The organism is Bradyrhizobium niftali, assembly GCF_004571025.1.
Taxonomy (GTDB): Bacteria; Pseudomonadota; Alphaproteobacteria; order Rhizobiales; family Xanthobacteraceae; genus Bradyrhizobium; species Bradyrhizobium niftali.
The window spans coordinates 673,794-730,847 of the sequence record NZ_SPQT01000002.1 but is presented as its reverse complement, the minus strand read 5'-3'; the positions used below and the strand labels follow the sequence as shown (position 1 = coordinate 730,847).

Below are 57,054 nucleotides of genomic sequence, written 5' to 3'. Positions count from 1 at the left end.
CGGAAATTCAATCAACTAAACGGGAGCAGGGCGATTCCGGACAAACACCAGTGTTGCGGCGGAGTACGGTCGTGGTTGGAAAGCGAGGAAAGGGTGTCGCGATCAGCCGAAGGCCAGCGCGACAAGGCTCGAGCACAACAGCACCAGACCGCCTGCGGTCAATGCCAGGAAGCCATCGGATACCAGGTCATGATTGCGCATGGGACACCTGCCGCTCTCGTCTGCGATGCTCGGTCGGATCGATTAAAATTGTCCGAACGTGCCGTCTTGAAAGAGGTGATGCTTGCCGTCCGCGCGAGTGCCCTCAGGCCCTCGTACGGTAACCTTCAAACGCATGGGCCAGGAAGATCCCCGCGCTTACCAGACCCATCAGTGCCGAAACCGTCTCGATCATCGTTAAATTCCAAATCCCGCCCTTGCATCCGAGAGAACGCGTGCGGCCTTGCACAGTCAAAAGAATTCCAGTGAGCGGCGCGACAATGGGGGTGGAGTGAGGATTTGGCGCAACAGAATGTCCGGGAGTGGCACAGAGCAGGTGCCTGCGCTCCGTAGAACAACTGGGGAAAGCGAACGCGCCGTTTACCATCTCCGCGCGATCGCCGCAGGCTCCCCATTTCCGCCGTGTTCGGGTTGCGATATCGTCACGACGTCCGAAGCGGTGGTGGGCCGCCTCGGTGCAAAGGACCGGACAGCGCTCCCCAACGCCAAAGCGGGTTGGGCAGGCCTCCGGCAGGATGGTATTTGGGGCGAATGGGGATCCGACGGTCAGATTCGGTTTTGCGGGCCGCGCGTGGAGTTGCGGCGGCCGCGACCTGCCTCGCGCTCGCCAATTGCGCGTCCTCCAACAAGTTCGCCAGCCGCGTCGATCCGAAATACGGCGTGTCCTCAAGCCCCCGGGTCGTGGCTTTGGGTGACCCGGTCCCCAAGGGCGGCGGCACCTACCGGGTCGGCAAGCCCTATGTCGTCGCCGGCCGGACCTACGTGCCGGAGGAGGACGTCAACTACCGCGCCGAGGGCATGGCGTCCTGGTACGGCGATGACTTCCACGGCCGCCTGACCGCCAATGGCGAGGTATTCGACATGACCTCGCTGACGGCGGCGCATCCGACCCTGCCGATGCCGTCCTATGCGCGGGTGACCAACGTCTCGAACGGCAAGTCGCTGATCGTCCGGGTCAATGACCGCGGTCCCTATCACGGCAACAGGCTCATCGACGTCTCGAACAAAGCCGCCGAACTCCTTGAATTCAAAGGCAATGGCGTCGCCAAGGTCCGCGTCGAGTATGTCGGCCGAGCGCCGCTTGAAGGCTCCGATGACCGGCAGCTGATGGCTACCTTACGCACCGGGATCCCGGCGCCGTCGCCCTCGATGGTCCGGGTCGCCTCGGCAAGGCCCTTCGTGCCGGAGCTGCCCTCGTCGAACCGTGGCACCATCCGCGGCGAGGTTCCGATGCCGGAGGGGCGCCCCTACAATCTCGGCACCACCTCGGCCGACATGGCCTCACTCAATGCGACCTCGGAAATGTCGGCCTCGAGCCGCAGCCGGGGCCGGGCGCTCCAGAACGCGCGCGCCGTGTCCTATGACGAGGACGGCCGCTACGCCACCGAGAGCGCCCCGTCGGCCTCGGACGGCGCCGCCGAGGCCCGCAGCATCCTGAGCGGCCGCGGCCTCTACTAAGCCGCGCTCTCCCGCAAGAACTTCACCAACGCGGCGTTGACCTCGTCGGGCCGTTCCTGCTGCACCCAGTGGCCCGCGCCCTCGATGATCAGCCTGCGCTTCAGATTGGGCAGCACGCGCTCGAGTTCGTTGACGCGCTTGGCGCCGATCAGGCCGGTGATGACGGCGTCCTTCGAGCCGGCAATGAAGAGGGACGGCTGGTGGATCTGCGCATCCTGCCAGGGCGCCGTCAGCTCCCAATTGCGGTCGAGGTTGCGATACCAGTTCAGCCCGCCGCGAAAGCCGGATTTGCGAAAGGTCTCGGTGAAGCAGGCGAGGTCGGCCTCGCTCAGCCAGTCCGGCAGCGGCTCATCGGCAGTCGCGTGGCCGAGAAATCCCTTGCCCTCCTGCACGAACATGGCGGCGGAGGGATCGGCAAGGCCGCGCCCGCCGAGCACGATGCGCATGGTGCGGGCAACGTCTTGCTCGAACTCGGCCTCGGCGACTCCCGGTGTCTGGAAATACTGCCAGTAGAAGTTGGTCACGCCGCCCTGACGCAGCAGGTCGAGCGGCTTGCCGCGGCCGCGGAATGGCGGCGGCACGCTCAGGCCCGCCACCGCCGTGAAGATGTCGGGGCGGAACAGCGCCGCGTGCCAGGCGACCGGCGCCCCCCAATCGTGGCCGACCACCATCGCCTTCTTCTCGCCAAGCGCCTGCACGAGGCCGACGATGTCACCGACCGTGTCGAAGATCGAATAGGCGCTCACGTCGGACGGCGCCGTGCTCTGGCCGTAGCCGCGCATGTCGGGCGCGACGACGTGAAACCCGGCGGCCGCCAGCGCCGGGATCTGGTGGCGCCAGGAATAGGACAATTCCGGCCAGCCATGACACAGCACCACCAGCGGTCCCTGGCCGGCCTCGCGGATGAACAGATCGATCCCGTTGGCCTTGATCACGCGGGTGGAAGACATCGCTTTTCCGCCTTGTTTCAGGGGTTTGGTCGAGAAATATGAGGTGCCACGATAGGGGTGTGACGAGAATCGTGCAATCTCGGGTTCCGGCACCAGCCTCATGTTGTTCGCGCCGGTTCCGACTGTTAGAACGCCGCTCTCAGGGCTTGGCCATGGCATTTCGTCTCATTTCGCTCCGTCGCAGCCGCTTCACCTCCGGCTTGCTGGTGCGCGCGCTTGTCGCCGGGATGCTGCTCGCGAGCCTCGGTTGGTGCGGCGTGCTCTACGCCGCCAACCAGAGCGTCCAGGGTGCCAAGAAGGCGGAAGATTCCGGCTTTGACGGCGATGCCCCCACCGCGATCCTGATCGAGGCCTCCAGCGGCAGCGTGCTGTTCGAGAAGAACGCCGACGAGCTGCGCGCCCCCTCCAGCATGATGAAGCTGATGACGGCAGAAGTCGTCTTCAACGCCATCAAGAAGGGAGACATGAAGCTGACCGACGAATACCGGATCAGCGAGAACGCCTGGCGCAAGGGCGGGGCGCCGTCGGGCGGCTCGACCATGTTCGCCGCCATCAACAGCAAGGTCTCGGTCGACGATCTCCTGCACGGCGCGATCATCCAGAGCGGCAACGACGCCTGCATCGCGCTGGCCGAAGGCATCGCCGGCAACGAGAAGATCTTTGCCGCCGACTTCATGACCAAGCGCGCCCGCGAGCTCGGCATGACCAAGTCGACCTTCGGCAACTCCAACGGTCTGCCCGAGCCCGGCAACAAGATGACGGTGCGCGAGCTCGGCATCCTCGCCCGCCACATCATCCTGGACTTTCCGGAGTTCTACAAACTGTTCGGCGAGAAGGAGTACACCTGGAACAAGATCCGACAGCCCAACCGCAATCCGCTGCTCAATTCGATGGAAGGCGCTGACGGCCTGAAGACCGGCTACACCAAGGAGGGCGGCTATGGCATGGTCGGCTCGGCGGTGCAGAACGGCACGCGGCTGATCGTCGTCGTCAACGGGCTCGAAGACCCCGAGGATCGCGCCACCGAAGCCAAGAAGATGCTGGAATGGGGTTTTCGCAATTTCGAGACCCGCACCCTGATCGCGGCCGACCAGCAGGTCGGCTACGCCAAGGTGTTCGGCGGCGAGAGCCGCTCGGTGAAGCTGGTCGCCAAGACGCCCGTGAAGGTGATGGTGCACAAGAGCGGCAGCGACAAGCTGATCGCGCGCGTCGTCTATAGCGGTCCGGTGCGGGCCCCGGTCGAAGCCGGCCAGAGGGTCGGTGTGGTCAAGGTCTGGCGCAGCGGCAACATCGCGGTGGAGACGCCGGTCTATGCCGCCGAGGCAGTCGGCACCGGCTCGACCATGCGCCGCGCCATCGACGGCGCCAGCGAGCTCGTGATCGGCATGTTCCGCGCAGGCGCCGAGAAGCTCTGACCATGAGTGAAAGCGCGACACAGCGGCCGTCCGGACGCGGACGCTTCATCACCTTTGAGGGCGGCGAGGGGACCGGCAAGTCCACCCAGATCAAGAAGCTCGCCGACCGCCTCAAGGCAGCAAGGATGCGCACCCTTGTGACGCGCGAGCCGGGCGGCTCGCCGGGTGCCGAGATCATGCGCCATCTGGTGCTGTCGGGCATGGGCAAGCTGCTCGGGCCGGAAGCCGAGACGCTGCTGTTCGCAGCCGCGCGCGATGACCATGTCCACACCGTGATCGAGCCCGCGCTCAAGCAGGGCATTTGGGTGCTGTGCGACCGCTTCGCCGACTCGACGCGCGCCTATCAGGGCAGCCTCGGCAGCGTTTCGCCGGCTCTGATCAACGCGATGCAGCGCGTCACGATCGGCGATCTCAAGCCGGACCTCACCCTCATCCTCGACCTGCCGGTCGAGATCGGCCTCCAGCGCGCCGCCGCCCGCCGCGGCAACGGCACGCCTGACAGGTTCGAGGGCGAGCAGCTCAGCTTCCACCAGGGCCTGCGCGAGGCCTATCGCAAGATCGCCGCGGACGATCCCGCGCGATGCGTGCTGATCGACGCCAATTCCGACCCCGACACAGTCGCGGGCCGCGTCTGGAACGCACTGCGCGATCGTCTCCTTCCGACGCCAGCCTCGGTGGTGTCGGCATGAGCCCGCGTCAGGCCGAGCGCGAGAGCGCCATTCCGCATCCGCGCGAGACGAGCCGTCTGTTTGGCCATCGCGAGGCCGAGACGGCGCTGCTGTCGGCCTATCGCAGCGGGCGCATTCCGCATGCCTGGCTGATCGGCGGGCCGCAGGGGATCGGCAAGGCGACGCTGGCCTATCGCATGGCGCGCTTCGTGCTGGCGCACGGCCAACCGCTGGCGGACGTCGTGCAGCGCGCCGAGAGCCTGGCAGTCGACCCTGATGACGCCGTGGCGCGCCAGGTCGCCGCAGAGTCCCATGGCGGGCTGCTGACACTGGAGCGCACGGCGAACGACCGCGGCGTGATGCGCACCGTGATCACCGTGGACGAGACGCGCGAGACGATTTCGTTCTTCGGCTCGACGGCCGCAGCTGAAGGCTGGCGCGTCTGCATCGTCGACACCGTGGACGAGCTCAATCCGAATGCGGCCAACGCGCTTCTGAAGATTTTGGAGGAACCGCCGCAGCAATCGCTGTTCCTGTTGGTGAGCCACGCGCCGGCGCGCGTGCTCGCCACAATTCAGTCACGCTGTCGCAAGCTGCGCCTGCGGCCGCTCGGAACGGGCGAGGTGATCAATGCAGCGGCCGAAGCGGCTGGCCTCGCTCCAACCGATCTGGCGTTGCGCGAAGCGGCGGAGGCCTCGGAGGGCAGCGTCGCGCGGGCGCTGACGCTGCTCGGCGGCGATGCGCTGAAGCTCCAGCAGCGCACGGCGGCGCTTTTGGCGCGACTTCCCCAGGTCGATCCGCGCGAATTGCACACGCTCGGCGATTCGCTCGGCACCAGCGACCGCGTCGCGCTTGCGGCCTTCATCGACGGTATCGACCGCTGGATCGCGGAACGCCTGCATGCGGATGAGGCGAATGCCAACCAGAACCTGCCGCGCCTTGCGCGCCTAGCTGAGGTATGGGAAAAGATCGTCCGCGCCGCGCGTGACACCGAAACCTACAATCTGGAGCGAAAGCCCTTGGTTTTCTCGGTGTTCGGCTGGCTGGCGGACGCAACGCGCTAGAGCATGATCCGGAAAAGTGTGTAGCGGTTTTCCGAGAGGATCATGCTCAAAACAATAACCTAACGCAGGTTCGTTTCCAAATTTTTGAGAAGCCGGTAAAGGAATTCGTCGTGGCAACGCGAGCTAAAAAATCCGTCAAGCGCAAGAGCGGCAAGAAAGCTGCGAAGAAGGCCACCAAAAAGGCCGTGAAGGCGCTCGCGCGCAAAGCTGCCAAGAAGGTCAAGAAGAGCAAGAAGGCTGCCGCCAAGAAGGGCGTGAAGAAGAGCGCTGCGAAGACGGCAAAGAAGGCCGGCAAGAAGACTGCGAAGAAGCAGGTCGTCGCGAAGAAGGCTTCAAGGAAAAAGGCCGCCAAGAAAACGGCCAAGGCACCACCGAACAAGGCACCTGCGAACAAGGCACCTGCGAACAAGGCACCTGCGAAGAAGGTGGCCGAGAAGGCGAGGGCAATTGCGCCGCCGGCGGCGCCGGCTGCTGTCGTCGCTCCGCCAAAGGCTGCCAAGCCGAAGGCGCCACGCGCGCCGAAGCCGGTTGCAGCTACGCAAGCCGCAGCGCCCGCCGCGGCTCCTGCGCGCGACAACGTCTTCTACATCACGACCGCGATCGCCTATCCCAACGGCAACCCGCATATCGGCCACGCCTATGAGGCGATCGCCACCGACACGCTGGCACGCTTTGCACGGCTCGACGGCAAGGATGTGTTCTTCCTGACCGGCACCGACGAACACGGCCTGAAGATGATTCAGACCGCGCAGAACGAGGGCCTGACCCCGTCCGCGCTCGCGGCCCGCAACGCCGCCCGCTTCAAGGCGATGGACGAGCGGCTCAACGTGTCGTTCGATCGTTTCATCCGCACCACCGAAGAGCAGCACCACCGCTCCACCCAGGAGATCTGGCGGCGCATGGAAGCGAACGGCGACATCTATGCCGACACCTATGCGGGCTGGTACTCGGTGCGCGACGAAGCCTACTACGCCGAGGACGAGACACGCCTGAACGACGACGGCGTGCGCCTCGGGCCGCAAGGCACGCCGGTCGAATGGGTCGAGGAGAAGAGCTACTTCTTCCGCCTGTCCGCCTATCAGGACAAGCTGCTCAACCTGTATACCGATCATCCCGATTTCATCGGCCCGGACTCGCGCCGCAACGAGGTGGTGAGCTTCGTCAAGGGTGGTCTGCGCGATCTCTCGATCTCGCGCACCACCTTCGACTGGGGCGTCAAGGTGCCCGGCGACGAAGAGCACGTGATGTATGTCTGGGTCGACGCGCTCACCAACTACATCACCGGGGTCGGCTTCCCCGACGAAAGCGACAAGAACTGGCGCTATTGGCCGGCCGATGTGCACATCATCGGCAAGGACATCATCCGCTTCCATGCGGTGTACTGGCCGGCGTTCCTGATGTCGGCCGGCATTCCCGTGCAGAAGCGGGTCTATGCCCACGGCTTCCTGTTCAACAGGGGCGAGAAGATGTCGAAGTCGGTCGGCAATGTCGTCGATCCCTTCAACCTTGCCGACCAGTATGGCGTCGACCAGATGCGCTATTTCTTCCTGCGCGAGGTGCCGTTCGGCCAGGACGGCAACTACAACCACGAGGCCATCGTCGCGCGCATCAATGCCGATCTCGCCAACGATCTCGGCAACCTTGCGCAGCGCTCGCTGTCGATGATTGGCAAGCAACTCGGCGGCGTGCTCCCGGAACCGGGTGAGTTCAGCGACAACGACAAGGCCATCCTGGCGATGGCCGACGGCATGATCGCAGCAAGCCGCGAGGCGATGGCGACCCAGCAGATCCATCACTGGCTCAACGCCGTATGGGCCGTGGTCGCGGAAGCCAACCGCTATTTCGCGGGCGAGGCGCCGTGGGCGCTCGCCAAGACCGATCCTGCCAGGCAGAAGACGGTGCTCTATGTCACCGCCGAGGTCGTGCGCCAGATCGCGATTCTGGCCCAGCCGGCGATGCCGACCGCCTCGGGATTGCTGCTCGACAGCCTCGGTGTCCCCGAAGGCGAGCGCAATTTTGCGACACTCGGCGGCGCCAAGCGCATCGCGCCCGGCTCGACGCTGCCCGCGCCGACGCCGGCCTTCCCGCGCTACATCGAGCCGGCGGCCTGAGGCGTTCGGACGATGCTGGTCGACAGTCATTGCCATCTGGACTTCCCCGACTTTGCGGAAGATCTCGACGGGATCGTGTCGCGTGCGCGTGCCGCCGGAATCGGGCGCATGGTCACGATCTCGACACGGGTGCGTAAGCTCACTCAGCTTCTGGCCATCGCCGAGCGCTTCGACGATGTCTACTGCTCGGTCGGCACCCATCCGCACAACGCGGATGAGGAAGACGGCATCGCGCCGGACGAGCTGATCGCGTTGACGCAGCATCCCAAGGTCGTGGCGCTCGGCGAGGCCGGGCTCGACTATTTCTACGACAACGGCTCGCCGGAAGCGCAGGCGAGGGGCTTTCGCGCCCACATCGCGGCTGCCCGCGCGACCGGCTTGCCGCTGGTGATCCACACCCGCGAGGCGGACGAGGATTGCGGCCGCATCCTGGAAGAGGAGGCGGCACGCGGATCGTTTCGCGCCGTGCTGCATTGCTACACCGGCGGGCGCGAGCTGGCGCTGAAGGCGGTGTCGCTCGGCCTGTACATCGGCTTCACGGGCATCCTGACCTTCAAGAAGTCGGAGGCCCTGCGCGCGCTCGCGGCCGAGTTGCCGCCTGACCGTATTCTGGTTGAAACAGACTCGCCCTACCTTGCGCCCGGCAAGTTCCGCGGCAAGCGCAACGAGCCGGCCTATGTGGTCGAGGTCGCAAAAGTGCTGGCTGAGGCGCGCGGCGTGTCGTTAGAAGAGATCTCGCGCCAGACTACCGAAAACTTCTTCCGCCTGTTCTCCAAGGTGCCAGCTTGAATCCGGGAGCCGCATGACGCTGACGCTGACGATCCTGGGCTGCGGCTCCTCCGCCGGCGTGCCGCGCCCGGCGCTCGGCTGGGGCGCCTGCGATCCGAGCAATCCGAAGAACCGCCGCCGCCGCTGCTCGCTGCTGGTCGAACGGACATCCGAGCACGGCACGACACGGATCGTGATCGACACATCGCCAGACCTGCGCGAGCAATTGCTCTCGACCAATGTGGATCACATCGACGCGGTGTTCCTGACCCACGAGCACGCCGACCAGACCCACGGCATGGACGATCTGCGCTCGGTCGTCATGCACATGCGGCGGCGTATCCCGACCTACTTCAACCTGTCGACCGCCAAGGACATCATGGCGCGGTTCTCCTATTGCTTCATCTCGCCGGAGGGCAGCGACTACCCACCGATCCTGACCCGGCATTCGATCGAAGCCGGCGAAAGCCGGACCATCCTGGGGAAGGGTGGTGCCGTGACGATAACGGCCTTCCTGGTGCAGCATGGCGCCATTCCCGCGCTCGGCTATCGCATCGGGGACGCCGCCTACACGCCCGACCTCAACGACATCCCGCGCGAGAGCTGGGGAGCGTTGGAAAATCTCGACCTCTGGATCGTCGACGGGCTGCGCTACACCAGCCATGTCAGCCATTTCAGCATCAACGACGCGCTGTCCTGGATCGAACGTTTCAGGCCGAAGCGCGCGGTCATCACCAACATGACGGCCGATGTCGATTACGAAGTCATCCGGCAGTCGCTGCCATCGGGCGTGGTGCCGGCTTACGACGGCCTGCGGCTGGAGACGCTCTGAGCCGGGCGAAGGCTCAACGCTGCCGAAACTTCTCGGTGCCGCCGGCGTCGATCCGTGTTTTGAAACGGGAAGTCGGCTCAGGCGGATATTGCCTTCGCTGATCCCAGTTGGTTGCGCAGCAGGAACTTCTGGATCTTGCCCGTGGACGTCTTCGGGATCGGCCCGAACACGATCGCCTTCGGCGTCTTGAAGCCCGACATGTGACTGCGGCAGAAGGCGATGATGTCGGCCTCGGTCGCACTGGCGCCGTCCTTCAGTTCGACGAAGGCGCAGGGCACCTCGCCCCATTTCGGATCGGGCTTGGCGACGACGGCGGCGAACAGCACGGCCGGGTGCTTGTAGAGGATGTCCTCGACCTCAACCGAGGAAATGTTCTCGCCGCCCGAGATGATGATGTCCTTGGAGCGGTCCTTGATGATGACATAGCCATGCTCGTCGAGCACGCCGAGATCGCCGGTGTGAAACCAGCCGCCCTCGAAGGCTTCCTTCGTCGCCTTCTCGTTCTTGAGGTAGCCCTTCATCACGATGTTGCCGCGGAACATGACCTCGCCGATCGTCTCGCCGTCGCGCGGCACCTCCTGCATGGTCTGCGGATTGATCACGGTGACGCCTTCCTCGAGCGGGTAGGGCACACCCTGCCGGCGCTTCATGCGTGCGCGTTCGGCCGGCGGAAGCTCGTCCCAGCCGGGCTGCTCGGCGCAGACGGAAGCGGGGCCGTAGACTTCGGTCAGGCCGTAGACATGCGTCAGCTTGATGCCGATGTTTTCTGCGCCTTCGAGCACCGCAACGGGTGGCGCCGCGCCGGCGATCAGGCCGACGACGCGGCGGGCGGCATTGCCCTTCGGGGCATCGGGCGCATTGATCAGCGTGTTGTAGACGATCGGCGCGCCGCACATGTGGGTGACGCCGTGCTGCTTGATCAGCTCGAAGATCTTGGTCGGCTCGACCTTGCGCAGGCAGACATTGATGCCGGCTGAGGCTGCGATGGTCCAGGGGAAGCACCAGCCGTTGCAATGGAACATCGGCAGCGTCCAGAGATAGACCGGATGCTGGCCGAGATTGCCGGCAAGGATGTTGCTGACGGCGTTGAGATAAGCGCCGCGATGATGCGTGACGACGCCCTTGGGATTGCCGGTCGTGCCCGAGGTGTAGCTCAGCGCGATCGCGTCCCATTCGTCCCTGGGCGGAATCGCGGTGAAATCAGGGGCGCCCTGCGCGACGGCGGCCTCATATTCGATCTCGCCGATACGCTTGCCGCCCTTGAAGGCGGCATCGTCGACGTCGATCACGAACGGCTTCGGTCCGCTCATCTGCGCCAGCGCATCGGTGATCACGCCCGAAAACTCGGGATCGACCAGGATGATCCTGGCCCCGCCATGATCGAGCTGGAACGCGATCGAAGGTGCATCGAGGCGGATGTTGAGCGCGTTGAGCACGGCGCCGGTCATCGGCACCGCGAAGTGCACCTCGTTCATCGCCGGGATGTTCGGCAGCATTGCCGCGACGGTGTCGCCGACGCCGATGCCCTTGCCTGCGAGGTAAGACGCAAACCGCCGGCAGCGCTCATAGGTTTGCGCCCAGGTGAAGCTGCGGCCTTCGTAGACCGTGCTGACGTGATCGGGATAGACCGCGGCGCTGCGCGCGAGGAAGCTCAGCGGGCTCAGCGGCACGTAGTTGGCGGGCGTCTTGTCGAGGCCGATATTGTACGGGTTCTGCCGCTCGCTCATCGACACCCTCCTCAAAGCGCTTCAAAGAAATCCGATCGAGATCCACGGGAAGATCGCGACGATGATCAATCCCACCAGCAGCGCCAGCAGATAGCCCCAGATCGGCCTGATGCCTTCGGCCGGGTCGACGCGTCCGATGGCGCAGGCGGCATAATAGCCGACGCCGAAGGGCGGGGCGAATAGCCCGATACCCATGGCCAGAATGATCACCATCGCATAGTGCACCTCGTGCACGCCGACGGCGCGGGCAATCGGAAACAGCAGCGGCCCGAACAGCACGATCGCCGGGATGCCCTCCAGCACGCTGCCGAGGATGGTGAAAGCCAGGATGGACACGGCGATGAAGGTCGCCGAGCCGCCCGGCAATCCCGTCATGGCCGCCGCCAGCGAGCGCGAGAAGCCGGATTGGGTCAGGCCCCAGGCCATACCGGTGGCGGTGCCGATGATCAGGAGGATGGCGCCCGACAGCGCCGCGGTCTCGACCAGCATCGGAAACAGCCGCCGCAAGTCGAAGCGGCGGTAGACCAGGAGGCCGACCAGGGCACCGTAGACGATGCCGATGGTGGAGACTTCGGTGGCAGTGGCGATGCCCTCGACCACGGCGTAGCGGATCACGAAGGGCAGCGCGAGCGCGGGCAGGGCGACGACGAAGGTCTTGCCGATCTCGCTGCCCGTGGCGCGGCGGACATGGCTCATGTCCTCATGGCGGTAGCGCCACCATACCAGCATGCAGAGCGTGACGGCGAGCACGACGCCGGGCAGCAGGCCGCCGGTGAACAGCGCCGCGATCGAGACGCCGGTGACCGAGCCGATCGTGATCAGCACGAGGCTCGGCGGAATGGTCTCGGTCTGGGCCCCCGTCGCCGCAAGAAGCGCAACGAGGTCGCCGGGGCGGGCGCCGCGCTGTTTCATCTCCGGGAACAGCACGGGCGCAACCGCAGCCATGTCCGCGGCCTTGGCGCCGGAAATGCCGGAGACCAGGTACATGGCGCCGACCAGCACGTAATGCAGGCCGCCGCGGACATGCCCCAGCAGGCTCGCCAGGAACGCCACCATGGCCCGCGCCATGCCCGTCATCTCGATCAGCAGCCCCAGGAACACGAACAGCGGCACCGAGAGCAGAATGAGATGGCTCATGCCCTCGTCCATCCGTCCGATCAGCACCATGACCGGCGTGCGCGTGGTCAGCGCCAGATAGCCGAAGATCGCAAGGCCAAAGCCGAACGCAATGGGAACGCCGGCAAAGACGCAGAAGCCGGCGACGCCGACGAAGAAGATGACGAGGTTGAGGTTGCCGAGCGGCCGCAGATAAGGCTGCGCCAGCCAGAACAGGCCGACGACGACGGCAACGGAGATCACGGCCATCAGCACCATGCGGTAATCGGCGGCGCGCAGCAGCCGCAGCAGTGCGAACGCCGCCATCAGGCAGATGCCGGCCGGCAGCGCGGCGGCGCGCCAGATGTTCGGGATCTGGAGCGCCGGCGTGGTGATGAAGCTTTCCTCGTAGGCGTATTCGGCGGATGGCCACACGATCAGCGTCAGGAACGCGAGCGCCGCGCAGGTCGCGACCAGATCCAGATAGGCCCGCATCGCGGGTCCGGCGCTCGCGACGACCGCGGTCATGCGCATGTGCTCGGAGCGGCGGAATGCGACCGCCGCGCCCAGCATGGCCAGCCACAGGAACAGGATCGAGGCGAGCTCATCCGACCAGATCAGCGGCCGGTGCAGGCCGTAGCGCGCGACCACGCCGGCAAACAGGATCACGATCTCGGCGACCACCAGGGTCGCAGCCGGGATCTCGACGGCGAAGCCGAGGACGCGTTCGAGCGAAGCCAGCAGTGAGGATCGGCGAGGGGACTGAACAGCCGCCTCGCCCGCCACTTCGGTCACCTCAACCTCGATATGAGCCATGACGGCCCCAACGCGTTACGAGAGCTTGCCGACGGCCTTCTCCAGGAGGTCCCAGGCCTGATCGCCATATTTGCCCTTCCACTCGGCATAGAAGCCGGCGGTCCGCAGCTTGTCGCGGAACGGCGCGACCGTGGGCTGATTGAAGATCAGGCCCTTGGCCGCGAGCTCCTGCTGGAGATTGGCATTGAGCTTGGCGGTATCCTCGCGCTCCTTGACCGCGGCGGCGTTGACGTTCTTGGCGACGATGGTGCGCACATCCTCCGGCAGCGCGCTCCAGGCGCGGCGATTGGCCAGGAACCAGAAACCGTCCCACATGTGGTTGGTCAGCGAGCAGTATTTCTGCACCTCGTAGAGCTTTGCGGTCGAGATGATCGCCAGCGGGTTCTCCTGGCCCTCGACGATCTTGGTCTGGAGCGCGGAATAGACCTCGCTGAAATTGATCGAGGCGGGCGCTGCATCGAACGCCTTGAACATCGAGGTCCACAGCGGCGACACCGGCACGCGGATCTTGAAGCCCTTGAGGTCGTCCGGACCGGTGATCGGCCTGGTCGAGGACGTGGTCTGGCGGAAGCCGTTGTCCCAGATCTTGTCCATGACCTCGAGGCCGGCCTTCTTGATCTCGCCGCGGACATGCGCGCCGAGATCGCCGTCCATGGCTTTCCAGACCGTGTCGTAGTCCGGGAACGCGAAGCCGATGCCGTTGATGGACGCGGCCGGCACCAGGGTCGACAGGATCAGGCCCGACAGCGTGAAGAACTCGACGCCGCCGGAGCGGATCTGGCTCAGCATGTCGGTGTCGGAGCCGAGCTGGTTGTTCGGGAAGATCTGGAGGTCGAACTTGCCGTTGGTCTCGCTCTTGATCGCCGCCGCCATCTCCTTGGCGCGCACGTTCAGCGGATGGGTGTCCGGCAGGTTATTGGCGTATTTGTAGCTGAACTCGGCGCTCTGGGCGCGGGCCACATGGGGCGCACCGAGGCCGCCCAGGACCGCGGTCGCGGCGGAGGCCTTGAGAAGCGTGCGTCGGGAAAAGCTCATGGGTCTGCTTCCTCGGAAGGTTTGTTGTTGTTCTGAGACGCAAACCTATACGGACGTCGAGTCAGAAGGTCATCTGCGATCTCGCGAAGCCTCGCTTATTGCAGCCGGACAACGTCACGGCAATATCGGCTTTGGGCACATCGAGCCCGGATTCAAAAACGCGAAAAACAACCCCATGCACAGTAGCCGTCAAGAGCTGGGACGACGTGCGAGGGTCGGGCCGACAATCGCGCTGGAGCGAAGACGGGATGGCAGGAATTCCGTCTAAATAATTGATCTGATTGTATATAAAGATATTCCATAATATACCTTATGCGAATCATGGATATGGGTGGCCATGGGCTCATGGGCGCCGTCGGCGAGATCGACGGATGGATTGAGGATGATCTGGTCGCCACGCTTGACGCCGCTGTCGACCTCGAGTTCGCGGCCGAGGTCGCGCAGCACGTTGATCTTCCTGAGGTGCACGACGCCATTGTCCACCACGGCGACCTGCATGCCTCCGGCGTTGAAGATCACGGCGTCGGCAGAGATCCGGAAGCTTGGGGTTTGCCGTGGGATGTGCAGTTCCACGGTGCAGTAGATCCCCGACGTGAGCGCAGCGTCGGGATTGGGAATATCGACCTCGGTGAGCAGCGTCCGCGATCCCGGCTGGAGCGCGTCCGCAATGCGGGTCACGGTGCCTGGAAAGGTCCGGTCCGGGATCTCCGGCACATGGACCACCGCGGCTATGCCGGGCTTGAGGCCAAAGGCGGCGTCCTGCGGCACGAACACCTGGGTACGGATTACATTGCCCTGCTGGAGCGTGAACATGAAGGTGCCCGAGGTCGCGTCGGCCTGGACCAGGCTGCCGACGTCGATGTTGCGCTGGGTGATGACGCCGTCGAACGGGGCCACCACGCTCTGATAGAGCTTCTGCTGGCGAAGCACCTGCAACTGCGCCTCCTCCGCCCTGATATTGGCCTGTGCCACGGACACCGCGGCGTCCTGGGCCTTGAGGGTCTGCTCGTCGATGGTGCCCTGCTGCGCCGTGACCCATCCCTTGTCGACCAGCGGCCGATCGCGGTCCCAGGTGACTTTGGCAAGCTCGCGGTTCGCCTGGGCCTGCTGGAACGACCAGTTGAGCTGGGCAAGCGTCGCTTCGGCCTGGGCGATCTGGTGATCAAGCTCGGGGGCGACGATTTCGGCGAGCAACTGCCCTGCCTTGACGTGGTCGCCGATATCGACCGCGCGGGTGGCGATATAGCCGCTGGCCCGGGCGAAGATGTTGGCGCTAGCAAAGGCGGAGGTCGTCGCCGGCAGTTTCACGACCTCGTTCGTGTCGCTGGGCTCGACGGTGGTGACACGGACCTGCGGCACGAACTCACGCGCCTGCTCGGCCGTCGCGAGCACCTGGCGGCGCTCCGCATAGTGGCTCCATGCACCCGACGCCAGCGCCGTGCCGGCCACGAGGATCAGGCCGAAGCCGGCGAGGCGCCCTCCCCGACGACGCGCGTGCCGCCGCGGTGCGACGTCCCGGCCCCGGTCCGTCTCTGTCACGCGCTCCGGCTCGATTGGTCCGTTGAAGTTCATTCCAGCACCTCGTCAAATACCCCGTGATGTGTCTTGCCGTCGTTGCCCTTGCGAAGCATCGCGAACAGGTAGGGCACGACCAGCAGAGTGGTCGGCGTTGCAAACAAGAGCCCGCCGATGACGGCGCGGGCCAGTGCGGCGTTCTGCTCCTCGCCGGCCGCGCCGATCGCCATCGGGATCATGCCGACGATCATCGCGGCCGCCGTCATCAGCACAGGCCGGATTCGGGTATGGCCGGCCTCGATCGCGGCCTCGAAGGCGGTCTTGCCTGCAAGCTGCTGCTCCCTGGCAAAGGTCACGAGCAGGATCGAATTCGCCGAGGCGACGCCGACCGCCATGATCGCCCCCATCAGCGATGGGACGTTGAGGGTCGTGCCGGTGATGAACAGCATGGTCAGGATGCCGCACAGCGTTGCCGGCAGGGCCAAAATGACGACAAAGGGGTCGCCGAAATTCTGGTAGTTCACGACCATGAGCAGATAGACGAGCACGGCTGCGAACAGCAAACCGGTGCCGAGATTGATGAAAGCGCTGTTCATGCTCTGGATCTGGCCGGTCACCTGAATGGTGTTGCCGGGGTTGAGCTGCTTCTGGAGGTCCGCCGTGACCTTGCTGACCTCGCTCGCCACGCTGCCGAGATCGCGGCCCTGGACGCTGGCATAGACCTCGTAGACCGGCTGCACATTGGCCTGGTTGGCGTTGGTCGGGATAGTGCTGCGCCGGAACGTGGTGACGTTGCTGAGCAGGCCGGGAATTGGGGTATCGCTCTGGGCTGACGCCAGCGACGTCGACACCGGCGTGTTGGCGAGGTCGTTGAGCGAGCTGATCTGGCGCTCGGGCGTCTGCACCGCGAAATAATAGGGAATGCCGGATGTCGGGTCGGTCCAGAAGTTCGGGGTCACCTGCTCCGAGGAGCTCAGGCTGACATTGAGATTGGTCGCGATCGTATCGGCGTTGAGACCGAGTTGCGCCGCACGGGTGCGGTCGATATCCGCGTAGAAGGCCGGCGCGTTCACCTCCTGCTGAAGGTGGGCGTCGGCGATCCCGGGGATCGCCGCGATGCGCTGGCGCAGCTCGTTGGCGACTTTCAGGTTGTTGGCCTTGTCGTAGCCGACGGTGCGGACGTCGATCTGGGCCGGCAGCCCGAAATTGAGGATCTGGGTGACGATGTCTGCGGCCTGGAAGTAGAACGTGTCTTCCGGAAACGCGGCCGGCAGGATCTCGCGCAGCTTGCGCACGTAGTCGGCCGTGGGCTGGTGCCCCTCCTTCAGCGAGATCAGGATCACGCCATCATTGACGCCGATGGTCGAGCCGTCGCTGAACGCCAGATTATAGGAGCGCGCGGGCAAGCCGATATTGTCGACGATCAGCGCACGGTCCCTGTCCGGAATGACCTGGCGGATCTTGTCCTCGACCTGCTGGAAGATCTTCTCCGTGTTCTCAATACGGCTCCCTGCCGGCGCGCGCACGTGGAGCTGGATCTGTCCGCCGTCGATCAACGGAAAGAAATCCCGGCCGACCAGCGGGAACAGCACGACACCAAGGACCAGAATGGCGGCCATTCCGGCCGGAATGATGAAGCGATGCTCGATCAATCCGGTCAGCGAGCGCGAATAGGCATGACGCATCGTCTCGAAATTACGCTCGAACGCCGCATGAAAGCGCCCGAACGGTCCGCGCGGCACGGTGCCGGGTGCATCGTGGCGCTCGCCCTTGAGCAGTAGGCCGATGATGATCGGCGTCAATGTCCTGGACAGGCCGTAGGATGCAAGCATTGCGAAGACCACGGCAAGGCCGAGCGGCGTGAACAGATATTTGGCCGGTCCCTCCAGGAAGACGACGGAGCTGAAGACGCAGCTGATCGCAAGCGTCGAGACGAGTGTGGGCAGAGCGATGCCGGCCGCGCCGTGCAGCGTCGCCTGCGGCAGGGGCAGCCCCTCCTCCGTGAGCAGACGATGAGTGTTCTCGATCGTGACCGTGGAATCGTCGACCAGAATACCCACGGCCAGCGCCAGCCCGCCCAGCGTCATGGTGTTGAGGGTTTCGCCGAGGAAATGGAGCGCGATCAGCGAGGTGAGGATCGACAGCGGGATCGAGATCATGACCACGAGCGTCGAGCGCCATGATCCCAGGAACAGGAGGATCATCAACGCGGTCAGTCCGGCGGCGATGGCGCCCTCGCGCAGCACGCCTTCCACCGATTGCTTGACGAACACCGACTGATCGAACAACTCGTTGATCTGCATGCCCGAAGGCGCAGCCGCGCGCGCGGCCTCGAGCGCCTTGTGGACCGCCTTGACCACGCTGACGGTCGAGGCGTTGCCGTTCTTGATGATGCTGAGCAGAACCGAACGACGGCCGTTCTGGCGCACCACGTTCTGCTGCACCAGCCAGCCATCGTGAACCTGCCCGACGTCCTTGACGAAGATGGTGGCGCCGTTCACGACCTTGATCGGGATGTTGTTGAGGTCCTCGATCGAAGGTGCCGTCGCATTGGTGCGGACGACATACTGCTTGTCGCCCATTTTTGCGGTGCCGGCCGGCAGCGTCAGGTTCTGGGCGTTAACCGCATTGACGACGTCGAGCGGCGTCAGCCCCTTCGCGACCAGCTTGGCGGGATCGATATCGACCATGATCTGCCGGTATTTTCCGCCCGAGGGAGTCGGCAGCGTGATGCCGGGGATCGGCGCCAGTTGCTGACGGATGCGGTAGATGCCGTAGTCGTAGAGCTGCTGCTCGCTCAGCGTATCGGAGCTCAGGCTGATCTGGAGCACGGGCACACTCGAGGCGTTGAACTGCACGACGACCGGCGCCTGGATGCCGGGCGGCATCAGCGCGCGGATCGCATTGGTGGCGGAGACGATCTGCGAGATGGCGAGGTCGAGGTTGACGTCGGGTTGGAAGTAGATCTTCTGCACCGACAGACCGGCCATCGTCTGCGCTTCGATATTCCTGATTCCGTTGACGTTCGAGCTGATCGAGTACTGGCTGTAGGTGGTGACACGCTGCTCCATCTCCGGCGTGCTCAGGCCGGTGTAACTCCAGATCACGGTTACGACCGGAATGTCGATATCGGGAAAGATGTCGGTCGGCATCGCAAATATGGTGACGGCGCCCAGGAACAGGATCAGCGCGGCGACCACGTAGAACGTGTGGGGAAATCGCAGAGCGAAACGAACGATACCCATCGAGCACTCCTCGTTCCGCAGCGACCGTTTGCGGCCACCGCGGCATCCAGATCAGCAGCAAGGCGTTGCACGCGGATATTTCCGCGCGGCCCAGCCTCCTGCGCCTCCTGGATGTTCTTGGCTCGAGGGTCGACGAAAAGCCGCTCAATGAACCCTGGCCGCGTTCCCGGCTTCGCGCGGCCGGTATCGCGGTTGAAGGAGGACTTAGAACTTGGACGTCGGAAGTGAAAGCCGCGCGGCGTTACTTCGCGGTAATGAAGCGCGCGATTTGACCACGAGTTGGTGAACCTCCGCGCACGGAAACTCAAGGTCACGCGAGCTTGCGTGGTCCTGCACTCCCGGCGGTGGCGCCATATCATTTCGGCATTGGTCAAAATCGTGCCGCCCGCCCAAGATCCGCCGTGCCGGCGAAGCACAATGCAGCGAAGCACGATCCAACAAGGAGTGCCGCGCGGTAACAATGGGAGGTTCGTCATGCAGGAGAACGTCGCCCGCGGAGCCCGCTCGCGCGCCATTCCATTCGATGCCGCCAAGCTCGACCGCCTGATGGAGGCAGCCGGGCTCGACGTCCTGGTCGCGACCTCCAAGCACAATGTGCAGTACCTGCTCGGGGCCGAGCGCGCGATCTTCTTCGACTACATGGATGCCATGGGCGTCAGCCGCTATCTGCCCGTCCTGGTCTATCCCAAGGGTGCGCCGGAAAAATCCGTCTATGTCGGCCACCGCCTGGAGACCCATCAGCGCGCCGTAGCACCGCCCTGGGTGCCGCAGGTCCGGACCGAGTCGAGCGGCTCGGTCGACGCGATCACGCGGGCCGTTGCGGCCTTGAAGGACGCCGGTGTGCCGATGAAGCGGGTCGGGGTCGAGATGGCGTTCCTGCCGATGGATGCGGGCCGGGCGCTTGCCGACGCCCTGCCCGGCGCCGAGCTCAAGGACGCGATGCTGGTGCTGGAGCGTCTGCGCGCCGTCAAGTCCGCCGACGAGCTGGCCAAGCTGAAGACGGCATCTGAACTGGTGATCGCCGCGATGCTGGAGGTGATCGCCGGGCACGGTCCCCGCACGACCAAGCAGCAATTGTCGGACGCACTGCGGGTGGCCGAGGTCAACCGCGGGCTCACTTTCGAATACTGCCTGCTGGCCTGCGGCAACAGCCACAACCGGGCGCCGTCGGGGCAGCGCTGGGAGCACGGCGAGGTGCTGTCGCTCGACTCCGGCGGCAATTATCACGGCTATATCGGCGACCTCGCCCGCATGGCCGTGCTGGGCGATCCGGATGCCGAGTTGAAGGACTGCCTGGCTGAGATCGAGGCGGTGCAGCGCGCCGCCTTCGCCGCAGTCCGTCCGGGCGCCATGGGCGGCGACATCTATGTCGCGGCCGAGCGGCAGCTCGCCCAGATCACCCAGCGCGACTGCACGGATTTCCTGGCCCACGGCATGGGCCTCGTCAGCCACGAGGCCCCTCGCCTGACCGCCACAGGTCCGGTTCCCTATGACGACACGGACGCGCGGCTGCCGCTCGAGCCAGGCATGGTGGTGTCGATCGAGACCACGATGAAGCATCCGAAGCGCGGCTTCATCAAGCTCGAGGATACGGTCGCGGTGACGTCGACGGGATACGAGATCTTTGGTGAAGGTGGGCGGGGCTGGAATTTGGGTGGCAGCGCGCTTTAGCCGGCAAGCCAAGCTCAGACACTCTTCAACGCTTCAGCAAACTCGGCCACGATCGCTTTCGTCAGGCGTCCGCTGAATCTGTCCTTCTGCCACAGCGCAGTCATCTCGACGGGAGACGGCTCCCATCCGGTCATGACGCGAACAAGCGCTCCCGAATTCAGTGCCGCCTCCACCATGAACAAAGGCAGGTTCGCGACACCGAGCCCCGCGAGCGCGGCCTCTACCAGTATCGTCTGCCGGTTTGCCGCGAAGCCAATCCGTGGGGTCACCGTGACAGCAGCACCGTCATGACTTCGTAGATCCCACTCGACCAAGTCGCTGCGGATCGCGAGCGCAGGGATCTCGTTCAGGTCCTGCGGCTCCTTCAATGCCATCTGAGCCGCGAGGAAGTCCGGACTCGCGACCAGCACCCTCGGCAGCGAGGCGAACTTCTTGAACATCAGCCCGGAGTCGGCGACCTGCCCCATCCGCACCACCAGGTCGTATCCTTCCTCGATCAATGACACCCGGCGATCGGCCAAGGTCATCTCGATCATCACGTCGGGGTGCCTGACCTTGAAGCGGATCAACGCTGGCGCCAGAACCGCTGTCGCGATGTCCGGCGGCAATGACAATCGAACGGTGCCCGACAGGGCAACCCGCTCATCCTGAACCTCAGCGACGGCCTCTTCGGCAAGGTTGAGCGCGAGCCGGGTGCGGTCGAAGAGCCGCTGCCCCTCTTCGGTCAGCGCGACGCCCCTCTTCGTCCGTCTTACCAGTCGGACGTTGAGGGTCTTCTCCAGGGCGGACAGCCGCCGTGACAAGGTGGCCTTGGGAATGCCCGTCGCACGCTCGGCCGCCGCCAGCCCGCCCGCTTCGACAATGCGGGTGAAAAGCGCGAGGCCGTCGAAATCGGCAAAGATGCTCATGTTCCATTTATGAAACATGAGGCGGGCATTTTTCAAGACTGCCGCGAGGTTCGTTCCATTTGTAGGTTTACCGGCGAGCGATACCGCTCGTCTGACCGAGGGAGCCCCCGCCATGTCCAGCTATTTCACACCTCAAGATTCCGCGCTTCTGCTGATCGACCACCAGGTCGGCACCATGCAGCTGATCAAGAACATCGATGTCGAGCGGGCCAAGCGCATGTCGCTGGCGCTGGCGAAGACCGCGAGCATTCTCGGTATCCCCACCGTCCTGACATCCAGCCAGGAAGATCGCCTGCAGGGTCCATTGCTGCCTGAACTGAAGGACATTCTTCCCGACGCCTTTGACAAGCGCGTCAAGCGCGAAGGCATCGTCAACGCCTGGACCGACGCCAACTTCAAGGCTGCCGTGGAAGCGACGGGCCGCAAGAACCTGATCATGGCGGGTGTCACGACCGACGTCTGCCTCGTCTTCCCGGCGATCGACGCGGTGGCGGAAGGCTACAAGGTACAGGCCGTCATGGACGCCTCGGGATCGCCGTTCGAGCTCTCGGAAGACATGTCCCGCCGCCGCATGCAGGACGCCGGCGTTGTGCTAACGGCGACCAACACCATGATCGCAGAGCTGGCCCAGAACTGGGGCACGCCGAACGGGCAGAAGCTGATCCAGCTCCTGTTCACCGACGTGTTGCCACCGATCCAATCGTAATTGATCCCAGGCCGCCGGGGCCAAGGAGCAGCAACATGCCTTCAGCAGCGCCCATCAATGGGGTCGGCATCGTGTCGCCGGAGACTCATCAGGTCAGATCACACGGGCCATTCCAGTTGCGCCGAATCCATCCAGGCATCTCTCTGGATCAACAGGACGATGCAGGCTTCGGCGGGCTCGGGGTCATCGACCACGCCCGGCTTCAACCCGGTCTCGTCGTCAGGATGCACGAACACCGCAACGACGAGATCATCAGCTACATGCGTAGCGGACGGATGCTGCACACCGATTCCGCCGGCAGAAGCGAAGTCATTTCACCCGACCGGCTCATGGTGATGAACGCAGGTCGGGGCTTCTACCATGAAGAGAAGGTCCTCGGTGACGATCAGATCGAAATGCTCCAGATCTTCGTTCGGCCCGAAGCTGCGGATGCGGAGCCCAACGTTCAGTTCGTCGCGCTGGACGAGGCCGAGCGAGACGGGCAATGGCGGCTACTGGCGGGGCCCGAGGGATCCGACGCGCCGACTTTTGTACGGCAGGCCCTCTACCTCTACGACACACATTTGCCGGCGGGGCGAAGCACCGAGCTTCCGTCGAAACCGGGCTTCGATCGCTGGCTCTACGTCTTCCGGGGTAACGTCGCCGCAGGTGAGCACAAGGCTGGCAAGCATACCGCGCTGATGTTCGCCGGCGACGGCGCCTCGCCGAAGGTGGAAGCGAGTGAGGATACTGACCTCGTCGTCTTTCTCGTCGACCGAACCGCGAGATTTTCGCGTGAGGGAACGATCGGCGGTTGAGAGCGGCCGCAGCTAGCGGCGGCAGCGCGCTCTAGCGCAGCGGCAGCAACTCGAGCTGGCCCTGCGCCTTCCTGACGGCCGCAGCGAACCAGCTCTGGCTTGGTGCTTCCTTGGCGAAGCATTTCGTGTAGGCGTCCATCGCCTGGTCTTCCTTGGCCATGCTGTCCTGCGGGGTTTTCCTGGCCATCATCTGCTTCCAGACCTCCTCGCAAGCCGGGATCTCGGCCGTCCTCACGGCGTCGGTTACGGCGAGGAAGTAGACCTTCTCGCCCTGGATCGCGACGACGTCGATCTCACGCGGCGCCCCCTTCAGATCACCATTGCCGCGCACGCCGAGAACGGCGACCGCGGCGCTCGCCGCCGCAGGCCTGGTGATCGGCAACTCGGCATATTTGGCGAAAGCGGAGTCCTGGATCGCATAATAGTAGAAGCGGTCCGACCTGAACGCCGCGCCGATCTCTTGCGGCATGCCATCCTCGCGGTGCTCGCGCAGCCAGTGCTTGAGTAGCGCGGTCGTGGTCGCCACAGCTTGCATCTTGTCGCCCTCGGAGGCGAAGCCGAGCCCGTCGAGATGGCCGAATCCGGAGTCGCCCTTGAAGAGCGTATCGGCGTTCGACTTGCCCTCTGCGGGCAGCCCTTTGATCGCGACCGGTCCCACCAGTTCGCGCAGCACGCCCGTCAGCTCCTTGATCGCCGCATCGTGCTGCCTGGAGGTCTCGTCGTTCTCCGGCGCCTTGGAGAACTTTGCAATGTGGCGATCGCGCAGGTCGAGATAGCGTTGCTCGGGCGCGGCCGCGTGGGCGGTCGTCGTGAGGACGAGCAGGCAGAGCAAGGCAGGCAATCTCATTCATTGTCCGCAGACTGGAGCGATCTCCAGTCTTTGTGCCGGCGCCGGGCGGGTAGGTTCATCCGCAAGGCCGGGCCCTACTCCGCCGGCGTGAGCTGCCTGTTCAGACGCATCGCAGCGGTCTCACGGACGCGCACGCGGGCGCGGCGCTTGCGCCACCAGATCACGACGCCGGTGACCGAAAGCGCGGCCACCACCAGCCCCATGATCGAGATCAGGATGCGGCCGAACAGCCCGACGATCCGTCCCGAATGCAGCGGAAATTGCGCCTGCACGAAGATATCGGCGGCGGTGCCGACCCATGGCAGCCGCTGGCCAAGCGAACGGCCGTCCTCGCTGTCGTAATAGAGCTGCGCCGGGCCGACGCCGCCGGCGCCGTGATCGTCGCCGGGATGGAAGTAGGCTGCGGCATAGACCCCGTGGGCGGGGCCGTAGCTGAGCGCGCCGACCGGGGTGGACCACCCTCGCCCCTTGCCGTCGGCCGCGGCGCGCGCGGCGATGTCGGCAAACGTCACCTTGGGCTCGATGGGATCGTCGAGATCGCGGTACGGCCGCTGCTCATACGGCGTCGGCGTGTAGTTCGACACCATCTTCATCAGCGGCGAGAACACCTCGAAATAGAGGTTCAGCGAGAACGCCGTGAAGGCGATGACGAACAGCAGCCCCCAGGTCCACAGGCTGAAGGCGCGGTGGATGTCGAAATTGATCCGGTAGGCGCTGCCCGACGTCTTGATGGTCCAGGCCGGCGCCCAGCGCGCCCAGAAGCCGCGTTCGAGCTGGCGCGTGACCTGCGGCGCCCGCGCGGCCTTCGCGCCGCGCCGTGACGGCAGCGTCAGATAGAAGCCGACGAAGCAGTCGATGGTCCAGATGATGGCGATGATGCCGAGCAGGCGCATGCCCCAGCGGTCGCTGCCCCAGAACTCCGGGATGTGCATGGTGTAGTGCAGCTTGTAGAGAAACGAGACGAAGTTCTCCCGCGTCACCGGCCATACCGCGCCCCAGTAGCGCCGTCCCAGCTCGACGCCCGTGTTGGGATCGAGGAAGACCTGATTGTAGTCGAGCGGATAGCGCTTGCCGGTTGCCGGATCGATCCGCGGCATGATGAAGAACCACAGCGAGTGGCCCTCCTCCGGCGTCATGAAGAGGTAGACGACGCGTGCGCGGGGATCGCGCTGCTCGATCAGCTTGGCGAGCTCGATCGAGGGAATGGCCGGGCCCTTGGTGGTGACGTCGAACAAATGGCTGTTCAGGACGTCGTCGATCTCGTGATCCCAGGAGATGATCGCGCCGGTGATGCCGGAGAAGAACAGGAATCCGGCCGTGAGCAGTCCCGCCCAGCGATGCAACCTGCCGAATATCGCTCTCATCGTCTTCGACTCTCATCAAGCGGGTCCGGCCCCGTTGCCGGGCCGTCGTCAGTTGAACTCACCAGCGATACGTCAGCTTGCCGATTGCCTTGCGTCCCTCGGCATACATGCACCCCGACAGGCCGTAGCAGGCGGCGACGTAGCGTGTGTCGGCGAGGTTGGTGACGTTCAGCGACAGGCGCCAATTGTCCCTGGTGTAGGCAAGCAGCGCATCCAGCACGGTCGAGGCTCCCACCTTGAATGTGTTGGAATCATCGCCCCAGGTCGCGCCGACGTAGCGGACGCCGCCGCCGAACTGCAAGCCTGCGAGCGGTCCGTTCTGGAGCGTGTAGTCGCTCCACAGCGAGGCGCGGTTGAGCGGCACGGTGACCGGCGCCTTGCCGACATTCACCGGATCCTGCGTGACCACGGCATCGACATAGGCATAGGCCGCGCGCAGGTTCCAGCCGTCGGCCAGCGACATCGTGCCTTCGAGTTCGACGCCGCGCGATTTCACCTGACCGGTCTGTTCGGCAAAGGTGGCCCCAGGCACAAAGGTCACGACGTTGTCGCGCGTCAGGTCGAAGGCGGCGAAGGTGAACAGCGCATTCCATCCGAGCGGCTGGTACTTGACTCCGACCTCGTACTGGACCCCGGTTTCGGGATTGAGCATCTGTCCGGACGGACCGGTCGCGAGCACCGGCAGAAACGACTCGGAATAGCTGAAATACGGCGCGATGCCGTTGTCGAAATTGTACATCACGGCGGCGCGGCCGGTGAAGGCCGAGGCATCCTTCGAGGCCGACGTATTGGTGGTGGGGAGATTGCTGTCGAGCTGCGTCGTCACGAAATCCTGGCGGCCGCCGAGCTGGAACGACAGCCGACCGAGCTTGATCTGGTCCTGCGCATAGAGGCCGAGCTGCGACTGCTTGACGCCTTTGTTGTCGTACATGTCGCCGATGGTCCAGTCATAGCTGTAGACCGGGTTGAAGACGTTGATCTCCGGCGCCGACGTCGAGACGGCAAAGGCGGTGTCGCGGAACGTGGTGGTGCGATAATCGAGCCCGACCAGCGTGGTATGGCTGAGGATGCCGGTGGTGAACTTGCCCTGGAGCTGGTTATCCACCGCGAAGGAGTTGATGTAGGAGTTGCTGTAGCTGCCGAAACGCCCCAGCTGCCCTGCCGCCTCGTCGGTATATCCCGTGCCGTAGAAGGTCTTTTCCTCGTTGTGCTGATAGGCGTAGCGCAGGTTCTGCCGGAACGTGATGTTGTCGGTGAAATCGTGCGAGAGCTGGTAGCCGGCGGTTGCGATCTCGGTGTTGAACGCGTTGAAGCTCGGCACGCCCGCGAAGAGCGAGACCGGGATGGTGCGGCCGTTGTTCGGCCACACGGTGCCCGAGGCCGGCAGGAACTGAAGGCCCCACCCTGCCCGGTCCCTCTGGTAGTTGGCGAGGATCGTGATCGTCGTGTCCTCGTTCGGCTTGAAGGTGACGGCCGGCGCGATGAAGACGCGGTTGTCCTTGGTGAAGTCGACCTGGGTCTCGCCGTCGCGCACCACGCCGGTGAGGCGCCACAGCACGGTGCCTTCCTTGTTGGCAGGGCCACCCATGTCGAACTGGCCCTGATAGCGATTGAAGCTGCCGCCGGAGACCGAGGCCTCGCCGAACTGCTGCGCGGTCGGCAGCTTGGTCACGTAGTTGAGGATGCCGCCGGTGCCGCTGCCGCCATACATCGCCGAGGACGGCCCCTTGACGACCTCGAGGCGCTCGGCCCCGTAGGGATCAAGGCCGTTGAAATGAACGTAGTTGCTGGACGGGATTCGCAGGCCGTCGACGTAGAGGCCCGACATGGTGGTGTCGAAGCCGCGGATCTGGAGGGCGCCGAAGCGGGTGTCCGAACCGCCATTGACGTCGCCGCTGACGCCCGCGGTGTAGCGCAACGCTTCGCCGATCGAGACGGCGCCCTGGTTCCTGACCTGGTCGGTGGTGACGACGGACACCGACTGCGGCGTTTCGATCAGGGGCGTATCGGTCTTCGTGGCGGTGCCGCTTCGCGTGGCGACGAACCCCCGCACCGGACCGTTGGCGCGTTCACCGGTGGCGCCGTTCGAAGCCGACTGGGTTGGCGCTGCTTGCTGCGCGGGAGCGCGCCGATTGGTGCGGGAGCTGTGCGACGTTGCCGATCGTCGCGACGAAGCAACCGCCGCGGGACGGGCGCGCTGAGCCGGCGCTTCAACGGAGACCGCGGGAATTTGCGTCTGCGCCTGCACGGGACCGAAGGGAACGACGAGAGAAAATGTGCTGACAGCGCCGAAGAAGAGCACTCGAAGCTGTTGAAGACGCGTGTCGGAACGCGAATGAAGTTGGAAGTCTGTCACGTCTTGCGAGGCCCCACGCACTGCCGGCTTTGCCGGTATCGTTCTTGATGCCCCGCCCTAACGCAGGCGATTTCGGAGCGCGATAGGAACAGCGTTAGAATTTCTCCAGAGCGGGGCGCAGCAGATGCGGCGAATGCGCCCATGCGCGAGCCAACGTGCGTGTGCCCCGGATCTGGAATCCTTCTAGACGCGCGCGATCGATCGACCGGATGGGACATCCGGCGACATCGAAAGCGAGCGCGGAGAACGAATCCTTTACCATGCCCGTCAGGCTCGATTGAGCCTGAGGAACCCCGGAGGTAAATTCAGCTGCGGGTTCATTCATTTGCTGAACGCACCGCAACGTTCTGTGCCGGCGCGTGCTGGGCACCCGGAGTTCGACGTCCATGAGCGAATTGCGCGCGGCGACCAGGCAATCCACGGCGAGGACGGGAATCATCGAGTTTGACGGCGCCAGGGGCATCGTCAGCATCCCCTGCACGATCTCGGACGTGTCAGGCACGGGCGCAAGACTGAAGCTCGACTGGTCGCTTTCGTTTCCGAAACAGGCCACGCTGATCTTTGCCGACGGGCTGCGAAAGCCCTGTCGTGTCGCATGGCAGAAGCGGCGGCTGCTCGGCGTCGCCTTCGCGGACGGCGTTGCGAGCCAGGACGAGCAGGCCCTCATGATGACCGAGGAGGAGCAGGCTCTGCACCGGCGGCATATTGGCGCGCAGGTCCGGGGTGCGCGCGAGGCGCGTGGTTATACCGAGAGCCAGATCGCGAACCTCATCGGCGTCTCGCCCGAGTTCGTGTCGCGTGCCGAGAGCGGTGAGATCAGCATTCCTCTGCACCAGCTCACGCACATCGCCGATCTGTTGCTGGTCGACCTCGATAGCCTGGTTGCCGGCCCGGCGTCGGTCGACGTGTCAGCGAGCGACGCCGAACTAGCGGCGAGGTGAAGCCGCCCCCTTCCGGGACATCCCATCTCCGCAGGTCCACGTGGGAAACGCTGTTCACCTGCTGTAAGGTCGCGCCGGTGTCAGTGTCGGCGCGGGAGATGATTTTCATGGCGGAGCCCGGCTTCGGTGGGTTCATGAAGGACCACAAGGAGTTTTTCAACGCGCTGGCCGAGGATGGATGGCGGGCCGTCCCTGGCTATGTCGGGGTTGAGGAAAAGATCCTGTCTGGCCGCTTCGATCACGCTAGCCATGCGGGCGCGGTGACGCGCCTGTCACGCTGGGCGGCCGGCGCGTCGGTGGACCATCCGGTCTCGCACGATTGGTGCGAGGAGGTCTTTCTGATTTCGGGCACGCTTTCGATCGGCACCGAGCCGCAGGAATCGCGGCGACTGGAGGCTGGCACCTATGCCGTGAGGCCGGCCCATGTCGAGCATGGACCGTTCTTCACCCGCGACGGCTGCCTGATGATCGAGTTTCTCTACTACCCGCCGACGGTCTAGCTTTTGTGGCAGCATGAGCTGCCGCCGCCCTTCTCCTCACCGGCGAGCACGCTGCGGCTGTTACGATCAGGCGGAATGTCGCCGGCGGCATTGGCCGAAAAGAAACCGGTCGGCTTCAGCATGAAGCCGGCATATTCGACCGGCATGATCGGAAAGTCCTCGGGCTTGCAGATATGGGTGTGGCCGAACGAGTGCCACACCACGATATCCGTGTTCTCGATGTTGCGGTTCTGCGCGGCATAGCGCGGCAGGCCGTCGCCGCCGGCATGGACGTTGGGATAGTCGCCGCTGGCGTATTTCTCATCCTTGTCGAACGCGGTGACCCAGACGTGCTTGGTGGCAAAGCCGCCGCGCTTGCGCACATAACTGCCCTCCTGCGCCAGCATCAGCGGGCTCGGATTGACCACGAGCTTGTAGGCCGGTGCGTTGCCGACCGAATTGGTCTCGTTAGGATTGCTGATCTTCCAGAACCGGCCGGTCTCGCCATTGGCGATGGCCGCAGCGTTGCGTTCACGCGACAGCACGCGCGTGGTGGTGTCGAAGGCGTTGCCGTGCGGATTGTCGTGGCCCCAGGGACGCGGCACGAAATCGTGCTCGGTGACGGTGTTGCCGCCGCCGTCGAGATCCATGTGCAGGCGCACGTTGAAGAAGTGCTGATGCGTCGGCCCGCCAAGATTGTCGTCGACCATGCCGCCCCATTTGTACGTCTCGCCTGATGGCACGGCGGCGGTCTGGATGATGCCGGTGAGCTTCGTCTCGAGCTGGATCGTGCCATCCTGGTAGAGATACCAGTAGAAGCCGTAGTCGTAATTGCCGACGGTGGCGAAGAATGAGATCACGAGCCGCCGCGAGCGCCGAACCTCGAACAGGCCGTTGCGGAATTCGTAGTGTTTCCAGGCAATTCCGTAGTCTTCTTCATGCATGCAGATGGCGTTCTGCATGACGAAGGGCTCGCCCCTGTTGTCGGCGGCCGGCAGGTCGAAATAGTGAATGTTGCCGAGGCAGTCGCAGCCGAGCTCAAGCGCGTTGGCGAGCATGCCGAGCCCGTATTCGCCGGCATCGAAGGCCGACTTCCAGAAATGGTTGGCGGTCGGATCGGCATAGGGCACCACCATCTCGGTGACGCTGGCGCGATGGATCAGCGACCGCTTCCGCATCCCATCCTGGTAGGCGAGCTGATGCAGCACCAGTCCCTCACGCGGCGTGAAGCCGACGCTAAAACTCCATTTCTGCCAATCGACCTTCCAGCCGTCGACCTTGAAGCTCGCGCCCTCGGGCTGCTCGATATGCAGCGGCTTGATGTCGGTACGCGGGTTGGTGACTTCATGCGCACCATAGTTCCGCTTCTTGCGCGGGATCGGCACGATCGGATCCGCGTCGGTGAGATCGATGACCTTGCCGCCGATCAGGTCGACCACTGCCACCACGCCCTCGATCGGGTGCGCATAGCCATTGTCCTGAAAGTGCTCGCGGAAGAAGCTGACGGCCCGCACGATGCGGGCGCCACGCTCGAATTCCATGTCGAAGAAGCCAGAGGAGAACGGGTCGACCTGGACCAGCTCGATGTCCTTGTCGGTCAGCCCGCGCCGAAGCATCGCCGCACGCCAGCCGGGATCGGCTTTCACCACGGCCTCGCACTTGAAGAACTCTTCCAGCATCACCGGCGGCTGCCCATAGGGCGCCTCACGGTTCGGAATGACCTTGCGCGCAATGATCTCGTTGCGGCCGAGATCGACGATGTGCTCGATCGCCTCGCCCGTGGTCACGTCCAGCGTCAGCGCGAAGGCGCGACGCCCTACCCCGCCTGCGGCCAGCTCCTGTTTGGTCGGCTCTTCCAGCCGCACCGTCGGGAAGCGGCAGTGCTCCGGCGAGGCGGCCGCCGCACGCACGAGCGTGCAGGCCGCGGTGATCTCTTCAGCCGTCAGCGGATCGAGCGCATGTGGCGCAACGGTCTGTGATTTGGCTTTGACGGTATCGAGCATCGTGATGTCCTGATATCAGCGCGGGGCAAGATGCGCGGTGATGGCGCGGAAGGCGGCGAGCCAGCGATGATCGAGCGGCACGTCCATCGCCTTCGGCTGGGTCGCGAGCTTGACGATGACGGTGTCGGTTGCCGCATCGATATAGAGCCACTGGCCGTGGATTCCGATGCCCGCAAGATCGTTCCGCGAGGGATCGATCGTGTACCATTTGCTGCGGTAGCGGGCGCCAGGGAAGATGTCGGCAAGGTCGCCGTCGGTCCAGGCCTGGTGATCGCCGTTCTCGTGGATGTCGTCGATCCACCAGCCCGGCACCACCTGCCGTCCCTCGACCACGCCGCGGCAGCGTATCATCTCGCCGAAGCGCAGCAGGTCGCGCGCGGTGACCGAGAGCCCACCGGCGATGCGGCCCATGCCGTGGCTGTCGAGTGTCATGGAGCCATCCTCCTCGGCGCCCATTGGCTGCCAGAGATATTCGGAGAGGATGCGCGGATAAGGCATGCCGCAGGCGCGCTCATAGACCCAGCCGAGCACCTCGGTGTTGGTCGAGACGTAGTGGAACACCTTGCCGTGCGGCTTGCCGGTGCCGCGCAGGGTGGTGAGATAGGCGCGCTGGTGGCCGGGCTCGACGCCGGGCGACGGCACGTCCCAGCCCGAGGAGAAGCGATAGCGCGTGACGTCGCCGGCGGGGTCCTCGTAATCCTCCTCGAACTTGATGGCGACGGCCATGTCGAGCACGTTGCGGACGGTGCAGCCGCCATAGACCGAGCCCTCGAGCTCCGGCACGTAGCGCACCACCCTCGCCTCCGGATCGAGCAGCCCGCGCGCGGCCAGCACGCCGCCGAGCGTGCCCGCGATCGACTTGCTGATCGAGCAGATCAGATGCGGCGTGGTCGCGCTCATGCCGTCGCCGTACCATTCGTGGATCAGCGTGCCCCGGTGCATGACGAGGAGCGCGTCGCCAAAGGTCTCGCGCAGCGTGGCCTCGATCGTGGTCGGCTTGCCATCGGGCGCGGTGAAGCCGAGCTTTGACAGCTCGCGAGGTGCGCTTCGTATCGGCGTCGAATGCGCCGAGCGGCGGACCTCCGCGGTCGGCAGCACCTCGCGGGTGTGGGTGAAACCCCAGCGGATCGCGGGAAAGCTGCGCCAGTTGGCGCGCGTCACCTGGGCCTCGGGCGCGGGCGGGCTGCCGCGCATGATCTCGGTCGGTCGCATTTCGATCCTCCGCAAGGCGATCCCGACTGCGATGTCGGAACGGTAAGGGAGAAGACTGCACGGAAGGCCGCATCGGGCGTTATCGAGATCCGGCAATATTTTGCTGGACTCGGGCGCGAGGCGTGCCAGTCTTGGCGCAGCTCTTGCGGTTTCGAGCTGGCAAATTCCGACGTGCGGTCATGGCCTTAAGCGCAATTCTTCCGATTCAGGACTCGGCTACCAGCCTGTTTCAGGCCAGCAGCACGGATGTCGATGAGCACTGCGCCACGCTCGGCCGCTGGCGGCTGAGCTACGACCAGATCAGCGCCGGCGCCTTCCGGGGCAGCTTTACGCAGCTCTCCCTGACCCGGCTCGAAGTGTTCCGCGAGATCACCAGTCAACAGGTCCGCCAGTACGGCCAGTTGGGCGCCGGCAGCTTTGGCATCGGCCTGCCCTGGCACGGCGATGGCGAAGTCAATTGCAACGGCGCCAGCGTTGCGGGTGCCCAGGTGATTGCCTGCATCGATGCCGAGGTCGACATGTGCACGCCGAAGGCGTTCGAGCTGCGCGGCGTCGTCGCCAGCGCGGCCCTGATCGAGGAGCTTGCCGCCCGGCTCGACATCGCGCTGCCACGCAGCGTCTGGCACCAGTTACAGGTCATCGAGATGGCGGAGGCGCCCGTCGCGCGGCTGCGCGCGCATCTTGCCGCGATCCACGAGACCATCGCGACCTTTCCCGAACGGTTCGATGATCCCGACGCCCGGCAAGCGCTGGAGGACGCCCTCCTCGTCGAGATCATGGACATGCTGCCAACGGCACAGCCCAGCGACCCCGGACGTAGCGCCACGGCGCGCAAGCGCACGGTCGATCGCGCGCGCGAACTGATGCACGGCAGCGGCGATCGCTCGCTGTCGCTGCTGGAGATCTGCAAGGCAGTCGGCGCGAGCCCGCGCAAGCTCGGCTATTGCTTCCAGGAAGTCGTGGGCACGAGCCCGATGCACTATTGGCGCGCGATGCGGCTGAACCGCGTGCGACGCGACCTGAAACGCGCCGGATGCGCGGAGGCTTCAGTCTACGACGTCGCCGTGCAGCACGGCTTCTGGCACTTCAGCCAGTTCTCGCTCGACTACAAGCGCCACTTCTCCGAGCTGCCCTCGGAGACCTTGCGGCGCGCCAGGCTTGCGGCCTGACGCCCTCGTCTTCTACTCTATGATGAGATCCGTGGCGAGCACGTCGCTTGCGGCCATCCTTCGAGACGCCCGCCTCCGGCGGGCCCTCAGGATGAGGTCGCATTTCGCGGCGAGATATCAAACCCTCATGGTGAGGAGCCCGGCTAGGCGGGCGTCTCGAACCATGCAGGCCGAGCCCTTACCAGGTCGGCAGATAGGTGCCCTTGAAGCGCGTCTCCAGAAACGCCTTCACGGGATCGGAGTGATAGGCCTCGACCAACTGCTTCACCCACGGCTTGTCCTTGTCCTCTTCGCGGACGGCGAGAATGTTGACCCAGGGGCCATCGGGGTTTTCGCGCGCGATCGCGTCGGTCGCTGGATTGAGGCCGGCCTGCACCGCGTAATTGTTGTTGATCGAGACGACGTCGACGTCCTGGAGCGCGCGGGGAAGCTGGGCGGCGTCGAGCTCGACGAAGCGCAGCTTCTTCGGGTTGTCGGTGATGTCGGCAATGGTCGAGGCGACGTTGTTGGGGTCCTTCAGCTTGATCACGCCGTGCAGCGCCAGGATCATCAGGCCGCGCGCGCCGTTGGAAGGATCGTTGGCGATGGCAACGCGGGCGCCTTCGGGAAGGTCTGCGAGCTTCTTGTATTTCTGCGAATAGACGCCCTGCGGCGAGCCGATCGTGTTGGCGACCTTGACGATCTTCCAGCCGGTCTTGGCGATCTGGTTCTTCAGGTAAGGCTCGTGCTGGAACGAGTTGGCCTCGAGGTCCTTGAGCGCCAGCGCCTGGTTCGGGATCACGTAGTCGGTGAACTCGACCACCTTGATGTCGAGGCCGCGCTCGGCGCCGACCTTCTTCACGACGTCCATGATCTCGGCATGGGGACCGGCGGTCACGCCGACGCGGATGGTTTCGGCCTCGGCCGAGGTCGCGAGCAAGGCTGCAGCCGCAAGGGTTGCCAGAAAGCGCATTGAAGTCTCCGATGTGTAGAAGCTTATGTCAGCGGTGCCGCAGCCGGCGGTTGACCCGGCGGGCCAGATAGTCGCCGGCACTCTGGACGAGCTGGACCAGTGCGATCAGCACGACGACGACCGCCAGCATCATCTCCGGCATGAAGCGCTGGTAGCCGTAGCGGATGCCGAGATCCCCCAAGCCCCCGCCGCCGACGGCGCCGACCATGGCGGAGTAGCCGAGCAGGCTCACCACCGCGAGCGTCAGCGCCAGCAACAGGCCGGGCAATGCCTCGGGGATCAGCACCTTGAGCACGATCTGCATCGGCGAGGCCCCGAACGAGGACGCGGTCTCGATCAGGCCGCCATCGACCTCGCGGATCGCAGCCTCGACGAGACGCGCGATGAACGGCGTCGACGCGATGGTCAGCGGCACGATTGCTGCGGTCGAGCCGATCGATGTACCGGCCACGAGCCGCGTGAACGGGATGATGGCCACGACCAGGATGATGAAGGGCGTGGAGCGCGTCGCGTTGACGACGATGCCGAGCAGCCGATTGACGACGGGGGCCGCGAACAGCTCCCCTTTCCGGCTGGTCGCCAGGAACACGCCGAGCGGCAGGCCGAAGGCGGTGCCGAGCAGCGCCGCGATGCCGACCATGTACAGGCTTTCGAAGGTGGCCTGGATGATCAGGTTGATGAGTTCAGGCGACATAGCCGAGACGCTCCGCCGGGAATTGATATTGAGAGAGCCAGGCGAGCGTCCGCGTCACCGCGTCTTCGCTGCTGGACATGCCGAGGGGGATACCGAGGGTGAGCGAGCCCACATGCTGGCCGCCGATCTCGTCGATCCGCGCCGCGAGCAGCGCAACGTCGAGGCCGAGTTCGCGCGCGAGCCGTGCGACCAGCGTGTCGCCGGCCCCTGCCCCGCGCACCTGGACGCGGATCACGGCCTGCCCGCCGGCAGCCGGGGCCGGCATGATCCGGCTCGCCAGCGACACCGGCAGGCTGTCGCCGATCACCTCGGCCAGGAAGGACTGCGTGATCGGATGTTTGGGATGGGTGAAGATGTCGGCGACCTGGCCGCTCTCGACGACGTGGCCGGCGTCGAGCACCACGACCTCCCTGGCGAGCTGGCGCACCACGGACATCTCGTGGGTGATCAGCACGATGGTCACCCCGAGCTCACGGTTGATGTTGGCGAGCAGGTCGAGGATCGCGCGCGTGGTCTGCGGATCGAGCGCGGACGTCGCCTCGTCCGACAGCAGCACGCTCGGCCGCGTCGCCAGCGCCCGCGCAATGCCGACGCGCTGCTTCTGGCCGCCGGACAGCTCCGACGGATAGCGGTCGTGCTTGTCGGCGATGCCGACGAGAGCGAGCAGCTCGGCGACGCGGGCCTTGATGTCGGACTTGGCCCAGCCGGCGATCTCGAGCGGCAGCGCGATGTTGTCGGCCGCGGTGCGCGACGACAGCAGGTTGAAATGCTGGAAGATCATGCCGATCGAGCGCTGCGCCAGCCGCAACTCGCGGCCCGCCAGCGCCGAGATATCCCTGTTATCGACGATCACGCGTCCCGTGGTCGGCTTCTCCAGCCCGTTGATCAGCCGGACCAGGCTCGACTTGCCGGCGCCGGAGCGGCCGATCACGCCGGTGATGGAGCCGCGCGGGATCGTGAAGTCGATGTCTTGCAGGGCGTTGACGCCGGGCTTGCCGCGATAGGCCGGATAGGTCTTCGAAATGCCTTCGAAACGGACCATCGCGTCCGGCTCGGTCGCGGCAGGTGAAATCGCATCGAGCGTTTCGATCCTCTGTCCGATCGCGAGCGATTGGTGGGCGTTCATGGCGGAGGCCTTCATGTACGATAGTTCGCTTGCCCGCATGCCCCGGGGGGCGCACGGGAACCAGGTCGCATCGCGCGACGGGGGATGAAACTGCGACCGGGCGCCCGTGTGGAACGCGCTGCACCGCAGCACGCACCATCACCCGAACGGGTCTTTCTTGCAATGTCAGATATTTGCGGGGAGTTGGACGAAGTTTTCCAAATCCCTCCCCGGCGAAGAAAATTCATCTGCCGGGGGCGATCGGCCTTCGTCCCGGTTACTTGCCAAACTGCAACCAGGGCAGCACGATCAGCAGGAGGCCGGCGAAATAGAGCAGCCCGAAGATCAACCCAAAGCCCCAGAACTGGCCCTTCCCGATATAGCCGCTGCCGAAATACATCGGCGCCGGCCCCGTGGCGTAAGGCGAGATCACCCCCATCAGGCCGAGCGAATACATGCAGAGCATGGCGAGCGTCGTGACCGGCAGGTCGGCGATGCCCGAGCCGACCGCGAGCACCACCGGCAACACCGCGGCGGCATGCGAGGTGATGCTGGAGAAGAAATAGTGGATCCAGAAGAACAGTGCGACCAGCAGGAGCATCGCGGTTGACGGCGACAGCCCGGCGAGCGGCTTTGCGTATTCGTTCGCGAACCATTTGATGAAGCCGATCTCGTTGAGGCCCGAGGCGAGCGTCAGCAGCGAGGTGAAATAGAAGAACACCTCCCAGGCGCTCTTCTCGCTGACGATGTCGGCAAACTCGATCACGCCCGTGACCAGCATCAAGGAGATCACGATGAAGACGACGGTGGTGGCGTTGACGAAATTCGAGCCGAGCAGCGGCACGTGGATGTCCGGGCTGGAGCCGGCGATCCACAGGAACATCGCGAGCACGATCAGCGCCAGCATGATCCACTCGTTGCGCGACATCGGGCCCATCTCCGCGAGCTCCTTTGCCGCCCATTCGGAGATCTCGGGGCTGCGCTTCACTTCGGGCCGGCAGATCACGTAGCTCAGCAGCGGGACGAGGATCATCAGGAGGATGCCGAGCGGCGCAAAGCCGATGAACCACTGGCCCCAGCTTACCTCGACGCCGACGGTCTTCTTGGCGATCGCCAGCGCCGCTGCATTGGGCGCGAGCGCGGTGAAGAACAGTGAGCTGGTGACCGCGGTCGCCGCGAACGCGGTCCACATCACATAGGTGCCGATCCTGCCGGCGGTCGGTCCCGGCTCGGAGCCGTAGATGCGCGGGATGTTGCTGATGATGGGATAGACGATGCCACCGCTGCGCGCGGTGTTGGAGGGCGTTGCCGGCGCGAGCAGAAAGTCCGACATCGCGACCGCATAGCCGAGGCCAAGCGTGTTGCGGCCGAGCTTTTGCACCAGCACCAGCGCGATGCGCCGGCCCAGCTGGCTCTTGCGATAGCCGATCGAGAACACGAAGGCGCCGACGATCAGCCACACCGTGCTCTCGGCAAAGCCCGCCAGCATCCAGCGCAGCGACTTGGTCGGATCGGGATCGATATAGCCACCGACGCCGGCGACCGTGAGCCCGATCAGGCCGACCGCACCGACCGGCATCGATTCCAGGATGAGCCCGGTGATGACGGCCGCGAACACGGCAAAATAGTGCCACTGATTGACGTTGAGGCCTGCGGGCACCGGCCACAGATAGATCGCCAGCCACACCACGAGCGGTGCGACCAGCTTCCAGCGAAACCCTTTCGCCTCAGGCGCCTGCGAGCTAGCGGCCATGGGTCCTCCCCCTCGATTGTCGTTGCGTCGTGCCGCCCGTTGGCCGGGCCGCTTTTGTCCCTGCGCGGCGTATACGGACTGTCCGCGGCGCGATCAATGGCTTGACGCGGGTTCTGCCGCCCGCTGCTTGTTTTTCCCTTGTGTCACAAATGCCCGGTGCGCCGATGCTCCGGCTCGCCGCCGCGGACCGGAAACCGGATGGTGGTGCCGATGGTGATCCAGTTGGCGTTTTCGCCGGTGATGTTGCGGCCGTAGATCACGTCGACGGAGAAGATCTCGTTCGGCCGGTAGCGGACGCCGGTCTGGAAGCGCGGCTGCACGACGCTTGCGATCTCGGATGCGCCGGCCTGGCCAAAGGCCTCGATCGTCCATTGCAAGGTGTCGGTAAACTTCCAGTCGAAGCCGATGCCGTAGGTCAGGTAGTGGCGATCCACGGTGCGATCCCAGAGCCAGCCGCCGTTGACGTTGATGCGCATGGTTTCGGACAGACGGAAGGTTGCGGGGATGACCGCAAAGGCGGATAGCGCCTCGCCGGTCGCGGCATCGAATGATCCCCCGCCATAGGCCGACAAGCCCCACCGGCCGACGCCGGTCGGGATGAAATTCGTCTTGGCTTTCGGAGCCACCGTGGTGCTCCAGTCGCCATCGCTGCGGGCCCGGATGGTCTGCATGCTCAGCTCGATCGGCCTGAACGGATCGATGACACAGGAGGGATTGGCGACCGCGGAGAAATCCGTGTTGGAAGCAGTCGACATCCAGCTTTCGACCTTGCAGGAGCCGACCTCCGAGATGTCGGCGGCATCCACCGCATAGGCGCCATTCGCGGCGCGCGCATCCTGCGCCGCGAGTGCGACAAGAGCCGCGATTGCGGCGGTTATTCCGGTTCGTGCAGCCAAGCCCATGGCGCGATGTTAGCAGAGTCTTCGCCTCGACAAGGCCCGGATTCTGGGACTATCTTCGCCTCATGAGCGAGCATCATCACGACCACGATCACGACCATTCCGAGCTGTCCGAGACCGAGCTGCGCGTGCGCGCGCTCGAGACGATCCTGACCGAAAAAGGCTATGTCGAGCCGGCCGCGCTCGATGCCATCATCCAGGCCTACGAGACCAGGATCGGTCCGCACAACGGCGCGCGCGTCGTCGCCAAGGCCTGGACCGATCCGGCCTTCAGGCAGGCGCTGCTCGAGGACGGCAGCAAGGCGATCGGCACGCTCGGCCATGTCAGCCGCGTCGGCGACCATCTCGTCGTGGTCGAGAACACGCCGCAGCGGCACAACATGGTCGTGTGCACGCTGTGCTCCTGCTACCCCTGGGAAATGCTGGGGCTGCCGCCGGTCTGGTACAAGGCCGCGCCCTACCGCTCGCGCGCCGTGAAGGACCCACGCGGCGTGCTCGCCGATTTCGGCGTCGCGCTGCCCAGGGATATCGAAGTTCGCGTTTGGGATTCCACCGCCGAGACGCGCTTTCTGGTGCTGCCGATGCGGCCCGAGGGCACGGAGGGCTGGAGCGAGGAGCAGCTCGCCGAGCTCGTCACGCGCGACTCCATGATCGGCACCGGCTTTCCCAAGACGCCCGGAGCGCCGTCGTGAACGGCGTGCACGACATGGGTGGCATGGACGGGTTCGGCAAGGTCGAGCCCGAACCCAACGAGCCAATGTTTCATGCGGATTGGGAATCGCGTGTCCTCGCCATGGTGCGCGCGATGGGCGCGGCCGGCGCCTTCAACATCGACACCTCGCGCTTCTATCGCGAGACGCTGCCGCCGGATGTGTACCTGTCAAGCTCCTACTACAAGAAATGGTTTCTCGGGCTTGAGGAGATGCTGATCGAGAAGGGCTACCTCACCCGCGAGGAGGTCGCCGCCGGCCACGCGATGCAGCCTGCGAAGGCGCTCAAGCATGGCAAGTTCGATCTCGCCAACGTCGAGCGCGTGATGGTGCGCGGCAAGTTCGCCCGCCCTGCTCCGGCGCCAGCGAAATTCAACATCGGCGATCGCGTGCGGGCGAAGAACATCCATCCGGCGACGCACACGCGGCTGCCGCGCTATGTCCGCGGCCATGTCGGCGTGGTCGAGCTGAACCATGGCTGCCACGTGTTTCCGGACTCGGCGGCGATGGAGCTCGGCGAAAATCCGCAATGGCTCTACACGGTCGTGTTCGAGGGCAGCGATCTCTGGGGCGCGGACGGCGACCCGACCTCGAAGGTCTCGATCGACGCGTTCGAGCCGTATCTGGACCCGGCGTGATGAGCAGCACGCTTGCTGCCGCCGCGACCGCGGCGATCCCGAGCATTCCGCGCGATGACGACGGCCCGGTGTTCCGCGCGCCCTGGGAGGCCCATGCGTTCGCGATGGCCTTGAGCCTGCACGAGCGCGGCGTCTTCACCTGGCCCGAATGGGCCGCAGCCTTGGCCTCCGAGATCAAGCGCGCGCAGGCCGCTGGCGATCCCGATACGGGCGAGACCTACTACCTGCACTGGCTCGCCACGCTGGAGGGGCTGGTTGCGCGCAAGGGCGTCGCGTCGTTGGAAACGCTGCACCGCTACCGCGACGCCTGGGACCACGCCGCCGACAGGACGCCGCACGGCAAGCCGATTGAGCTGAAGCCGGAGGATTTTGGCTAGCTCGGTAATTGGCACGCTCGTGCTAAGCCCTACACTGTCATTCCCCGCGAAGGCGGGGAATCCAGTACGCCGCGGCCTCTCGGCTCAAGCACGGTCTCTGGAATACTGGATCGCCCGCCTGCGCGGGCCATGACACTGACCGTGTAGCGTCAGCGTCCCGCCACATACTCCCGCCACCCCTTCGCCCGCAGGTTGCACGCCGGGCACTCGCCGCACCCGTATCCCCACTCATGCTGCGCGCCGCGTTCGCCGAGATAGCAGGTGTGCGACTGCTCGCGGATGAGATCGACGAGGCTGTCGCCGCCGAGGTCGTGCGCGAGCTGCCAGGTCGCGGCCTTGTCGATCCACATCAGCGGCGTATGCAGCTCGAAGGGCCTCGCCATGCCGAGCGAGAGCGCGGCCTGCATGGCGCGGATGGTGTCGTCGCGGCAGTCGGGATAGCCGGAATAATCGGTCTCGCACATGCCGCCGACGATATGGGTGATGCCGCGCCGGTAGGCCAGCGCCGCGGCGAACGTCAGGAACACCAGATTGCGGCCGGGCACGAACGTGTTGGGCAGGCCGTCGGCGCCCATCGCGATCTCGACGTCGCGGGTCAGCGCCGTATCCGAGATCGCGGCCAAGGTCGGGATCGACAGCGTGTGGCTCTCGCCGAGCTTTGCGGCCCAATCCGTGCGAAGGCCCTTGATGCCGTCGAGCAGGCGGTCGCGGCAGGCGAGCTCGATGGCGTGGCGCTGGCCGTACTCGAACCCCAGCGTCTCCACGCGGGCGAAGCGGCTCAGCGCCCAGGCGAGGCAGGTGGTGGAATCCTGGCCGCCGGAGAACAGCACCAGCGCGGTGTCGGATTGAGAGGGGTGGGTCATGGGCCTTAACTAGTTTAGCACATCCATTGCATCAATGTGCCCATCCCGGCGGATGCTCGGATCGGCGGATTCGGCCGGTTGCGCCGATGCACCCGCAATGATAGTATGCGGCTTGGCTACAACTGGTTATGTCGGCGGGGTCTGGCGTGGGCAGAGGCTATTTCAAGATCATGCCGGGCGAAACCCGGCTGTTCTTCCCGTGGGCTGCGGGTGGTGCTGGTTACGTCATTGCCTCTGAGCAGGACTATCAGCGGTTGCGGCAGCAGATCAAACTCTACAACAGAGTCTATCTTACCGTCGCGATTGCCGTGGCTGTCGGCGTTGAATGGTTCACCACGATTAGCTCCATCGTCGCCGTGGTCATTGCGGCGTTTCTCAGCGACATGGTCTACAAGGCCTGGATGCGGCGCCTGCTGCCTCGCCTGAAGGTTTCCGACGAAAAGCTCACGCACCGGGAATGGTGGTCTGGCACGCTCAAGGCGCTCAAGCCGATAGGCCCCTGGACCGTACAAGACCCATCGGTCACGAGTCCGAGAACGGTCGCCGAATAGAGCCCAGGGCAATCGGTGGAAATCAACACGGTTGTCCCGCGTAACACTGGGATCGACGCGATGCTTTTGGCATAAAGCCAAGGCTCGAACATCCCGGTGCCCGCAATGACCCCTTCCCGCGACATTTCACGCCTGATCGAGATCATGGCGGCGCTGCGCACGCCGGTGACCGGCTGCCCCTGGGACCTCGAGCAGGATTTTGCGACCATCGCGCCCTACACGATCGAGGAGGCCTATGAGGTGGTCGAGGCCATCAGCCGCGGCGATCTCGATGATTTGCGCGAAGAGCTCGGCGACCTCCTGCTCCAGGTCGTGTTCCACGCCCAGATGGCGGAGGAAAGGAACGCGTTCGCCTTCGGCGACGTCGTCGAGGCCATCACCCGCAAGATGATCCGGCGTCATCCCCATGTCTTCGCCGACAACGACGGCAATCTCGCCTCCTCCCACGTCAAGGAAGTCTGGGACCGCATCAAGGCGGAGGAGAAAGCCGAGCGGGCTGCGCGCCGGCCGCCGGAAGCAACACCGTCGCACAAGTCCCTGCTCACGGGCGTGAAGGCCGGCCAGCCGGCGCTGACCCGCGCCATGGAGCTGCAGCGCAAGGCCTCGACCGTCGGCTTCGACTGGAACGACCCGCGCGCGGTGCTGGCAAAAATCCGCGAGGAAGCCGACGAGATTGAAGCGGCTCTCGACCGCAACGACAAGGAGGAGCTTGCGGAAGAGACCGGCGACCTGATGTTCGCACTCGTCAACCTCGCGCGCCATGTCGATGCCGATCCGGAAGCCGCGCTCCGCGCGACGAACGCCAAATTCGAGCGGCGGTTTGCGTTCATCGAGCGGACGCTGGAGGCGCAGGGACGGACGCTGGAGCAGGCATCGCTGGCGGAGATGGACGCGCTGTGGAATGCGGCCAAGACCGCCACCTGACACAAGGGGACGACGTGGACATCAGGCAAGACGATCCGACGGCGCCATATGTCGCCGACTTGCTGGCGCATCATCTGGAAGAGCTCCGCAGCGTCATGGGCGAGCACGCGCAGGCGCTGGACGCGAGCGGTCTTTCGGCCGCATCCGTGACGTTCTGGACCGCCTGGCACAATGGTGCGTTGGCCGGCTTCGGCGCCCTCAAGCAACTCGATGACACGCATGGCGAAGTGAAGTCGATGCGCGCCGCGTCCACCGCGCGGCGGACCGGGGTCGGGCGAGCCATTCTGGACCACATCATTGTCGAAGGCCGCAAGCGAGGATATGCGCGTCTCAGCCTGGAGACCGGCACTGCGCCGCTGCACGCCCCCGCGATCTCGCTCTACCGCAGTGTCGGCTTCGTACCCTGCGAGCCGTTCGCCGACTATCAGGCGAGCCCACACAACCAGTTCATGCGCCTCGACCTGTCCAACTGATTACGCCGCGTGATGCGGCACCGCGTCGAACCGGTTCACCACGATATCGCGCTTGGTCTCGTCCACGCGCACCGTCATGTCGAAACGGCCGTCGTGCAGCTCTTTCGTCAGCACCTCGGAATTGCGATGCAGCCAGCTGATGCCGGCGCCGTCGGCGGCGTCGATGGAGAGATCGAGCGTCGTGCGTTTGGCCGCAAGCCGTTCCTCGATCGCGGCGAGCAGTGCGTCGACCCCCTCGCCTGACACGGCCGAGACCAGCATCGCCGGATGATCCTCCGGCCTGCGCGCGGCGATGTTCAAAAGCTCTTCACGCTGCTCGGCGTCGTAACGATCGATCTTGTTCCAGACCTCGATGATGCGGCCGGAATCGTCGGGGTTGATGCCGAGCTGGCGCAGCACGGCGTCGACGTCGCTCTGCTGCGCCTCGGCGTCCTCATGCGAGATGTCGCGGACATGCAGGATGACGTCGGCCTCCAGCACCTCCTCCAGCGTGGCGCGGAAGGCCGCGACGAGCTGCGTCGGCAGATTGGAGATGAAGCCGACGGTGTCGGACAGCATCGCCTTGCCGCCATGCGGCAAAGTGAGCGCGCGCAGGGTCGGATCGAGCGTGGCAAACAGCATGTCGGCCGCCTGCACGTCGGCGCGCGTCAGGCGGTTGAACAGCGTCGACTTGCCGGCATTGGTGTAGCCGACCAAAGCGACGACGCGATACGGCACGCGCTGCCGTCCGGCGCGATGCAGGCGCCGCGTCGCCTGCACCTTCTTCAGCTCGCTCTCGAGCTTGGAGATGCGCTCCTGGATCAGGCGGCGGTCGGCCTCGATCTGCGTCTCGCCGGGACCGCCCATGAAGCCGAAACCGCCGCGCTGGCGTTCCAGATGGGTCCAGGATCGCACGAGGCGAGAACGCTGATAGTTGAGATGCGCAAGCTCGACCTGGAGCGAGCCCTCCTTGGTCTTGGCGCGGCGGCCGAAGATTTCGAGGATCAGGCCGGTGCGGTCGAGCACCTTGGCGTGCAGCTCCTTCTCGAGGTTGCGCTGCTGGATCGGCGCCAGCGCGCAATCCATCACCACGAGTTCGACGTCGAGGCTCTTGGCCAGCGCGGCGATCTCCTCGACCTTGCCCTTGCCGATATAGGTGGCGGGACGGATCTGGCTGATCGGCGCGATGATGGCGTCGGCGATGACGAGATCGATCGCGCGCGCGAGGCCGGCGGCTTCGTCGAGCCGGGCCTCGGCGTCTCGCACGACATGACTTTCCGATTGCGCGTCGGCACCGCCCGCGCGCACACGCAAGTAGGGGCCGACGACAAGCACCCGCCCCGTTTGCTTAGCCCCAGCCGACCGCGGACGGTCGGCATCCCCGTCGAAATTCCGGGGTTCCAATCAGATCACTCTCAAGCCGGCTGATCCTCGCCGCCTTCGAACAGCTGGATCGGAGCGCCCGGCATGATGGTCGAGATCGCATGCTTGTAGACAAGCTGCGAATGTCCATCGCGCCGAAGCAGCAAACAGAAATTGTCGAACCAGGTCACGATGCCCTGGAGCTTCACTCCGTTGACCAGAAAGATCGTCAGTGGCGTCTTGGTTTTGCGAACGTGATTAAGGAAGGTGTCCTGTAGGTTTTGTGCGCGGTCTGCCGCCATTGTTTTTTTCTCGCTTTGAGTTTCTTTTTATTGCGCCGGTTGCGGCCCTCTTGGTGAAATTCGGGGCCTCGTCCGGTTGCCGTTCCTCATGAGATCCCCCTCGGAGGAACAGCGGTTCGATTAGAGGACAGGTCGGGTTATTAGGCAAGCCGCTTCACGCGGCAGGCCACGCCGTATTGCCCCGAAAAACTACGGAAATCGATGATTTTCCTCGCTTATCCCCGAGGCGCAAACGCAACGTCTCGGCGTCAGCCGACGCCGAGCGCCTTCAGCTTCCGATGCAGCGCCGAGCGTTCCATGCCAACGAACTCGGCCGTACGAGAAATATTTCCTGAAAAACGGCTGATCTGTGCAATCAAATAGTCGCGCTCGAACACTTCGCGCGCTTCGCGCAGCGGCAGGCCCATGATGTGCTCACCATTGTTGCTGGTCGGCATCGCCGGCACCATGGAGCCCACGTCCTGCGGCAACATGTCGGCGGTGATGATCACTTCCGGTCCGCCTGCGGCCAGAATCATGACTCTCTCAACGTTGTTGCGAAGCTGGCGCACGTTGCCGGGCCAGACATGCGATTGCAGCACCGCCATCGCGTCCTGCCCGATCTGCCGCTTGGGCAGGCCGCTGCCCGCCGAGATCTGCTCCATGAAGTAGTCGATCAGTTCCGGAATATCCTCGCGCCGCTCCGAGAGTGCGGGCACGCGGATCGGCACCACCGAGAGGCGATGATAGAGGTCCTCGCGGAAATGGCCGGCCGCGATCTCCTCTTCCAGGTTGCGCGCCGTCGAGGAGATGATGCGCACGTCGACCTGCACCTTGGCGGTGCCGGCGACGCGCTGGAACGACTGCTCGACCAGCACGCGCAAGATCTTGTTCTGGGTCTCGCGCGGCATGTCCGCGATCTCGTCGATGAACAGCGTGCCGCCATGCGCTTCCTCGAGCGCACCGGGCTTGCGCGGCTGCTCGCCATTGGACTGCTCGACGCCGAACAGCTCGTGCTCCATCCGCTCGGGCGTGATTGCGGCGGCGTTGATGACGACGAAGGGACCGTCGGCGCGGCCCGAGGCGGTGTGCAGCGTGCGCGCAGTCAGCTCCTTGCCGGCGCCGGCGGGGCCGACGATCAGGATGCGGCTGTTGGCCTTGGCCGCGCGCTCGATGGTCTGGCGCAGCTGGTTCATGCTGGGCGAGCGGCCGACCAGCGAGCTTGCGCTCGGCGCGAGCTGCTTCAGCTCCTTGACCTCGCGCTTGAGCCGCGAGTTCTCCAGCGCCCTGGTGGCGACCAGGATCAGCCGGTCCGCCTTGAACGGCTTCTCGATGAAGTCGTAGGCGCCGCGCTTGATCGCGGCGACCGCGGTCTCGATGTTGCCGTGGCCGGAGATCATCACGACCGGCAGATCGGCATTGTCCTTCTTGACCTGCTCCAGGAGTTGCAAGCCGTCGAGCTTGGAGCCCTGGAGCCAGATGTCGAGGAACACCAGATGCGGCCTGCGGTTGGCGATTTCGGCCAACGCCGAGTCGCTGTCGCGTGCGGTCCGGGTGACGAACCCCTCGTCCTCGAGGATGCCCGCAACGAGATCCCGAATATCGGCCTCATCATCGACAATCAGAATTTCACTTGCCATGGGTCGCGCCTGTCTTGTCAGCTGCCTGTTGAGGCTTCGATCTTCGTTGAATCATTGGTCATTTCAGCCGGCTCTTTGGTTTCGGCAACCGGCCCTTTTGTTTCCGTGTCCTTGATGGATTCCTTGGCGATTTCCGCTTCCTTGATCGTTTCCGCGGTCGTGTTCCTGGCGGCCGGCGCCTGCTCGGTCCCCTCGGCCTTCGCGGGCGCGCCGGAGATCGCAAAGCGCATCCGCATCCAGGCACCGCGCTGGCCCGCACGGAAGTCGGAGGCGTCCTTCAACTCGATGCGCCCGCCATGGTCTTCAAGCACGCGGCCGACGATCGCAAGGCCAAGGCCGGTGCCCTTGGCCCGCGTCGTCACATACGGCTCGAGCAGCCGCGAGCGCGCCACCTTGGGCAGACCGATGCCATTGTCGATGACGTCGATCAGCACGTCCTCGCCCTCGCGCGACACCACGACGTCGATGCGGCCCTTGCCGAGCTCTTCCGGCGGCACCTGCTCGATCGCCTCGGTGGCATTCTTGACGATGTTGGTGACCGCCTGCGAGATCAGCCGCCGGTCGAACTGGGCGCGCAGCGGATCTTCCCTGAACTCGGCCTCGATATCGAGCTCGGGATGGGCGACCTTCATCAGGAACACCGCCTGCCGCACGGTGTCGGCGACGTCCTCGCCCTCCATCACCGGTTTCGGCATCCGCGCAAAGCGCGAGAATTCGTCGACCATGCGCCTGATGTCGTCGACCTGACGCACGATGGTGTCGGTGCACTGCTCGAAGATCTGCTTGTCCTTGGCCTCGGTGATGTCCTTGCCGAACTTGCGACGAATGCGCTCGGCCGAGAGCTGGATCGGCGTCAGCGGGTTCTTGATCTCATGGGCGATGCGGCGCGCCACGTCGCCCCAGGCCGAGGTGCGCTGTGCCGACACCAGCTCGGTGATGTCGTCGAGCGTGATGATGTAGCTGTCGTGCGGCTGGTTCTTCTCGGCGCTGACGCGGACCGAGAGGTTGCGCTCCTGTCCGTCGCGCGTGATCGTGATCTGGCCCTGCACCAGGCGCTGGGTGCCTTCCCGCGCCGTCTTCATCATCTCGTCGAGCTCCGGCAGTACGTCGGAGAGCGCATGGCCGAGCGTCTCCGCTTCGGAGTGCCCGATCAGCTTCTCGGCGGAGCGGTTGAGGATGCCGACGCTGCCCGAATTATCGACGCCGATGATGCCGGCGCTCGCCGAGGACAGCACCGCCTCGATGAAGCGGCGGCGGCTGTCGATGAGGTCGCTGGCGTTGACGAGCTCGTCGCGCTGGCTGCGCAATTCCTGCGTCATCTTGTTGAAGGTCTCGCCGAGCTGGGCGAGATCGCCCTCCGACTGGTGCACCGGCACCTTCACGTGAAGGTCGCCGGTCGAGACGGTGTGGGCCGCATTCATCAGCCGCCGGATCGGCGATACCAGCGAGTTGGCGAAGTTCAGCCCGATCAGCACCGAGGCCATCAGGATGGTCAGCGCGATCACCGCAAACATCAGCGCGAAGGCGACCTGGATGCCGAGCCGCCGCGACTCGATCTGGGCATATTCGGCGACGCTGACCTCGGTCTGCTTGAGCTGGTTGACCACATTCGGGTCGAGCGGCCGCGCGACATAGAGGAAGGTGTCGCTGAAGGCGCGCAAGCGGATCACCGCCGCGACGAAGCTCGCATCCGGCAGCACCGCGATCTCGGGCTCGGACTCGTTGACGTTGCTGAGGAAGTCCGGCGCCGGCGGCGAATAGGCCAGCCGCATGCCGGTGTCGGCGGATTCCAGGATGTTGGTGTTCTTGTCGATGATCATCGCGCCCGGCAGATTGCGGGAGCTGGCACTGGCCGTCAGCATCTCGCGAAACGACCGCCGATCCTGGTCGTAGAGCGGCCGGGCGTGCGCGATATCGTTGGCCATGCCGAGAATGTCGCCGCGGATCAGCTGCGCATGGTCCTGCATATAGGCCCGCGCGATGTTCAGCGAGTTCTGGATGACCTCCTTGGTCGGCCCGGAGAACAACCGGTCGAGGCCGCGCTCGAGGGTGACGTTGGCGACGACGGAAACCAGCACGGCCGGAAGCACCGCCACGATCGAGAACAGGCTGACGATCTGGACATGGAGACGCGCCGCCGCCCTGCCCCGCCGGCGCGCCAGGATGAGCTGCCAGAGCTCGCGGACGATGATCCCGACCAGCAGCAGGATCGTGCCCGCATTGATCAGGTAGAACGTGCGGACCACCTCCGGCGTCGGATCGATCCTCGTGAGACCGGTCAGGACCAGGAAGGTCAGCAGGCCCGACAGCAGTGCCAGCGCCACGGCAAAGGGCGCCAGCCAGCGTCGCGGCGACCAGCGTCGGGGCTCTTCAGCTGGGGCCGTGTCAAAGGATGCGGCCGAGGTGTCTGCGCTGGTCATTCCGGCAATGGGTGCTGAAAACGGGGTCCGCGGTGGCGGCGGATACTGATGTATTCCTACCACATTGTTGCCGAATTGCGACAATTCCGCGGCGTCCCCGCCGCGACGGACCGGCGCGTCCACAGGGCATGCCGGGCCAGCGGGAACGGAATCCGCCCAGTCCGGCTTGACTGGGATGGACAGGTTCTTTCTCGCGATAATGGTCGCGGCCGTTCTGCTGCTGATCGTCGCTTCCGACCTGCTGGTCAACGGCCCCGCCATGCAGGCACCGGCTGACGTCGCCATGCTGCCGACTTCAGGCCGCCTGGTCAGATAGGTGCGACGCCGCGTCCAGCGGTCGAATGACCAATTTGAATGTTCCGGCGGAACAATTCGGTCCAATTCGGACTTCTGCTCACCGCGTCAGCCATCAAGGCCAGCGCGATTCGGACAGGCTCAGCTCCGCTGTGGTAGGGGGAGCTGAGCCACCGTCCCGGAAAACTAGCCCCCGCTCCGATAGACCTGGATATCGAGATCCCGGATCTTCTTCCGCAGCGTGTTGCGGTTGAGGCCGAGCAGGTCCGCGGCGCGGATCTGGTTGCCGCGGGTGGCGGCGAGCGCGGCCGTGAGCAGCGGCACCTCGATCTCCTTGAGGATACGGTGATAGAGGCCCGGCGGCGGCACGCCGTTCGGGAAGCCCTGGAAGTGCGAGGACAGATACGCCTCCACCGCGCCGCCGAGATTGTCGACGCCCTGCTGGACCGCGGCACCGGGGCTGACCGTGGGCGGCGCCAGCTCGCCGTCGATGACGGAGCCCGTGATCACGTCCTGCGGATAGAGCGCGGCGAGGCGCCGGGCGAGATTTTCGAGCTCGCGCACGTTGCCGGGCCAGCGGTGCTGCTTCATCCGCTCCAGCGCCAGCGTGTCGAGCTTCTTCGGCGGCAGGCCGTCCTTCTCGGCCAGCGTGAAGAAGTGCCGCACGAGGTCCGGCAGGTCTTCGATGCGCTCGCGCAAGGGGGGCAGCCGCAGCGGCACGACGTTAAGGCGGAAGAACAAATCTTCGCGGAACAGGCCCTGCTGGATCAGGACGCGCAGGTCCTTGTTGGACGCCGCAACGATCCGCACGTCGGTCTTGATCGGGGTGCGGCCGCCGACGGTGGTGTATTCGCCCTGCTGGAGCACGCGCAGCAGGCGGGTCTGCGCCTCCATCGGCATGTCGCCGATCTCGTCCAGGAACAGCGTGCCGCCCTCGGCCTGCTCGAACCGGCCGGAGGCGCGGGTGTTGGCGCCGGTGAAGGCGCCGCGCTCATGGCCGAACAGCTCGGACTCGATCAGGTCGCGCGGGATCGCCGCCATGTTGACGGCGACGAACGGGCCGTTGCGGCGCTTGCCGTAATCGTGCAGCGCGCGCGCCACCAGCTCCTTGCCGGTGCCGGACTCGCCCGTGATCATCACGGTGAGGTCGGTCTGCATCAGGCGCGCCAGCACGCGGTAGATTTCCTGCATCGCCGGCGAGCGGCCGACCAGCGGGATCGCCTCCATCTCGGCGTCCTCGTCCGGCGTCGAGGTTCGCTCCTTCGGCTCGGCGAGCGCACGGCCGACGATGGCGATCAGCTCCTTCAGGTCGAAGGGCTTTGGCAGATATTCGTACGCCCCGCGCTCGGAGGCGCGGATCGCCGTCATGAAGGTGTTTTGCGCGCTCATGACGATGACGGGCAAATTCGGCCGCATCTTCTTGATCCGCGGCAGCAGGTCGAAGGCGTTTTCGTCCGGCATCACCACGTCGGTGATGACGAGATCGCCCTCGCCCTGGCTGACCCAGCGCCACAGCGTTGCGGCATTGCCGGTGAGCCTGACCTCATAGCCGGCGCGGGACAGAGCCTGGTTGAGTACCGTGCGGATGGCGGTGTCGTCATCTGCAACGAGAATGCTACCTGCGGGCATTGTTAATCCTCATTTTGCCCCCTGTGATGCAGACGACGACTTCCCGGCAGAGCCGTCGCGACTGCTGTGATCGGCATGTTTGACCGATGTGGAATACATCGGCATCAGCACGCGGAAGGTGGTTTTGCGCGGCTGAGATTCGCATTCGATGATGCCCCCGTGATCGCCGACGATCTTTGCGACAAGCGCAAGGCCCAGACCCGAGCCGGTCTGCTTGGTGGTCACGAAGGGATCGAACAGGTTGGGCAGAAGATCGTCCGGCACGCCTGGCCCGTTGTCCCTCACGCAGAATTCGAGCGGCAACGATACCCGGGATTTTTGACCGGGGACTGACAGGCGCACGCCGGGGCGGAACGCGGTGGTGAGCTGGATCTCGGCGTCGGGCACGTCGATCAGGGCTTCGGCGGCGTTCTTCACGAGATTGAGGAACACCTGGATCAACTGGTCCTGGTTCGCCAGCACCGGCGGCAGCGAGGGATCGTAGTCCTCGATGAAGCGGATGTTGCGGGCAAAACCCGACTGCGCCAGCCGCTTCACGTGATCGAGCACCGAATGGATGTTGACCGGGCCGCGCACCACGGGGCGCTCGTCGCCGAACACCTCCATGCGGTCGACCAGCGTCACGATGCGGTCGGCCTCGTCGCAAATCAGCCGCGTCAGCATGCGGTCCTCGGAGGAGGCCTGCTGCTCCAGCAGCTGCGCCGCGCCGCGGATGCCGGAGAGCGGATTCTTGATCTCATGCGCGAGCATTGCTGCTAGCGCTATCACCGAGCGCGCGGCGCTGCGATGGGTGAGCTGGCGGTCCATCTTGTCGGCGATGGTGCGCTCCTGCAGCATCACCACGATATGGCCGGGCCGCTCCGTGAGCGGGGCGACGTGCAGATCGACCTGGCGGTCGCCGCCCATGCGGGGCGTGCCGAGATCGACCTTGTATTCGTTCACCGGCGAGTTCGACGAGCGCACCTGGTCGATCAGCGCCAGCAAGGGGCTGCCGAACGGCACCAGCTCTTTCAGCGACTGCCGCTTCAGGAACTGCGTCGAGATCTCGAAGAAAGCTTCGGTGGCGATGTTGGCGGCGACGATCTTGCCGTCCGGCCCGATCATGAGCACGGGATTGGGAAGCGCGTCCAGGATCGCATCGCTGTCGGACGGAAGCGGCCGACGATGTTCAGCGGCTGAGCTCATGCAGCAGCGCTCCATGCGAAGTCGTCGAAGGCATCTTGCAGTGACTGGTGAACGAGGCGCGGATCCTCGGACGTCAGAATCGTCTGGCGCCAGGATTTCAGCTTCGCAGCAGGCGCGCGGCTCGCTTCGGCCGCGACGTCGAGCGCCCAGCCGAGATGCTTGCGGGCATGCTTGAGGCCGACGCGCAGGCCGTAGAGCGCGCACACGCCTTCATAAAGCGTGCGGACATAATGGAGTTGCGTCGCGAGTGACGGCGCGGCTTCCGCCGCCCCGCCCTTCAGGCGACGGCCGATCTGGCCGGGCAGCCAGGGCTGGCCCTGCGCGCCGCGGCCGATCATCACGGCGTCGGCGCCGGAGGATTCGAGCGCTGCGAGCGCCTTCTCGTAGGAGGTGATGTCGCCATTGACGATGAGCGGAATCGAGATCGCCTCGCGCACAGCACGGATCGCATCCCAATCGGCCTCGCCCTTGTAGAACTGGCAGCGGGTGCGGCCATGCACGGTGACGAGCTTGATGCCGGCGGCTTCCGCGCGCCGCGCCAGTTCCGGCGCATTGCGGCTGCGGTCGTCCCAGCCGAGCCGCATCTTCAGCGTCACCGGCACCTTCACCGCCGCGATCGTCGCATCGATCAGGCTGACGGCATGGTCGAGATCGCGCATCAGGGCCGAGCCGGACTGGCCGCCGGTGACGTGGCGGGCCGGACAGCCCATGTTGATGTCGATGATATCGGCGCCCTCGGCCTCGGCGATCCGGGCGCCTTCGGCCATCCAGTGCGCCTCGCATCCGGCGAGCTGCACCACATGCGGGCCGATTCCGGTCGCTTCGCAGCGCAACCGGGACATCCGGTGGCCGTTGGCGAGCTCATCGCTGGCGGTCATTTCGGATACCACCAGACCTGCCCCAAGCTCGGCGACCAACCGCCGGACGGGCGAGTCAGTCACTCCCGACATCGGTGCCAGGAAGACCGGGGTGGCGACCTCAATATCGCCTATTTTCAAGGGCTTGGAGCCTGATCCTGCCGGGCCGGTCACAGTGGTCTCATTCACTCGCAGGGCCTCATCGCACCTGCCATGACCTATCTTGCGCACAATTCTTGTGCAGTCAAGCGTCATGCCTACAGTTTAGACAGTTCTGCAAATCTTTCAAGTGCAGTGCAGCAAAATGCTGTTTCCCACAATCCGGGGAAACCCCCTTTTTTTGCGGGCCTGCCGTGCTAGAGGCATGCCGGCAATCACCCACTCCCGACTCTTTCATTAGCAACTGAGTATTTGAGTCCTATGGCGAAATCACAGCGCACCGCAGTCGTTCTTGTCGCGGCAGGTCGCGGCCTGCGCGCAGGCGCCGGCGGGCCGAAGCAATATCGCGAGATCGGCGGCCAGCCCGTGATCTATCGCGCCATGGAGGCCTTCAGCCGCCACCCCGATGTGTTTGCCGTGCAGCCGGTGGTCAACCCCGACGACAGCGCCATGTTCACGGTAGCGGTCGCAGGATTGAAGCACGAGCCGCCGGCCAATGGCGGCGCCACGCGCCAGGCCTCGGTGCTTGCCGGTCTCGAAGCGCTGGCAAGGCACAAGCCCGACATCGTCCTGATCCACGACGCCGCGCGCCCCTTCGTCTCGGAAGGCGTGATCTCGCGCGCGATCGATGCGGCCAGCCGCACCGGCGCCGCGATCCCCGTCGTTCCCGTCACCGACACCATCAAGCTCACCGGCGAGAGCGGCAATGTCGAGGACACGCCGGACCGGGCCCGCCTGCGGATCGCGCAGACGCCGCAATCCTTTCGATTCGATGTCATCCTCGAGGCGCATCGTCGCGCGGCGAAGGACGGACGCTGCGATTTCACCGATGATGCCGCGATTGCCGAATGGGCGGGATTGACGGTTGCAACCTTTGAAGGCGATGTTGCCAACATGAAGCTGACCACTCCCGAAGACTTCGTGCGCGAGGAAGCGCGCCTGGCTGCCCAGCTCGGCGACATCAGGACCGGCACGGGCTACGACGTGCACGCCTTCGGCGAAGGCGACCACGTCATGATCTGCGGCGTGCGCGTGCCCCACAGCAAAGGTTTCCTGGCCCATTCCGACGGCGATGTCGGCCTGCATGCGCTGGTGGATGCCATCCTCGGCGCGCTGGCCGACGGCGACATCGGCTCGCACTTCCCGCCGAGCGATGCGAAGTGGAAGGGGGCCTCCTCCGACCAGTTCCTGAAATACGCCATCGAGCGCGTCACCCAGCGCGGCGGCCGCGTCGCCAATCTCGAGGTGACGATGATCTGCGAGCGGCCGAAGATCGGCCCGCTGCGCGACACCATGCGCGCGCGCATCGCCGAGATTTCCGGTGTCGACATCTCGCGCGTCGCGGTGAAGGCGACGACCAGCGAGCGGCTCGGCTTCACCGGCCGCGAGGAAGGCATCGCGGCCACCGCGAGCGCCACCATCCGCCTGCCCTGGAGCGTGTAAGATCATGGGCGGCAGCGACGCACGCGCCCTCTCCCGCTCGCTGCTCGATTTGTGCCGGATGCGCAAGCTGACGATCGCCACGGCCGAGTCCTGCACCGGCGGGCTCGTTGCCGGCGCACTGACCGACATCCCCGGCTCCTCCGACGTGATCGACCGCGGCTTCGTCACCTATTCCAACGACGCCAAGCGCGCGATGCTCGGCGTTGAAGCAGGTACGCTCACCAATTTCGGCGCCGTCAGCAAGGAGACCGCAATCGCGATGGCGATCGGCGCGCTGGAGCGCGCCGGTGTCGACCTCGCGGTCGCCATCACCGGCATCGCCGGCCCCGGCGGCGCCACACCCGGCAAGCCGGTCGGCCTCGTCCATTTCGCCGCCGCCGCGCGCGACGGTCGCATCATCCATCGCGAGCATCGTTTCGGCGCGATCGGCCGCAGCGCCGTGCGTCAGCGTTCCGTCGTCGAGGCGCTGCGCATGCTGATGGATCTTGCCCGCGGCCCGCAAGTCGCGGCCAAGCCGCGCCGCGCCGCCGCGGCAACCCGCCTGCGCCCGCGTGTGACCCGCTCGCCGCGAAGGCATGCTGCGAAGCGCAGGCCGCCGCGCTCGCCGCGGGGGTGATGCCGTATCTTGTAGGGTGGATTAGCCCTGCGGGTGCGCGAAGCGCAGCTCGCATGGCGTAATCCACCTCTTCAGTCTCCGCGGCGGCAGAATTGGTGGATTACGCTTCGCTAATCCACCCTACACATCTACATCTCGGCCAGTTCTCTCAGCTTCGCGCCGGCGATCCGGAAGAACCGCTTCTCCGGTAGCGCCCGCCCACCAAGCATCTCGTAGAAGTGCTGAAGCCGCAGGTCATCCGCGTCGGCAGTCCAATCGATGCGATCGTGCCCCTCCTGGCGCGCGATTTCGGCCAGTCGCGCCATCAGCCGTTTTCCCAATCCAGCTCCGCGCCGGTTGTGACGAACGTAGAGCTCCTTCAGGAAGAAGCCTGACGTCAAACCCGGTCCGGGATAGATGGCACTGAAACATGCAAGACCTGCGATTTCATCGTTCTCACAAGCGAGCAGAATTCGCGCTCCGGCGGGCCTCGACCTCAGCCCGTCAATGATCACGTCCCGTGCAGGGCAGACGGCGCGATAGTGAGCCTGCATCTCGATCAGCGCGTCGGCCACGTCATCGAAATCGGTGTCCGCGATCTCCCTGAAAGTCGTCAGTGCGATATCGTCCATGGTCGATCCCTGTGGTCACTCAATATCCGTTAGCCTCACAATAGCGATATACGCCGTTTGCACGCAGCTGTGTTTGGTGTCGAGGCGAATGGAAGCACAGGGCAAGGCTCGGGCGAGCGGTGCCAGGAGACCGCGATGCTGCGCTGCTTTTCAAAAAGCACGCAAATCTTGTCGAATCCGATCGTTATATGCAGTGCAAGAGCACGACCAAACGTCATCGTTCCCTTCCGAACTTGCGCGCGACTATACTGGCGCAATAATGCCGCTCTATGTTGTGGTCCGGAATCAACCGGCCCAGCCTTCTGGAGGGCGACGAATTGTTCGCTCGCACCACTGCTCTGGCCATTGCCATCCTGGCCGCCATTGACGCTGCGGCCGCACAAACGGCCAACCAGCCGCCGGATACGATGGCGGCGCGGGTCGAGGCCTGCACGCCCTGTCACGGCAACAAGGGCGAAGGCACCAGCGACGTCTATTTCCCGCGGCTTGCCGGCAAACCCGCCGGCTATCTCTACAACCAGCTCCTCGCCTTCCGCAGCGGCCGGCGCAAATACCCGCCGATGAACTATCTGCTGGAATTCCTGCCCGATCCGTATCTGGAGGCGATGGCGGAGTACTTTGCCAGCGAGCATCCGCCGCTGCCGCAGCCGGCGCCGAGCGAGGTCAGCAAGGACGTGCTGGCGCAGGGCGAGCAGCTTGCGACGAGCGGCGATGCCGGCCGCAACATTCCGGCCTGTGTGAGCTGCCACGGTCCAGGACTGACGGGGATGCAGCCCGGCATCCCAGGATTGCTCGGCTTGCGCGCGCCTTACATCAGCGCTCAACTCGGCGCCTGGCGCTACGGCACCCGCACGGCCAGATCGCCCGACTGCATGCAGCTCGTCGCCGGCCATCTGACCGAGGCCGACGTCACCGCCGTTGCAGCCTGGCTCGCGACGCGGCCGGCGCCCGCGAACCCGGCTCCCGTGCCGAAAGGCACCTATGCGCTGCCGTTCGGCTGCGGCAGCCAGCCCAACTGACGAGGCGGATGATGGGCTCAAGACTGTCGATCACGCTCCTCGCTCTCGCCGCGTTCACAACGGCCGCGCAGGCGCAGGACAAGGACAAGACCGGTGATATCGTCGCGCGCGGCGAGTATCTCGCCCGCGCCGGCGACTGCACCGCGTGCCACACCGCACCGGAAGGCCGCCTGTTCGCCGGCGGCCGCGCCATGCCGACGCCGTTCGGCACGCTCTACACCTCCAACATCACGCCCGATCCAGAGA

General features: G+C 65.1%; 50 protein-coding genes (1 of these 50 cut by a window edge). 24 read left to right on the top strand and 26 right to left on the bottom strand.

Translation table 11 applies throughout. From position 1 onward, the window contains the following. The first annotated feature begins 750 nt into the window (after positions 1–750). Positions 751–1,677, top strand: a complete 927-nt coding sequence (locus E4K65_RS08690) for a septal ring lytic transglycosylase RlpA family protein (RefSeq protein ID WP_135173760.1) — start codon at positions 751–753, stop codon at positions 1,675–1,677. Here the strand turns inward: E4K65_RS08690 and E4K65_RS08685 are convergent. Further along, positions 1,674–2,627 (bottom strand): alpha/beta fold hydrolase, encoded by a 954-nt coding sequence (locus tag E4K65_RS08685; protein WP_135173759.1) that lies wholly within the window; start codon positions 2,625–2,627, stop codon positions 1,674–1,676. The genes E4K65_RS08690 and E4K65_RS08685 overlap by 4 nt on opposite strands. A gap of 152 nt (positions 2,628–2,779) precedes the next feature. Here E4K65_RS08685 and E4K65_RS08680 point away from each other — a divergent pair, with 152 nt between their 5' ends. From E4K65_RS08680 to E4K65_RS08655, 6 genes are all read left to right on the top strand, one after another. Beyond that, complete coding sequence (locus tag E4K65_RS08680) at positions 2,780–4,042, top strand: D-alanyl-D-alanine carboxypeptidase family protein (RefSeq protein ID WP_167770634.1); 1,263 nt, start codon at positions 2,780–2,782, stop codon at positions 4,040–4,042. A 2-nt stretch (positions 4,043–4,044) separates the two neighbouring features. Then, a complete protein-coding gene (gene tmk, locus E4K65_RS08675; protein WP_135173757.1) occupies positions 4,045–4,731 on the top strand; it encodes a dTMP kinase in 687 nt (228 codons plus the stop codon). Beyond that, positions 4,728–5,774, top strand: a complete 1,047-nt coding sequence (locus E4K65_RS08670; RefSeq protein ID WP_135173756.1) for a DNA polymerase III subunit delta' — start codon at positions 4,728–4,730, stop codon at positions 5,772–5,774. The genes tmk and E4K65_RS08670 overlap by 4 nt, the downstream gene beginning before the upstream one ends. Before the next feature lie 110 nt (positions 5,775–5,884). Continuing rightward, complete coding sequence (metG, locus tag E4K65_RS08665) at positions 5,885–7,885, top strand: methionine--tRNA ligase (protein ID WP_135173755.1); 2,001 nt, start codon at positions 5,885–5,887, stop codon at positions 7,883–7,885. A gap of 12 nt (positions 7,886–7,897) precedes the next feature. Next, positions 7,898–8,674, top strand: coding sequence for a TatD family hydrolase (locus E4K65_RS08660; RefSeq protein WP_135173754.1), 777 nt, complete (start codon positions 7,898–7,900; stop codon positions 8,672–8,674). Between the two features lie 13 nt (positions 8,675–8,687). Then, a complete protein-coding gene (locus E4K65_RS08655) occupies positions 8,688–9,485 on the top strand; it encodes an MBL fold metallo-hydrolase (protein ID WP_135173753.1) in 798 nt (265 codons plus the stop codon). A gap of 77 nt (positions 9,486–9,562) precedes the next feature. Here E4K65_RS08655 and E4K65_RS08650 read toward each other — a convergent pair whose 3' ends face one another. From E4K65_RS08650 to E4K65_RS08630, 5 genes are all read right to left on the bottom strand, one after another. Continuing rightward, positions 9,563–11,212, bottom strand: a complete 1,650-nt coding sequence (locus E4K65_RS08650; RefSeq protein WP_167770633.1) for an acyl-CoA synthetase — start codon at positions 11,210–11,212, stop codon at positions 9,563–9,565. Between the two features lie 21 nt (positions 11,213–11,233). Next, a complete protein-coding gene (locus E4K65_RS08645) occupies positions 11,234–13,123 on the bottom strand; it encodes a TRAP transporter large permease (protein ID WP_135173751.1) in 1,890 nt (629 codons plus the stop codon). A 15-nt stretch (positions 13,124–13,138) separates the two neighbouring features. Further along, on the bottom strand, positions 13,139–14,158 hold the full coding sequence (locus E4K65_RS08640; protein ID WP_135173750.1) for a TRAP transporter substrate-binding protein: 1,020 nt from the start codon (positions 14,156–14,158) through the stop codon (positions 13,139–13,141). Between the two features lie 264 nt (positions 14,159–14,422). Then, entirely contained in the window at positions 14,423–15,730 is a 1,308-nt protein-coding gene (locus tag E4K65_RS08635) for an efflux RND transporter periplasmic adaptor subunit (RefSeq protein WP_135173749.1), read from the bottom strand. Then, complete coding sequence (locus tag E4K65_RS08630) at positions 15,727–18,918, bottom strand: efflux RND transporter permease subunit (protein ID WP_135173748.1); 3,192 nt, start codon at positions 18,916–18,918, stop codon at positions 15,727–15,729. The genes E4K65_RS08635 and E4K65_RS08630 overlap by 4 nt, the downstream gene beginning before the upstream one ends. Before the next feature lie 474 nt (positions 18,919–19,392). On the opposite strand from E4K65_RS08630, the gene E4K65_RS08625 reads away from it, so the two are divergent. Next, positions 19,393–20,589, top strand: a complete 1,197-nt coding sequence (locus E4K65_RS08625) for a M24 family metallopeptidase (protein ID WP_135173747.1) — start codon at positions 19,393–19,395, stop codon at positions 20,587–20,589. A 14-nt stretch (positions 20,590–20,603) separates the two neighbouring features. On the opposite strand, the gene E4K65_RS08620 is transcribed toward E4K65_RS08625, so the two are convergent. Then, on the bottom strand, positions 20,604–21,497 hold the full coding sequence (locus E4K65_RS08620; protein WP_135173746.1) for a LysR family transcriptional regulator: 894 nt from the start codon (positions 21,495–21,497) through the stop codon (positions 20,604–20,606). Positions 21,498–21,609: 112 nt separating this feature from the next. Here E4K65_RS08620 and E4K65_RS08615 point away from each other — a divergent pair, with 112 nt between their 5' ends. Further along, positions 21,610–22,203, top strand: a complete 594-nt coding sequence (locus E4K65_RS08615) for an isochorismatase family protein (RefSeq protein ID WP_135173745.1) — start codon at positions 21,610–21,612, stop codon at positions 22,201–22,203. Between the two features lie 35 nt (positions 22,204–22,238). Beyond that, a complete protein-coding gene (locus E4K65_RS08610) occupies positions 22,239–23,000 on the top strand; it encodes a pirin family protein (RefSeq protein WP_135173744.1) in 762 nt (253 codons plus the stop codon). A gap of 31 nt (positions 23,001–23,031) precedes the next feature. Here E4K65_RS08610 and E4K65_RS08605 read toward each other — a convergent pair whose 3' ends face one another. The 3 genes from E4K65_RS08605 to E4K65_RS08595 all read right to left on the bottom strand — a co-directional run bounded on the left by E4K65_RS08605 (position 23,032) and on the right by E4K65_RS08595 (position 27,267). Continuing rightward, on the bottom strand, positions 23,032–23,847 hold the full coding sequence (locus E4K65_RS08605) for a hypothetical protein (RefSeq protein ID WP_135173743.1): 816 nt from the start codon (positions 23,845–23,847) through the stop codon (positions 23,032–23,034). A gap of 77 nt (positions 23,848–23,924) precedes the next feature. Beyond that, entirely contained in the window at positions 23,925–25,214 is a 1,290-nt protein-coding gene (fsrB, locus tag E4K65_RS08600; RefSeq protein ID WP_135173742.1) for a siderophore utilization protein FsrB, read from the bottom strand. A 58-nt stretch (positions 25,215–25,272) separates the two neighbouring features. Next, complete coding sequence (locus tag E4K65_RS08595; RefSeq protein WP_167770632.1) at positions 25,273–27,267, bottom strand: TonB-dependent siderophore receptor; 1,995 nt, start codon at positions 27,265–27,267, stop codon at positions 25,273–25,275. Positions 27,268–27,956: 689 nt separating this feature from the next. Here E4K65_RS08595 and E4K65_RS08590 point away from each other — a divergent pair. Both E4K65_RS08590 and E4K65_RS08585 read left to right on the top strand, forming a co-directional pair. Beyond that, entirely contained in the window at positions 27,957–28,511 is a 555-nt protein-coding gene (locus E4K65_RS08590) for a helix-turn-helix domain-containing protein (protein WP_167770631.1), read from the top strand. A gap of 107 nt (positions 28,512–28,618) precedes the next feature. Continuing rightward, positions 28,619–29,011, top strand: coding sequence for a cupin domain-containing protein (locus tag E4K65_RS08585; protein ID WP_167770630.1), 393 nt, complete (start codon positions 28,619–28,621; stop codon positions 29,009–29,011). Here the strand turns inward: E4K65_RS08585 and E4K65_RS08580 are convergent. Next, a complete protein-coding gene (locus E4K65_RS08580; protein WP_135173738.1) occupies positions 29,008–30,993 on the bottom strand; it encodes a primary-amine oxidase in 1,986 nt (661 codons plus the stop codon). The genes E4K65_RS08585 and E4K65_RS08580 overlap by 4 nt on opposite strands. 15 nt (positions 30,994–31,008) lie before the next feature. Further along, positions 31,009–32,205 (bottom strand): serine hydrolase domain-containing protein, encoded by a 1,197-nt coding sequence (locus E4K65_RS08575; protein ID WP_135173737.1) that lies wholly within the window; start codon positions 32,203–32,205, stop codon positions 31,009–31,011. 179 nt (positions 32,206–32,384) lie between these two features. On the opposite strand from E4K65_RS08575, the gene E4K65_RS08570 reads away from it, so the two are divergent. After that, the gene (locus E4K65_RS08570) at positions 32,385–33,374 is read left to right on the top strand and encodes a helix-turn-helix domain-containing protein (protein ID WP_135173736.1); all 990 of its coding nucleotides are present in this window, start codon (positions 32,385–32,387) and stop codon (positions 33,372–33,374) included. 178 nt (positions 33,375–33,552) lie between these two features. On the opposite strand, the gene E4K65_RS08565 is transcribed toward E4K65_RS08570, so the two are convergent. The 5 genes from E4K65_RS08565 to E4K65_RS08545 all read right to left on the bottom strand — a co-directional run bounded on the left by E4K65_RS08565 (position 33,553) and on the right by E4K65_RS08545 (position 38,780). Continuing rightward, a complete protein-coding gene (locus E4K65_RS08565; protein WP_135173735.1) occupies positions 33,553–34,326 on the bottom strand; it encodes a MetQ/NlpA family ABC transporter substrate-binding protein in 774 nt (257 codons plus the stop codon). Positions 34,327–34,354: 28 nt separating this feature from the next. Further along, complete coding sequence (locus tag E4K65_RS08560) at positions 34,355–35,020, bottom strand: methionine ABC transporter permease (protein ID WP_135173734.1); 666 nt, start codon at positions 35,018–35,020, stop codon at positions 34,355–34,357. Beyond that, positions 35,010–36,161, bottom strand: a complete 1,152-nt coding sequence (locus E4K65_RS08555; RefSeq protein WP_209312046.1) for a methionine ABC transporter ATP-binding protein — start codon at positions 36,159–36,161, stop codon at positions 35,010–35,012. Before E4K65_RS08555 ends, E4K65_RS08560 begins: the two co-directional genes overlap by 11 nt. 241 nt (positions 36,162–36,402) lie before the next feature. Continuing rightward, positions 36,403–37,878 (bottom strand): DASS family sodium-coupled anion symporter, encoded by a 1,476-nt coding sequence (locus E4K65_RS08550; protein WP_135173733.1) that lies wholly within the window; start codon positions 37,876–37,878, stop codon positions 36,403–36,405. 143 nt (positions 37,879–38,021) lie between these two features. Continuing rightward, a complete protein-coding gene (locus tag E4K65_RS08545) occupies positions 38,022–38,780 on the bottom strand; it encodes a hypothetical protein (RefSeq protein WP_135173732.1) in 759 nt (252 codons plus the stop codon). Between the two features lie 62 nt (positions 38,781–38,842). On the opposite strand from E4K65_RS08545, the gene nthA reads away from it, so the two are divergent. From nthA to E4K65_RS08530, 3 genes are read left to right on the top strand one after another with little or no spacing between them, the layout of a single operon-like run. Beyond that, positions 38,843–39,469 (top strand): nitrile hydratase subunit alpha, encoded by a 627-nt coding sequence (gene nthA / locus E4K65_RS08540; protein ID WP_135173731.1) that lies wholly within the window; start codon positions 38,843–38,845, stop codon positions 39,467–39,469. Next, positions 39,466–40,125, top strand: coding sequence for a nitrile hydratase subunit beta (nthB, locus tag E4K65_RS08535; RefSeq protein ID WP_135173730.1), 660 nt, complete (start codon positions 39,466–39,468; stop codon positions 40,123–40,125). The genes nthA and nthB overlap by 4 nt, the downstream gene beginning before the upstream one ends. Then, entirely contained in the window at positions 40,125–40,502 is a 378-nt protein-coding gene (locus E4K65_RS08530) for a nitrile hydratase accessory protein (RefSeq protein ID WP_167770628.1), read from the top strand. The genes nthB and E4K65_RS08530 overlap by 1 nt, the downstream gene beginning before the upstream one ends. A gap of 149 nt (positions 40,503–40,651) precedes the next feature. Here the strand turns inward: E4K65_RS08530 and queC are convergent, their stop codons facing one another. Continuing rightward, positions 40,652–41,365, bottom strand: coding sequence for a 7-cyano-7-deazaguanine synthase QueC (gene queC / locus E4K65_RS08525; protein ID WP_135173728.1), 714 nt, complete (start codon positions 41,363–41,365; stop codon positions 40,652–40,654). A gap of 146 nt (positions 41,366–41,511) precedes the next feature. On the opposite strand from queC, the gene E4K65_RS08520 reads away from it, so the two are divergent. The 3 genes from E4K65_RS08520 (at position 41,512) to E4K65_RS08510 (ending at position 43,313) form a co-directional block, all read left to right on the top strand. Further along, positions 41,512–41,916, top strand: coding sequence for a hypothetical protein (locus E4K65_RS08520; protein WP_135173727.1), 405 nt, complete (start codon positions 41,512–41,514; stop codon positions 41,914–41,916). Positions 41,917–42,021: 105 nt separating this feature from the next. Next, the gene (mazG, locus tag E4K65_RS08515) at positions 42,022–42,840 is read left to right on the top strand and encodes a nucleoside triphosphate pyrophosphohydrolase (protein ID WP_135173726.1); all 819 of its coding nucleotides are present in this window, start codon (positions 42,022–42,024) and stop codon (positions 42,838–42,840) included. 14 nt (positions 42,841–42,854) lie between these two features. After that, a complete protein-coding gene (locus E4K65_RS08510) occupies positions 42,855–43,313 on the top strand; it encodes a GNAT family N-acetyltransferase (protein WP_135173725.1) in 459 nt (152 codons plus the stop codon). Here E4K65_RS08510 and hflX read toward each other — a convergent pair whose 3' ends face one another. The 4 genes from hflX to E4K65_RS08490 all read right to left on the bottom strand — a co-directional run bounded on the left by hflX (position 43,314) and on the right by E4K65_RS08490 (position 48,995). After that, the gene (gene hflX / locus E4K65_RS08505; protein ID WP_167770627.1) at positions 43,314–44,696 is read right to left on the bottom strand and encodes a GTPase HflX; all 1,383 of its coding nucleotides are present in this window, start codon (positions 44,694–44,696) and stop codon (positions 43,314–43,316) included. An 11-nt stretch (positions 44,697–44,707) separates the two neighbouring features. Next, positions 44,708–44,956 carry an RNA chaperone Hfq gene (hfq, locus tag E4K65_RS08500; protein ID WP_007591126.1) on the bottom strand — a complete coding sequence of 83 codons (249 nt, stop codon included), beginning with the start codon at positions 44,954–44,956 and terminating at the stop codon, positions 44,708–44,710. 248 nt (positions 44,957–45,204) lie between these two features. After that, positions 45,205–46,575 (bottom strand): nitrogen assimilation response regulator NtrX, encoded by a 1,371-nt coding sequence (gene ntrX / locus E4K65_RS08495; RefSeq protein WP_027542769.1) that lies wholly within the window; start codon positions 46,573–46,575, stop codon positions 45,205–45,207. 17 nt (positions 46,576–46,592) lie between these two features. Continuing rightward, positions 46,593–48,995 (bottom strand): sensor histidine kinase NtrY-like, encoded by a 2,403-nt coding sequence (locus E4K65_RS08490; RefSeq protein ID WP_135173724.1) that lies wholly within the window; start codon positions 48,993–48,995, stop codon positions 46,593–46,595. 175 nt (positions 48,996–49,170) lie between these two features. Between E4K65_RS08490 and E4K65_RS47075 the strand changes: the two genes are divergently transcribed. After that, entirely contained in the window at positions 49,171–49,311 is a 141-nt protein-coding gene (locus E4K65_RS47075; RefSeq protein WP_167770549.1) for a hypothetical protein, read from the top strand. 164 nt (positions 49,312–49,475) lie between these two features. On the opposite strand, the gene ntrC is transcribed toward E4K65_RS47075, so the two are convergent. From ntrC to dusB, 3 genes are read right to left on the bottom strand one after another with little or no spacing between them, the layout of a single operon-like run. Further along, positions 49,476–50,918 carry a nitrogen regulation protein NR(I) gene (gene ntrC / locus E4K65_RS08485; protein ID WP_027542767.1) on the bottom strand — a complete coding sequence of 481 codons (1,443 nt, stop codon included), beginning with the start codon at positions 50,916–50,918 and terminating at the stop codon, positions 49,476–49,478. 9 nt (positions 50,919–50,927) lie between these two features. Next, positions 50,928–52,103: a two-component system sensor histidine kinase NtrB gene (locus E4K65_RS08480; RefSeq protein ID WP_092184226.1), complete on the bottom strand. Its 1,176-nt coding sequence runs from the start codon at positions 52,101–52,103 to the stop codon at positions 50,928–50,930. Next, positions 52,100–53,101 (bottom strand): tRNA dihydrouridine synthase DusB, encoded by a 1,002-nt coding sequence (gene dusB, locus E4K65_RS08475; RefSeq protein ID WP_027542765.1) that lies wholly within the window; start codon positions 53,099–53,101, stop codon positions 52,100–52,102. Before dusB ends, E4K65_RS08480 begins: the two co-directional genes overlap by 4 nt. Before the next feature lie 279 nt (positions 53,102–53,380). On the opposite strand from dusB, the gene E4K65_RS08470 reads away from it, so the two are divergent. Both E4K65_RS08470 and E4K65_RS08465 read left to right on the top strand, forming a co-directional pair. After that, positions 53,381–54,562 carry a bifunctional 2-C-methyl-D-erythritol 4-phosphate cytidylyltransferase/2-C-methyl-D-erythritol 2,4-cyclodiphosphate synthase gene (locus tag E4K65_RS08470; protein ID WP_135173722.1) on the top strand — a complete coding sequence of 394 codons (1,182 nt, stop codon included), beginning with the start codon at positions 53,381–53,383 and terminating at the stop codon, positions 54,560–54,562. Between the two features lie 4 nt (positions 54,563–54,566). Further along, positions 54,567–55,178: a CinA family protein gene (locus E4K65_RS08465; RefSeq protein ID WP_135173721.1), complete on the top strand. Its 612-nt coding sequence runs from the start codon at positions 54,567–54,569 to the stop codon at positions 55,176–55,178. A gap of 128 nt (positions 55,179–55,306) precedes the next feature. On the opposite strand, the gene E4K65_RS08460 is transcribed toward E4K65_RS08465, so the two are convergent. Further along, the gene (locus E4K65_RS08460; RefSeq protein ID WP_135173720.1) at positions 55,307–55,789 is read right to left on the bottom strand and encodes a GNAT family N-acetyltransferase; all 483 of its coding nucleotides are present in this window, start codon (positions 55,787–55,789) and stop codon (positions 55,307–55,309) included. 407 nt (positions 55,790–56,196) lie between these two features. Here E4K65_RS08460 and E4K65_RS08455 point away from each other — a divergent pair, with 407 nt between their 5' ends. Further along, complete coding sequence (locus E4K65_RS08455; protein WP_404559048.1) at positions 56,197–56,808, top strand: c-type cytochrome; 612 nt, start codon at positions 56,197–56,199, stop codon at positions 56,806–56,808. A gap of 11 nt (positions 56,809–56,819) precedes the next feature. Next, positions 56,820–57,054: the beginning of a cytochrome c gene (locus E4K65_RS08450; protein WP_167770625.1), read on the top strand. The gene runs 1,010 nt beyond the window's last position; 235 of the gene's 1,245 nt are visible here — the first part of the coding sequence; the start codon lies at positions 56,820–56,822; its stop codon lies off the right edge, out of view.

Coding starts and splice junctions, on each gene's coding strand:
- E4K65_RS08690 (WP_135173760.1), top strand. CDS start 751: ATGGGGATCCGACGGTCAGATTCGGTTTTGCGGGCCGCGCGTGGAGTT.
- E4K65_RS08685 (WP_135173759.1), bottom strand. CDS start 2,627: ATGTCTTCCACCCGCGTGATCAAGGCCAACGGGATCGATCTGTTCATC.
- E4K65_RS08680 (WP_167770634.1), top strand. CDS start 2,780: ATGGCATTTCGTCTCATTTCGCTCCGTCGCAGCCGCTTCACCTCCGGC.
- tmk (WP_135173757.1), top strand. CDS start 4,045: ATGAGTGAAAGCGCGACACAGCGGCCGTCCGGACGCGGACGCTTCATC.
- E4K65_RS08670 (WP_135173756.1), top strand. CDS start 4,728: ATGAGCCCGCGTCAGGCCGAGCGCGAGAGCGCCATTCCGCATCCGCGC.
- E4K65_RS08660 (WP_135173754.1), top strand. CDS start 7,898: ATGCTGGTCGACAGTCATTGCCATCTGGACTTCCCCGACTTTGCGGAA.
- E4K65_RS08655 (WP_135173753.1), top strand. CDS start 8,688: ATGACGCTGACGCTGACGATCCTGGGCTGCGGCTCCTCCGCCGGCGTG.
- E4K65_RS08650 (WP_167770633.1), bottom strand. CDS start 11,212: ATGAGCGAGCGGCAGAACCCGTACAATATCGGCCTCGACAAGACGCCC.
- E4K65_RS08645 (WP_135173751.1), bottom strand. CDS start 13,123: ATGGCTCATATCGAGGTTGAGGTGACCGAAGTGGCGGGCGAGGCGGCT.
- E4K65_RS08640 (WP_135173750.1), bottom strand. CDS start 14,158: ATGAGCTTTTCCCGACGCACGCTTCTCAAGGCCTCCGCCGCGACCGCG.
- E4K65_RS08635 (WP_135173749.1), bottom strand. CDS start 15,730: ATGAACTTCAACGGACCAATCGAGCCGGAGCGCGTGACAGAGACGGAC.
- E4K65_RS08630 (WP_135173748.1), bottom strand. CDS start 18,918: ATGGGTATCGTTCGTTTCGCTCTGCGATTTCCCCACACGTTCTACGTG.
- E4K65_RS08625 (WP_135173747.1), top strand. CDS start 19,393: ATGCAGGAGAACGTCGCCCGCGGAGCCCGCTCGCGCGCCATTCCATTC.
- E4K65_RS08620 (WP_135173746.1), bottom strand. CDS start 21,497: ATGAGCATCTTTGCCGATTTCGACGGCCTCGCGCTTTTCACCCGCATT.
- E4K65_RS08615 (WP_135173745.1), top strand. CDS start 21,610: ATGTCCAGCTATTTCACACCTCAAGATTCCGCGCTTCTGCTGATCGAC.
- E4K65_RS08610 (WP_135173744.1), top strand. CDS start 22,239: ATGCCTTCAGCAGCGCCCATCAATGGGGTCGGCATCGTGTCGCCGGAG.
- E4K65_RS08605 (WP_135173743.1), bottom strand. CDS start 23,847: ATGAGATTGCCTGCCTTGCTCTGCCTGCTCGTCCTCACGACGACCGCC.
- fsrB (WP_135173742.1), bottom strand. CDS start 25,214: ATGAGAGCGATATTCGGCAGGTTGCATCGCTGGGCGGGACTGCTCACG.
- E4K65_RS08590 (WP_167770631.1), top strand. CDS start 27,957: ATGAGCGAATTGCGCGCGGCGACCAGGCAATCCACGGCGAGGACGGGA.
- E4K65_RS08585 (WP_167770630.1), top strand. CDS start 28,619: ATGGCGGAGCCCGGCTTCGGTGGGTTCATGAAGGACCACAAGGAGTTT.
- E4K65_RS08580 (WP_135173738.1), bottom strand. CDS start 30,993: ATGCTCGATACCGTCAAAGCCAAATCACAGACCGTTGCGCCACATGCG.
- E4K65_RS08575 (WP_135173737.1), bottom strand. CDS start 32,205: ATGCGACCGACCGAGATCATGCGCGGCAGCCCGCCCGCGCCCGAGGCC.
- E4K65_RS08570 (WP_135173736.1), top strand. CDS start 32,385: ATGGCCTTAAGCGCAATTCTTCCGATTCAGGACTCGGCTACCAGCCTG.
- E4K65_RS08565 (WP_135173735.1), bottom strand. CDS start 34,326: ATGCGCTTTCTGGCAACCCTTGCGGCTGCAGCCTTGCTCGCGACCTCG.
- E4K65_RS08560 (WP_135173734.1), bottom strand. CDS start 35,020: ATGTCGCCTGAACTCATCAACCTGATCATCCAGGCCACCTTCGAAAGC.
- E4K65_RS08555 (WP_209312046.1), bottom strand. CDS start 36,161: ATGAAGGCCTCCGCCATGAACGCCCACCAATCGCTCGCGATCGGACAG.
- E4K65_RS08550 (WP_135173733.1), bottom strand. CDS start 37,878: ATGGCCGCTAGCTCGCAGGCGCCTGAGGCGAAAGGGTTTCGCTGGAAG.
- E4K65_RS08545 (WP_135173732.1), bottom strand. CDS start 38,780: ATGGGCTTGGCTGCACGAACCGGAATAACCGCCGCAATCGCGGCTCTT.
- nthA (WP_135173731.1), top strand. CDS start 38,843: ATGAGCGAGCATCATCACGACCACGATCACGACCATTCCGAGCTGTCC.
- E4K65_RS08530 (WP_167770628.1), top strand. CDS start 40,125: ATGAGCAGCACGCTTGCTGCCGCCGCGACCGCGGCGATCCCGAGCATT.
- queC (WP_135173728.1), bottom strand. CDS start 41,365: ATGACCCACCCCTCTCAATCCGACACCGCGCTGGTGCTGTTCTCCGGC.
- mazG (WP_135173726.1), top strand. CDS start 42,022: ATGACCCCTTCCCGCGACATTTCACGCCTGATCGAGATCATGGCGGCG.
- hfq (WP_007591126.1), bottom strand. CDS start 44,956: ATGGCGGCAGACCGCGCACAAAACCTACAGGACACCTTCCTTAATCAC.
- ntrX (WP_027542769.1), bottom strand. CDS start 46,575: ATGGCAAGTGAAATTCTGATTGTCGATGATGAGGCCGATATTCGGGAT.
- E4K65_RS08490 (WP_135173724.1), bottom strand. CDS start 48,995: ATGACCAGCGCAGACACCTCGGCCGCATCCTTTGACACGGCCCCAGCT.
- E4K65_RS47075 (WP_167770549.1), top strand. CDS start 49,171: ATGGACAGGTTCTTTCTCGCGATAATGGTCGCGGCCGTTCTGCTGCTG.
- ntrC (WP_027542767.1), bottom strand. CDS start 50,918: ATGCCCGCAGGTAGCATTCTCGTTGCAGATGACGACACCGCCATCCGC.
- E4K65_RS08480 (WP_092184226.1), bottom strand. CDS start 52,103: ATGAGCTCAGCCGCTGAACATCGTCGGCCGCTTCCGTCCGACAGCGAT.
- E4K65_RS08470 (WP_135173722.1), top strand. CDS start 53,381: ATGGCGAAATCACAGCGCACCGCAGTCGTTCTTGTCGCGGCAGGTCGC.
- E4K65_RS08465 (WP_135173721.1), top strand. CDS start 54,567: ATGGGCGGCAGCGACGCACGCGCCCTCTCCCGCTCGCTGCTCGATTTG.
- E4K65_RS08460 (WP_135173720.1), bottom strand. CDS start 55,789: ATGGACGATATCGCACTGACGACTTTCAGGGAGATCGCGGACACCGAT.
- E4K65_RS08455 (WP_404559048.1), top strand. CDS start 56,197: ATGGCGGCGCGGGTCGAGGCCTGCACGCCCTGTCACGGCAACAAGGGC.